We start from the raw sequence: 57,671 nt of genomic DNA, 5'->3' as shown, positions 1-57,671 counted from the left end.
CATATATCATATAGTCCTGCCGGGATATTGTTTAAGTGCTTCGGCAAGGCATTCCATAGCGTTTTTCAAATCGGCGTTGTTAAGTACATAAGCCATACGTACCTCATTTTTACCTGCCCCGGACGTACTATAAAAGCCTGTAGCAGGGGCCATCATAACGGTTTGGTTGTTATAACTAAAGCTTTCCAGCATCCATCTGCAAAATTCATCAGCATCATCAATAGGTAATTTGGCTACTACATAAAAAGCTCCGCCAGGGTTAGGGCAATATACCCCATCCATTGCGTTAAGCGCATTGACAAGGGTATCGCGGCGTTGAGTATATTCCTTGCTTACAGCGTCAAAGTATTCGTCAGGTGTATCTACTGCCGCCTCTCCTGCAATTTGTTCAACCATCCCCGGCGACAAGCGTGCCTGCGCGAATTTTAACCCGGCCGCGATAACCTCTCTATTTTTGGTAATCAGGCAACCCAGGCGTGCACCGCAAGCACTATAGCGTTTGCTTACAGTATCCATTACCACCACATTATCTTCCAGTCCGCTTAAATGCATAGGCGATATAAAGCTGCGGCCATCGTAACAAAATTCCCGGTAGGCTTCGTCGCTGAACAGGTACAGATCATATTTAAGGCAAAGTTCCTTCAGCGCTTCCAGTTCTTCGCGCGAATAAAGATACCCTGTAGGGTTATTAGGGTTGCAAATAATAATCGCTTTTGTTTTTGATGTGATCACCTTTTCAAACTCGCTGATAGGCGGCAAAGCAAACCCGTTATCAATGTAAGACAGTATCGGTTTAACCACTACATCGGTTTGATTGGCGAAGCCATTATAGTTAGCGTAAAAAGGTTCGGGGATAATCACTTCATCGCCCTCATCAAGGCAGGTCATCATCGCGATAGTTATCGCTTCAGACCCACCTGTAGTAACAATGATATTTTCAGGAGTAATACCGTAGCCTAACTTATTATAATATTCGGTAAGCTTTTTTCGGTAGCTCAGCGTTCCTTCAGACGGGGTGTAGGCCCAAACCTTAAAATCAATATTTTTAATGGCATTAAGCATGCCTTCGGGAGTTTCTATATCAGGCTGGCCAATATTAAGATGATACACTTTTTTACCATCCGTCTTGGCTTTATCAGCAAAAGGGGTTAACTTACGTATAGGTGAAGCAGGCATTTGCTGCCCTTTGTGCGAAATTTTTGGCATGCCGCAAAATTAGCAAAAGCTTTTAAATGTAAACCTTTTGTCAGTACATGTTTACATAACAAAAAAGGCACCGCGTGATGCGATGCCTTGGTATCTTAAGTTAAGTATCAGTATTATTTACTGCTTACTGCCGGCTTGGCAACTACTTCACCCACAATATTTAAATATTTGGTAGGTGTTTTTGCATTTGAAGTAACCACAATGGTTTTGTTAAATGCAGAAGCTACTGCAGCATTATAGGTAATTTTGATAGTACCCTTTGCACCTTTTAAAACCGGAGTTTTAGTATAGTCGGCAATAGTACAACCGCATGTAGGTTTAACCTCGGTCAAAATCAGTGGCTGTACGCCAACATTGGTAAATTCAAATACCGTGGTTACAGGTGTACCCTGAGGAATTTTGCCGAAATCGTGCTTTTCCTCATTGAATTTGAACTCTGGTTTTTGATCATCCTGGGCTGATGCATTGAAGGCAAAACCTAAAACCACCGCAAATAATAATATCAATTTTTTCATAATTATTCTTTTGAATCTTACAAAGATAAAAGGTTTAACATAATATAAAAACTTATGTAAAATCTAACTGTTTTACAATTACCAATTGCCGAAACAGAATAGAATTTCCTACTTTTACCAACTAAACAGAATAAAATATGCCTAAAACTGCAATATATACCTCTGCCATTTATAACAATGCCGAGCTCAGTTTTGACGATTTTAAACAAATCGTCATCAACGATTATCGCATTGGTTATGAGAGCAGACAAGCCAGTTTAATTGGCAGGCGCGAAGTGCTTACCGGCAAAGCCAAATTCGGTATTTTTGGCGATGGTAAGGAAGTTGCACAACTGGCCATGGCTAAGGTATTTATGAAAGGCGATTGGCGCGCAGGCTATTACCGCGACCAAACCTTTATGTTTGCCACCGGGATGAGCAACCTTAAAGAGTTTTTTGCTCAGCTATATGCACATCCTGATATTGAAAAAGATCCTGCATCGGGCGGGCGACAGATGAATTGCCATTATGCAACCCGGTTTGTTGATGCCAACGGCAACTGGACCAACCAGGCCGAAACAATGAACTGCGCTGCCGACATATCTACCACTGGCGGCCACATGCCAAGGCTTTTGGGCCTGGCTTACGCCTCTAAACTTTACAGGCAGAACAAAGAGCTTGAATACCTCAAACAATTTTCAATCAACGGGAATGAAGTTGCCTTTGGCACCATTGGCAACGGATCAACTTCAGAAGGCTTATTTTTTGAGACCTTTAATGCTGCTGGTGTATTACAGGTTCCTATGGCCATATCTATATGGGATGATGCCTACGCTATTTCGGTACCGGCAAGTTTACAAACTACAAAAGAGGATATTTCTGAAGTTTTGCGGGGCTTTCAGCGAGACGAAAATGGAAAGGGATATGAGATATTTAAGGTTCGCGGGTGGGACTATGTAGCGCTTTGCGAAACCTATGAGCGCGCTATAAAACTTTGCCGTGAAGAGCACGTACCTGTATTGATACATGTTATAGAAATGACGCAGCCTCAGGGCCACTCCACCTCTGGCTCTCATGAGCGTTATAAATCTAAAGACAGGCTGACCTGGGAAGAAGAGCATGATTGCCTTTTACAGATGCGTAAGTGGATGATCCAATCGGCTATAATTACCGATGAGGAAGCTGATGCGCTTGAAGCTGAGGCTAAAAAGCATGTACGCAACAGCCAGCGCGAGGCCTGGGCCGAACTTGAGAACGAAATTAAGGCAGAAATAGCTGAAGTGACCGGCCTGATAGAAGGTGTTGCCCAAATTTCTTCGAGCCGCGAAGAATTGCAGGCACTTATCTCCGGCCTGCAAACCTGCGTAGACCCGGGGCGAAGGGATACCAACGGTACCGCCCGCAAAGTGTTGCGCTTAACCGTTAACGAAACGTCTGAACCACGCAAGGCCTTAGTTAACTGGCTTAAAAACGAAACTGAGAGAAATAGCATACGTTATAATTCCAAACTATTCACCAATACGCCTAAGTCACCTTTATATGTGCCGGTAATTGCACCTGAGTATGCAGAAGATGCTAAAATGCTGGATGGCCGCGAAGTGCTTAATGCCTGCTTTGATGCCAATTTTGAGCGCGATAAAAGCATTGTTGCATTTGGTGAGGATGTTGGCGCCATAGGCGACGTTAACCAGGGCTTTGCCGGTTTACAAAGCAAATATGGCAATTTACGTATTACAGATACCGGTATACGCGAGGCTACTATTATAGGCCAGGGCATGGGGCTTGCTATGCGTGGCCTAAGGCCAATTGCAGAGATACAATACCTGGATTATTTGTTGTATGCGATCACCGTTCTTAGTGATGACCTGGCAAGTTTGAGCTACCGTACAAATGGCGGCCAACGTGCACCAGTTATTGTGCGCACACGCGGCCACCGGTTAGAGGGCATCTGGCATTCCGGTTCTCCCCTTGGTTATATATTAAATATTTTGCGTGGTATGCATATCTGCGTTCCGCGGGATATGACACAGGCTGCCGGTATGTACAACACTTTATTACGAGGCGACGAACCGGCTTTAGTGATTGAATGCCTTAACGGATACCGGTTAAAAGAAAAATTACCCGCTAACGTTGGGGAATTTACAGTACCGCTGGGTAAGGCCGAGGTAATAAAACAAGGAACAGACATTACTGTGGTTAGCTATGGATCCACTCTGCGTGTGGTAATGGAAGCCGCACATGAACTGGAAAATATGGGCATCAATATCGAAGTTGTAGACCCTCAAACCCTCTACCCTTTTGATACTGACAACATCTGTGGGCAATCGCTGCAAAAAACCAATAAGCTTTTAGTAGTTGATGAGGACTTACCAGGCGGTGGTTCGGCCTATATCTTGCAAAAGATAATTGAGGCGCAAAATGGATATTACTTGCTTGATGCGCAACCTAAAACTTTATCTGCGGCAGAACATCGCCCACCATACGGCTCAGACGGCGACTATTTCAGTAAACCATCTGTTGATGATGTAATAGAGGCCGTTTATAAGATCATGAATGAAGCCAACCCCGCAAATTATCCTGATTTATTTTAGATCAACTTAATAACAATACGTGCTTTATCTAATAGGTAAAGCAGGTATTGTTATCAATTTAATGCCGCAAGTCCGGTTTCAAAAAGTTATTTTTCTGAAGGTTTTTAAACTACAAATAATGCCTGAATCAACATTGAAATCTTCAGATAGTTAATATTCAAAGGCCGCGTATAAAAAGTGGTGGTTTCCAATTTCGCTTTTTAAATAAACAACTACTATGCAGGTTTAATTTTTTGGGCTTTGACAGGTATACTGTATTATTATATCAGTTACATGCCATTAGGTGTAATTAAATAATATTCACTTATAATCCCTCTTAATTTTCTAATTTCGCCCCTACTAAAAAAGAATAACCTTATGGATAATATATTTTCCACCATTGCAAACGTTGTTAAAACACGCCGTACTATAAAACCATCTACCATGAACGGCAACAAAATACCTAACGGGCATATAGCTTCAGTATTGGAACTTGCCGACTGGGCACCTAATCATGGTAATACGGAACCATGGCGATTTATTGTTTTTGAAGAACCATCTCAGTACTGTATACAACACGCCGAACTTTATAAAGCTGCTAATCCGGGCGATAGCTTCAACCCTACGGTATATAATAATCTGAGCAACCAGGCTAATAAAGCTTCTCACGTAGTAATTGCCTATCAAAAACGTGGCGATTTGCCTAAAATACCTGTTTTTGAAGAGGTTGTAGCTACCTCATGCGCTATTCAGAACCTTCTGTTAGGCGCAACAGCTTTAAACATCGGCGCCTTTTGGAGCACAGGTGGTATGGTATTGAAACCAGCATTTGCTGAGCATTTTGGTTTAGGTGCAGAAGACAGCGTACTGGGTGTTTTATTCTTGGGATATACGGATGAACAGCCCGAAGGTAAACGCAAAACTCCGCTTGAAGAAAAGATTATCTGGAACAAATAAACCGCACTTTCAGTTTTAACCTTTCAGCAATAAATTGTCATTAAAGTAGTAAATTAGACTTTGATGACAATTTATTTTCATTTTCAGCGTATATTTGTTGTACTCACAACAAGATAGGCAACCTAAGTCCTGTATAACCCTTTATTTAAACTAAACGATTAAACTGGATAAAGTATGAGAAGAAGTCACTTGAGGTGGATTGTAGGCATGTTAATGTTATTTTGTGTAATTATTATCAGTTGGAAACCTGCAAACACTGTAAAAACTAACATTTATAAAACAACTGCCAAAGCAGTTTTACCCCATTCATCAGGAACCAAAGAGGCTTTTGCCCAATATATTGCCAATATTTATAATACGGCAAATCTTGAGCAATCAGGCCTGGATTTATCAGTATTTCAAAAGGCGGTTACCGGTTATTTAAATCTTAAATTAAATAACAGGTTGCTTAGCAGCAATTATATTACTGTTGTAGATTTTACAAAATCCAGCCGTACCAAAAGGATGTGGGTTATTGATGTATTGAATAAGGCTCTGGTATTAAACACGTGGGTTGCCCATGGACAGGGTAGCGGCGGAGATATGGCTGATAAATTCTCGAACAATAATGAGTCGCATCAAAGCAGTTTAGGTTTCTATCTGACCGACGATGTTTATTTTGGTAAACATGGCCGTTCTTTACGCTTAAACGGGCTTGATGCCGGTGTAAATAGCGCCGCCCGTGCCAGGGGGATTGTGATACATGCTGCTGATTATGTATGTCAGAATACTATCAACCAGTTAGGGCGTTTGGGTAGAAGCTTTGGCTGCCCTGCAGTAACTCCAGAATTATCGGACAAGATCATAAATACGATAAAAGGCGGCTCTGTGTTATTTATAAACGGTAACGACAATAAATATAGCTCGAAACTGTTAGACGAAAGTGCCCCAGGTAACTTTATCGCCTCTACCGTTACAAGTACCGACTCTGTAGCGACAGAGAAATTATAACTCTATTAAAACTTTATACATTAAATGTCCGGCTTAACTTGCCGGGCATTTTTTTTTAATATTCTTATCTGAAGTGATCTATCGAAGCTTTTACAGTTGTTTCTGAACGGTTTCCATTTTCATCTGTGTGATATAATTTCCCATCTATTTCAGCCACTATCCTATCGTTATTCAGCGACTTAACTTTTACAATGCCAGTAGCATATTGAACTTCATCATTTTCATAAAAATAGCTATTCCAATAACCGGTTACATTGTTTTGCATTGCCCTAACACTTACGTTATCGCCAAAGTTGTACGTACCGGGGCCTTTGTAATCGCCAAGCTGTACATCTATAAAACCGTTTACAGAGGTACCATCAATATGCTCTAAGGCGATGTAAAGGTTATTACCGCTTTCGCCGAGCTCAAAAGTTGCAACACCGTCTGTTTGATCAAAATTACTGTATGAAAAAGTAACTTTATTATTATCCGGTTCGGGTAAACTACCTGTATTGTCTTTACTGCACGATGCCAGTGCTATGGTGCTAATGATTAGTAAAATAATTTTTTTCATTTTCTTAAGTGCTGGATTATGGCGCAAAAAAAGTTAGAAGGCTGCATGTAAGCAATGCACGTCGGCTCAATTGTATAAAATAGCTTTAAACTACAATGGTTAACCGATGAACTACAACATGCTGTAAAATTGACAGCTTATAGTCTATTCTGGCCGATTCATCTACGATATCGTACTCATTTAGCTTTTGGTAAGAATATTGTTATATGATTATGACACCATGGTAAACATGAGCTATTAAAGCGTATATTTGTGGCCGTTTAACTTTATACTGGCATATTCAGCAACAAATAATTGGGGTCGACCGGAATTGACAGGATGGAGATAAATAGGTAAGCATGCAGCGCGTTGGGTGAATTAGCGCTTAAATCTGAACGCTCAAACTTATAAATGGCGAAAATAACTACGCCTTAGCTGCCTAATTTAGAATTAGCATAGCTTTTGTCCCGTCGGTTTTCTGTTCTGTTGAACCGGCATATGGGGCATCGAAAAACGGAACTGGCCTGCTTTAGGTGCGATAAGCGGGCGAGATAAAGCACCTACGGAAACGGGTACAGGTAAGCGACTGACCTTCCCTTTCCCGACAATTAAACAGAAGCTAAGCATGTAGAAAGCTTATCTTATACCATGTTTGGACGAGGGTTCGAATCCCTCCGGCTCCACGAAGAGGGCGATTTTAATCTAAAATCGCCCTTTTTTACTTTCCTCAGTTTGATTTTTGGTCATTTTAAAAACAATTCAAATAAAAATGTTAAACAGTTGTTAAACATTTTCTCTTACTGCAATTAAAAGTTCAATTGTTTCATGCCAGGTCGTTTGTAAAAAATAGCCATTATTCAAAATCATTATAGGAGGTAATTACTATTTTATCAATGCTCCATATTCAATTGTTCCAGCTTACGCTTGGCAGTTTCGTTTTTAGGATTTTGAGAAAGGCTTTTTTATAGATTTCAAGCGCTTCATTCTTTTGATTAAGGCTGGCAGCAGGATCTTCAAGGTTACTTCCATGTTTGAGCATTGCTGTATAGACAGTGCCTTCACTTTCCTGCACCGCTTTCACGAACTGCTCATGGTTCAGGCCGAGGGGCAAGTTGATGTAATACCTGGCTGCTGTTTTGGGATCGCGTTTCTTGTCAGCCCTGGTGCTGACGGCATGCATGGTGTGTCCGCCCAAGTAGGCTATAATACTTAAGGCGTGTTACTTGTCAGATGCCTTTGCGCGATAGTCGCTACAGCACGATGCCCTTTAAATCCCCAGTATATCAAAATCAATAAATCCGGCATGCATGTAAAGCTGTACGATGTGGTCATCTTAATCGCGCTCAGTCAGAAAAGTTCCCGACCAGGCGATTTCGCTTTTTCATTTTCGGAAAGGATGTTGAAATCATCGACGGTCAGCACGCTTCAAAGATAAGTAAAGTGATGAAATCACTGGCAATAGCACTTTTTGATTTGAGAATTATGACTTGATATTTAATACCATTTGTTTCTCTGTAAAATAGCTGTTTTTCCACTTAATGGCGTTCACTTCAACCCCAAAGGTTTTAAAGCCGAACTTTTCATACAGACCCGTAGCGATCGCATTATCGGCAACAACAGTCAGGTTAATTTGCTCAATGTCGGGAATCAATCGTACACGCCTTAATAACTCTTCAATCAACAGATTGGCAATTCCTCGTTTCCGGAAGTTTCCATCTACATACATCCTGAACAAAATTCCTTTGTGCCTGAGTTTTTCTCTGTCCGAACCATCCCTGACGAAACTTACCACACCTACTATACGGTCATTAATAAATGCTCCTAATGTGAAGCTATCGGCGTAGCCTTTGCTTGGAAAAGGACTATGCAAATCATCATCCGGCGATATCCGAAAATTATTTTCATCAGCTATTAGTCCGGACCTAAAAAAGGCTTTGTATTCCTCGCCTCTGTCTGATTGTATTTCCTGTATATTGATTTTCTCCATTTTTGGTTGCACTTCCATTTACAACAAATATCAAATTATAAAATATTTGCCTTTTGTTTGTCCAAATATGCTAATATTTCAGCATGACCAGCCATTCCCCATCAGGCACCACCCTTAACACAAGGAGCAGTTATTTACAGTATATATTACTTTTGCATCTATGACATCTACACTGTTTACCTTCCTGCAGCAATACCGGCCCATCCCGGCAGCCGATGAAGCATTGATTGAAGCAGCTACCGAACATCGCTTTTATAAAAAGGGCGAAGTACTTTTCGAAGCCGGAAAAATTTGTCGTGAATTGTTCCTGGTGTGCAGCGGTATTTTGCGCATCATGATAATCAATGAAGCAGGAAATGAGGTCACTTACTTTTTTGTTCGCGAAGGCCGCCTTTGTTCTATCTTGAACAGTTTTAACAATGGCACAATTGCCAAAGAAAATATCTTAGCGGTTAACAATGTCGAAGTGATTGTATTAAAGCGCGCAAAACTTGATCAACTATTTGAAAAATTGCCTTACTTAAAAACCCTCATCAATCAAATCACTCAGCAGGCATTGCTGGATAAGATTGCAGTAAGAAATGAATATATGGGGCTGGATGCTGCATCCCGATATAAAACTTTCATGGCCCAACAGCCTGAAATTGCCAGGGAAGTTCCGTTGAGTGACATCGCTTCCTACCTGGAGATCACGCCTCAATCACTCAGTCGCATCAGAAAAAATATACGCTGAAGCATTTTTTACCATTTGTTAAGTGTTGCCGCCTTTTGCTTCCTGAATTTTGCTTCTCTAAAAGCAAATACACATGGAAAATTTAAAAGGAAAGAAAGTGGTCATTTTAGGCGGAAGCGCTGGCATAGGATTTTCAACGGCCAAAGCCGCTGCCGAGGATGGAGCTGAAGTTATTATTGTAGCCAGTAACCGCGACCGCTTGAAGAGCGCACTTAGCGAATTACCCGCCAGTGCGCGCAGCTTGACTGTCGATCTGGCCAACGAACAAGAGATAGCCGCTTTGTTTGCTGACATTGGCCAGTTTGATCACCTGGTGTTCACAGCCGGGGAAGCTTTACAATTGGGTAATATCGTCGATACTGATATTGATGGCGCCAAGCAATTCTTCACAGTGCGTTACTGGGGTGCTTTTTCAGCGGTGAAATATGCAGCAGGTCATATCAGGGCAGGTGGTTCTATCACAGTATCTGGCGGGTCCGCCGCCAGACGCCCCGGTGCAGGCTGGGCTTTGGGAGCAAGTATCTGCGCGGCAATGGAAGGCTTTACCCGCGCCATGGCGGTTGAGCTGGCACCAATCCGTGTAAATATCGTTGTGCCGGGATTGGTAAGGACTGGTTTGTGGTCTAACATGAGTACGGAAGAACAAAATGACCTGTTCAACCACTTTTCTGAAAAGTTACCGGTGAAGTTTGTTGCCGGGCCGGATGACATTGCGTCTACCTACCTGCACCTGATGAAGCAACGGTACTGTACCGGACAAACCGTCGTTGTTGATGGTGGGTATGTTTTGGTATAGCCATTCCTATGCTTCGGAGCTTTACTGCAAACCATGCACAATTAGAAAATGCCGCCTCATGCTGTAAGGGTGAGACGGCTTTGGCATAAGGTCACTATTTCGTTTCTTATAACCGTGTTCATCCCCATCCGAGAATTTTCATGTATTTATAACACCGCTATTGTTTTTCAGCATCCTGACCAGCAAGTTTTTTTCGCATCAATTCGTAAGAATCACGGATGTTAACAAATAAGCCCGGTCTGATATCTTCGGTGGAAGCGACGCGGATATGGTTCTCGTATTTATTACCCGATTTAAAGCTTTTGATTACCGGCTTTTCCGGATATGGAGCAGCTGAATAAAATTTAATATCCAGCCATTTTTTCATCGGACGTATGATCAGAAAACCCACTCTCCGTGTAAAAACGATGCAATTTGGCGTTACACCCACCAGCACTTTATCCCAATCTGCCACTTCCGCCAGTATCTTATCAAACGCTAAAACCAATTCCGGTGAACGGCCCTCAAATAAGCTGTCAAGGCTGACCCGCTGGCAATAATGGCGGTAATCCTTCCAGGGCAACTCCCGATCACACTTTGGGCACGTCCAACTCATTGTTTATAATATGTTTTTATCAAACAGCAAAAGAAAGCTCGTGTTTGAGCGTTGTAAAACCTCTTGGAATAAATTTTGTTAAATATTTACAAATCAAATCATCTACTTATGAGCACAAGAGGAAGTAAAGTGGAAAGAAATTCGGTATCGAATCAGCCACACGAGATTAAATATGAGGCGCATAAAGAAGGTACCAACCAGCAGGCGGTAAAAGACGCGAAAAAATCAGCGGGTAACCAACGCAGTGCCATCGAAAAAAAGATCAAATAGTTTAAAAGTTAAACAAGCGCGAAACCCCGTTTAGCGGGGCTTTCGTATCTAACATCAATCATCATGAGCAGCGCCTTTGTTAAAGAAAGCGAGAATGAGCAGTTAAAAGACGTCGCTCCTAATATGGCCTCCCTCCTATTGTTTCTAAAAAGGGAGAACGGCGGTTTGGTGCGGGAATTGCATACCCGGTTCAGTGAGAAACATCAGAAAGAAGTGCATGAAATGAGCGATGGCTTGGGCTATATGCTCAACGACCAAAACCAGTGGCAGGTGATCTTAGACTAAACGATGAAGATCGCCACTTACAATATCAACGGGATCAACGGCAGGTTGGACTATTTGCTGCGTTGGCTTAAGGAAGCCGATCCGGATATTGTTTTTTTACAGGAACTCAAAACGGAAAAACCATAAATTTCCTGAAGCCCAGCTCAAAGACCTTGCCAGTCATAAAGTGGGGCGGTCGTGGCATATTCGCGTAGATAGGCTATTTTGCCATCATGCAACTTTGCGATTGTTGCACCATCAAACGTGTTTTCTTTCCCTCGCCAACTGTAATGGAATGTCCAATCTGCGATCTGAACATCACCCATAGATCGTAGCTCATGGATTGTCCAATCAAGAACGCGGCCGTCCTCAGCCAGCCACGTTGATACCCATTGTGCGATAACATCATGCCCGCGGTAGACCGGCCCAAAGCTCTCGATAACAATGCAATCAGGTGTGAGAACTTCAAGAATTGCGGCAGCGTCGTGATTACGCCAGCCGGCTACATATTGCTCTAATGCTGTCATAGGTAGGTTATCTTACCTGACAAATTTACTGTAATTCTTTAATAGACCACCATGTACATCATTTACTTTATCATCAATACAAAAGGGTTGCTCTCTCGCTTGGGAGCAACCCTTTATAAATATGCGCGTTTACTACTTTTTTAGAAAGCAGAATCCGCGCCGGAGGCTTCTAAACACCTTTGACTGCAGTTATCTAATAACCGGGGTTCTGTGTTAGCTGATTATTGATCTGAATCTCCCTGAAAGGAATAGCATAAATCAACCGGTCCTGGGTAACATCAAATGTGCTTGGAAGTAGCCAGCCGTTCAAAGCTTTAAGCCGTTGTCCTTTCGCTTTAAGCACATCTATCGCCATGCCATTACGTATCAGATCGGTCCATCTGTGATTTTCAAAAGCAAGTTCGTGTCGCATCTCATTAGCAACATTTTCTTTTGTAGCAGTTGAGAGTGCCGCCAAACCTGCTCTTGCCCTTACCTGATTGAGGTATGGAAGCGCTTCGGCTGCTTTACCTTCTGCAACAAGACATTCCGCAAGCAGCAGTAACGCACCAGAATAACGATAAACAGGGAAGTTATCATCGGTGTTCCATTCCACCTGATATGGCGGGTGGAGATATTTTTTTACAAAATAGTAATAAGTTACGCCCGTGGCAGGTGTGTAACCCACCGGGCTTTTAACTGCTGTTGGCGTTAGGATCTCACTTGCAAGTGTACCTTCAACTACGCCTATGGATGCGGGTAAACGCTTGTCGCCACTTTCATAAGAGTCAACCATCTCTTGGGTAGGAACGTTCCATCCCCCACTTCGCAAACTCCCCCCACCGTTGCCAACATTGATACCGATGAGCATTTGCGCGCTGCTGGTTTTGGGTATAAAGCGCCAGGCAAAATCGCTTTGCTGCCCATCGTTACCCATTTTATACTGAACCTCAAAAATAGATTCCTGGCTATTTTTTTTGCTCGGATCAAACACACTTGCATAATCCGGCAATAGCGAGTAGTTCATTTTTGTAATATCAATAAGTGCTGCCTCTGCTTTTGGGTACTCACGGTTAGGCTCAGACATATAAGCATAGGCGAGCAGCATTTTAGCTGCGCCCTGCGTTGCGCGCCCGCTTTGCGGAAACGTTTTGGCTATAGGTAAATCGGGTATGGCAGCTGTCAGATCAGTGATGATTTGTTTGTATACCTGGTCGGCGCTGCTTCTCGGTAAAAAAGCGCCATCAACATCGGTTACCTGTTCAAGCTGCAGCGGCACACCGCCGTAATGAGTTACCAGGTCATAATAATAAAACGCACGTAAAAACAGGGCTTCACCGGAAATCTGTTCCTTTTCTTCCTGCGTTAAAGATGACTTCTGCAGTTGTGTCAGTATAGTATTAACCGCTGCGATACCCGAATAGGCGTTTCCGTAACGGTTTCCAGGAGAGTTAAGCTCCTGGCTGGTTGTGCTGTTATCGATAAATGTAGCGAATGCTTCTGTGCTGACACCTGTTCCACGGTCTGCAGAATAGAAAGTGAAAAAAGTATTGTCAGATCGCATCTCATCCATGTAGATGCCCATGGTTGCTACACCTCTAAGGTAAGTATACGCACCAGTAAGTGCCTGATTAAACTGAACCGCATCTTTATAAAAAGAGCCCGAGCTTAACTGCGTTTGCGGCACCAGATTAAGGGTATCCTTTTTGCAGGACGCCAATGCCAGAATCAAAAATGTAGTATATATCGTCTTTTTCATTATCTGATAAATTAATTTGTAATTAAAATCCGGCGTTAAAACCAACTGAAATCGTACGCGGCACCGGATAGCTCGTCCAGTCCCTGCCCTGGTTAAGACCGTTTAATCCGGCATAACCAGCTTCGGGGTTCATACCGGGATACTTGGTGAAAATAAAGGCATTCTGAGCACTGAGATAAGCGCGGAAACTCTTGAAGTATTTATTTGATTTGACAGGTAAGGTATAGCCGAACGTAATATTTTTTATGGCAAGGTACGTACCGCTGAAAACCTGCCTGCTCGTAAAATTTCTAAAGTCTGCAGTGGTTCCTGTACGTGTCCTTGGGTAAATGCCATCACCTGGATCTGCTTCTGAACGCCAGCGGCGTGATACGCCTTTTAAAACATTGAATACGCCATCAAGGTTTTCGGTGGATTGAATGGCGTCGTCTGCAATATCATTGCCTACAGTACCTGCAGCCGTTATACTCAGATCAAAATCTTTGTAGGTAAAGTTGTTTGTCAAACCGTAAATAAAGGTGGGGTTCGGGTTACCAATCCAGGTGCGGTCATAGCTGTCGATCTTGCCATCGGGGGTGCCGTTAGGGCCACTCACATCTTTAAAACGGGCAGTGCCCACCATTGAGGTAGCACCATGCGGCTGGCTGTCAAACTCTTGCTGGGTCATGTAAACGCCGGTGTTGATGTACCCATAAAACATACCGATAGGTTGGCCAACAGCGGTCCGGTTATCGTCCCAGTATTCGTTGTAACCGCCGATAGGTGCGTCGTTGGTGCCTAACTTTTTAACAATATTCCTGTCAAAAGATATATTAAAATTAGTATTCCATTTTAGCGTTCCGGTCAAATTGCTGGTTGAAACGGTGAACTCATGACCCCAGAAATCAAAACGGCCAATGTTAGAAGTTATGGAATTATACCCCGATTGTACCGGGATGTCTATAGCGTAAAGCAATCCGTCCGTCTTTTTCCAGTAATAATCATAGGTAAAAGACAGCCGGTTATTGAACATCGCCAAGTCTAAACCGAAGTCATAGCTGGTGCTGGTTTCCCAGGTAAGGTTATTGTTGCCTATGCCACTCAGCAGTTTACCCGGCGTAACCGCGTAACCAAACACGTAGTTGCTTGTATTTATTGAAGCCAGATAGTTATAATCACCAATGTTGTTATTTCCTACTTTACCATAACTTCCACGCAGTTTAAGAAAGTTGAGTGGCTTTACATCTTTTAAAAACTCTTCGTCCGATAATACCCAACCGGCAGAAACAGAAGGAAAATCACCATATTTATTATTGGTCCCAAAACGGGAAGACCCATCCCTGCTATAAGCAACTTCAAACAGGTACTTTTCATTATAATTATAATTCAAGCGTCCAACAAAACGCAATAATGACCACTCACTCGCACCTACGTTGCCTAACCTTGTGGTTGCTGCAGAAATCCAGGAGATATTGTCGTCCGGGAACTGACTGCCATTGATCACGCTATTTTCGGACGAGTATTTCTGAATTGTATACCCTGCGAGTGCTTCCAGATTATGATTTCCGAATGACTTTTTGTAGTTAACCGTATTTTCGTTAAGCCAGGATACAAAACTGCCGGTGGAGTAACTTCCGGTTGCAGGTCTTGGAGGAGCCGCACCAAGCCCTCCCTGGGCAGTAGAGGGCGTAAACTGACGGTTCTTAGTATTATCCGTATTAACGTTGATAGTAGATTTCAACTTCAGGCCGGGGAAAGGTGTTAATTCCACAAAGCCATTAGCCAATACCCGTGCGGCAGCTGTTTTATTTATTCTTTGGGTTACAACAAGGTAATAGTTGGGGTTAGGAAACATACCAGGTTGACTGAAGGAAATGGGGTAAGTACCGTCAGGATTTTTGTAATTCAACGTAGGATCCATCAAATACGCGTTTGCAATAATGTTACGGCCGTTATCAAGCCCCGGAACCACCTGGTTATTGCCATAAGAAAGTTCCACGTTTGCTCCAAGGCTAAATTTATCTGATGGTGTATAAATATTATTTGACCTGATAGTATACCGCTGATCGGATGAATTCAGGATCACACCTTCCTGTTTACTATAGCTGGCATTTACAACTGCTTTATAATCTTTGGTACCATTGGAAAAATTGATATTGTAGGACTGTGTAGGTGCATTGCGAAGCAATATCTTGAACCAGTCTGTCCCCTTTTGTCCTGCGTACTGCTCGGGATGTGCATAAACTTCTGGCACGCCGCCGGTATAACCTTCATATTTAGCAGCATCCTCAAAGTATTCTTTCTTGTATTGTGCAAATTCCTGTGCGTTCATCAGATCAGGGCGACCGCGGTCGGGCACGGATTGCACGCCATAGTAGCCACTGAAGGTTAGGCTCTTCTGGCCCACCTTTGCCTGCCTGGTTGTTACCAGGATGACGCCGTTAGCAGCCCTCGATCCGTAAAGCGCAGCTGCCGACGCGTCCTTCAGGACTGAAATATTTTCTATTTCGTCTGGGCTTAGCGTTTGCAGGCCGCTTTGCGAAGGGAAGCCATCTATAACAATCAGTGGATTATTGCCGGCATTGATTGATGCAGAACCACGAATACGAAAACTCATCTCTGCACCCGGAGTACCTGAGTTGTTGTTGATCTGAACACCCGCTAACCTGCCTTGCAGCCTTTGTCCGATGTTGGGCACTGGCATATCTTTTAGTTCAGAGGCTTTTACCTGGGCTATGGCCCCTGTCACTTCGCGCTTGCTTTGTGTTCCGTAACTTACAACAACCACCTCCTTAAGCCCTTGAGCCGACGATGCCAGGCGGATATTCAGTGAAGCATTATCTCCTACAATAATTGTAGCTGTGTTGTATCCGATGTAAGAAAAAACCAGCGTACTGCCTTTTGTAGCATTAATAGTAAACTTACCGTTTACGTCGGTTTGTGTACCTATGGTAGTGCCTTTAACGATTACAGAAACACCCGGGATGGTAGCAGAAGTGGTTGAGTCGCGCACTACGCCGCTGATAGGTGTTTGGGCATGACTAATGTTTGCGGAGAATGCGGTAATCAGCATCGTAAGAAGCAGTCCGCATTTCCAGTGTTTTAGTAGTAAAAAGTTTACTTTCATAAATTAAGGGATTAAATGGTTTAAAAAAGGCATAGTTATTCACTGTCAGTTAATGACTTGAAATTTTTAAGCGGTAAAAGCTGCCGTTAGTTACCTGCAGTGTTTAGCGCATTGCTGTTCAGCCGCTATCAGAACGGACCTGTGTGCCCGCACCACTGCCAATGTTTAAGACACCTCTGTGGCCGTTATATAGCACGCTTGAAATTCCTGTGATAGGTTTCATGTTGCAGTAAGTTTTATAATTCGCCCTTATGCTAAACAGAAGGCAAGATTTAATAATGGTTAAATCAAAGTTATCGAAGAGGGCTGTTCAGCGGAATGTCTGATTTGGACATTTATTTGCGCATTTTGACAAATCGATGTCAAATTATTTAACCTGATGGGCAGGTTAGTCAGCAGGTGGCGCTAATTATTTTTAGCAATAAATACCGAGCAGCAATATATTTGATTAGTTAATACTGAAACTATGCTACTGGTTCGCTGATTCCTGTTCAGCGTTTTTACGGTACAAAAGAGGTGAAATTCCTTTTTTTTTCTTGAATAACTTAGAAAAGTAAAAAACCGATTCAAAGCCGGTTTGATCAGCAATCTCTGAAATATTTAAAATTGTCGTCGTAAGCAAATATTGTGCACGCTCCAAACGCAAACTAAGATGATATTGATTTGGCGAAACTCCGGTAAGGTTTTTAAAAGCTTTCCTGAACATAGAATAGCTCATAGCTACCTCCTTTGCTACAGCTTCCATATCCATCGGTCCGTCCAGGTATTCCTGCATAATAAATTTTGCTTTCGTTATCAACCTGCCTACAGGGTCATCAGCAAGTTCATGATGCATAGCTGTATTATTAACCAGGCCCAGTATCTGCATAGTAATTCCTGCTATTTGCTGAGGGTAGCCAACCAAAGACGCCTGCGTACATTCGATAAGGGCCCTGAATAGAATAAGAACGTCTTTATTCAAGCCGAGATAGACAAACGGGGCATCAGCATTAAAAAAACCGCTTTGCATCAATTGCTGCGCATAAACACCATTAAAACCTACCCAATATTCTTCCCATCCAACATTAGGGTCTGGTTTATAGCGGTGCAAAACGCCGGGATATAAAAAAAAACAAGTACCTTCTATGAGTTCAGCAGGCGCGGTGAGTGCTGAGCCGTAAACACCTTTTCCCTTTGATATGAACACCACATAGTAATCATGCAAAATCCTCCCCCTGTTCCAGGTTAGGTGATGGCTACTGGGATGTTCCTGGTTGGGATAATTGTCGTGCGGATCAACTTTTGAGTATCCTACTGTGGTGACATACATCCCCCATCTTTCTTCTACTGAAGTTATGTTGAGATACTTAAAAAAGTTCTTTTTCAATGCCTTACTTTAAAATACTGATCTTATCAGAAACTACTAACCAATGGTTTATAACACATCCTCTAAATTAACGGTTATATACCATCCTTTTATTTCGTTTTGTATTTCATTTTTGTACTTTTTGACATTTAACTCGATTATTAATAGGAAGAAGCATTACAGTGACGCTGCAGTTTTTCGATCAAAGCAAAATATATAGAGTGATAATTACTTCATTGTAATGTTTGCTATTTATCAAAAGGGATAAAAGATAGTTGTTTTTTGAAAAAAGGGTCTATCATGTTATTGTTTAGGTTTGCTACGCTACTATAACATCCTAAACAAGATATATGAATACATCCATCAATCAGGCACAAATCGATTTCTATCAGGAAAATGGTTTTGTAGTTATCGAAGACTTTCTTGATCCCGAAGAACTTGACCAATGGCGTGACACCGTGATGAAGGCTATTGCTCAGCGTAAAGGACTAAAAATACCAGGAAAGGCAGGAAAGGTTGGCGAGGATGATGGAATAAATAACGACGCGGAATACTTCAGTAAAGTTTTTGATCAGATGATCAATCTGTGGCAAACGGACGATAGCGTAAAGGAGCTGATGTTTAACCCGGCAATCGGTCAAATGGCGGCCAGGTTAGCCGGTGTAGACGGAATCAGAATATGGCATGACCAGGCCCTATTCAAAAAACCATGGGCCAACCCTACCTCATGGCACCTGGATACTCCTTTCTGGTCATTCTCGGATCGGAAAGCATTATCTATCTGGATAGCGCTGGATGATGCTACATTGGAAAACGGATGTTTATTTTTTGTGCCGGGATCCCATAAACTCACTGGGTTTGAGAACCCGGGAATTGGAAAGAACATGGATTCGATTTTTGAATACTATCCTAATATGCGGCATATGCCCTCGGTAGCGGCAACCATGAAGGCGGGTAGCTGCTCATTTCATAACGGCCTCACTATTCATGGAGCGAATGCCAATATGACTTCAGGGTTCAGAAGGGCTATGACCTGTGCTTATATGCCTGATGGTAATACGTACAACGGCATTCAAAATATTTTGACAGATGAGCAAGTTCATGCATTGAACATAGGGGATTTACTTAATAACGAGCAACAAACGCCGCTTATCTATAGCCAAAGCAGCAGAGTTAGCAGATTTACTTAAGCTCTGCCCCCGGTTCAAAACAACTATCAGCAGCATCTTTCTCCGTTTTTAGTTGGTTAATAATAGCCGGTTGCGTTTCTTAACGCACCGGTTTATTTTTTAAATCAAAACATGGGTCTTCTTGAGATAATTCTTTTGCAACAGATGTGGAAATAAAAATTTTAAGCCCATTGTGGGGTCATGAACATATGCCCCTTTTTTTGTTTCTGGAAAAAATCAGACAGTATGCTTTTGATGGAATTGATACCTGGATTCCTGAAAACAAAAAAGATAAAGTACTGCTGTTTGATTACTTGCAACGGCATGAGATGCCCATAATTGCTCATCAGCATCAGGCTCATGGCGAAACCTTTGACGAGTTTAAATTATCATTCCTTAAAAGTTTAAAAGAATGTGCTGAGCCACAACCACTGCTAATCAACTCGCATACGGGCCGTGACTGGTTTACGCTCGACCAGCAAATACAACTAATTGACATTGCAACTAATTTTTCGGTCAAAACAGGTATACAGGTGGTTCACGAAACTCACCGCGGGCGAATCGGCTATTCGCCGCAGATGTCACAAATACTTTTCAACAAACGGAAAGATTACCATATCACCGCGGATTTTTCCCACTGGACATGTGTAACGGAAAGTATGCTGAATGATTTTGGACCTATAGTAGAAGAGGCTATTACCAGAACGCGGCATGTGCATGCACGAATAGGTTATGAAAACGGCCCACAGGTTCCAGACCCAAGGGCACCCGAATGGCAATATGCTTTTGAATCTTTCTTGGGATGGTGGGACCGCATTGTAGCTATAAATAAAGCAACCGGGCAACCCCTTTTGACATTTACAACCGAATTTGGCCCGCCACCGTACATGCCAATAATTCCATTTACTAAAACACAAACGGCCGACCAGTTCCAGGTCAATTGCTTTATGAAAGACTTCTTACGGAAACGTTATACTGACCCGATCTTTTGTGGCTGATGGCTTTCTGATTAAAGTAATATGACCTTTCTCATCACTTTCAATTGTACTGATTTGTTTATGATTGATTGACACCTTGTATGTTGTGTGCGGCCGTAATTGCATAATATGGCATGTAACCGGCCGCTTGTACCCATTTTGATAAATGATATTGAAAGTCTTTGTTTGATCGGTCCAGGTGTCAACAGTAGCTTGTAACTTTCCGGCGCCGCTTATCTGCATATCAGGCTGTTCATGGTTATCATTAAAATAACTAAGTACATTGCCGTTCACAGCAAAGCCGAAACGGGTTTTGGACCGCAATTCCACTCTTCCGTTTGATACAGCATATTCTTCTTTGTCAAGGCTGATTTCGAGTAACTGTTCATGATAACGATACTTTAGCCTGCTTCCCGTTAGTTCAGATGTCAAATGTGGATCAATCAACAATCGGTTATACAGCGGGTTCACTCCATACAAAGACTGGTACAAACCTACTATCGCTAGGCTGTTACCTGATAAGATGTCGTCCCCCTTGCCAGACTGATCCTTTCTGCTGTAACGCTGAAATGCCAACCCGTCTTTTCCATACTGGTTCAAAACATTTCTCACATACTTCAAGGCAATTTCAGGACGATATTTGGCATAAGCGGCGACACCGATTGATCCCCATGAAAGAAACAGATCTCCATTTTCGTAATTCGGGAAAGGCAACTGGTCCTTCCGAAGTTCGCCCGGCTCGTATGATGTCATAGTAAGCGGCCAGAAAAAAAGGTTCTCCTGCTGCATTTGGCGTTCAATAGCATCCAGGATTTGCCCTTTCCTATCCTGCTGATCGCAAATCCCATAAGCTATGGCCATAAAATTCACCGGTGTAACCATATTACGCCCATGTATGGCACCTTTGTTATCTCTCCAATGAACATAACATTTGTTCTGCTCGTCCCAAAACCCTCCCTGATCAGTTGGTTTGTTAAAACTTGATTTGAGCCGTATGGCTAAACCGGCATACGTTTTTGCTTTTACCTGGTCGCCAAGTATACTTTCAACAGCAGCCCATTTCTTTAATGCATAGTATAATTTGGCGTTAACAAAGGCATTTTCATATGATGCCCATACAATATCTATCCAATCACTGCTTTTACGTTCGTCCTGATTACCGTTCATCATTTCTACCAAGCCATTATGGTTCTCGTCTCGTCTGAGTATCCAATCCAGCACTTTTTCACAAGCCTGTTGCTGGCCACGTACCCATCTCCTATCCCCGGTCAGGTCAAAAAGATCGGCAACATTACTTACATAATCAGGGTTGGAATCCATTAGCGTTCCCCATTGCGCTTCGTAAAACCCATATTCATTATACTGCCCTGGTGCAGCATCTTCATTTGTATAAGCCCAACGCGAATAAACCCTGCCATCCTGTTTTATCGCATGATCACGATAAAAGTCCAGGCAGGCCTTGTATCCGTTAAGGTACCGGGGGTCGTTAATGCCTAAACCAAGTTGTGCGATGTACTGTTCGTGGAGGCAAATAGGGCCATAAGGAGTTGCCCAACTATTGCCGCCGTAATGCAGAGAGTCGATCACGCCGATACGTGCTATAGTGTTTAAAACTGCACCTACCTGAGCACCGTTTACTCCGGCTAATTTTCCGCGATCATCTCGCTGCGCGGTGTTTACATAAGCAAAAGTTATGGTAAGATTGGTTGCGCCTGTGGCAACAACAGGAGCCCAAACAGGCGCCTCGCCCCTTACAAACAGCCGCCTTTGGGTGCCCTTATCCATTAGCGGAACAATTTGCTGGCGGGATACAGCGATACTATAAGCCAACCGGTCTTCTTTAGTCCGTTTATAGGTCATCGCTACTTCATTACCTGGAGAACTGACGCTGATATTCAATCCGTTGGGATCGCCATTCCTCCAAAAGCTGGATGATTTAGAATGTACGCCATAGCTGGATGGCTTCTCATTAAAAAGATAAAACCAAGCCAGGCCGCCATATCCCTGAAAGGCACCATCCCATGTTTTAATACTTGTGAAATTGATAACCGGTGCAGCACTTATGTCGATAGAAGCCTGGTCAGAAAACTTCCGTGCGATTTTCCACTCCAAACTATTGCCTTTTTTTTGAAAGGTCCAGGTTTCTGAAACGGTCAGTTCCTTATCGCCGTAAATAATATTTTTGATTACAATATTGTTTTTTGTTTGATTACAAGAAGGCTTTTGAAGCAGATGCAGCGATGTGAATTTTTTACCCTCATGGCTAATAGCAGTATACATACCATCCGGTGCGTCAATTACTTTCCTTCCGTTAACATACATTGCCACAACACTTGCTTTATTGTTACAGTTGAGTACGATCTTAATCTTTCCATTGTCTATAACCTGAAAGTAATTGGTTCCGGCAATTGCCGGCACAGACAAGCATATCAGGCACAGATTCATTGAAAATAGCAAAATGAATTGGATGAGGATGGCTTTGGTTTTAATCATTTCATTAAATTAGATCAATTGGTATAATGCGGTTAAAACAATAATTGAGGCACTCATTAAATGTAGAACCAAATTTATGATAAAAGTATTTTCAGGTGGTTAAACTTTACCAACTTACTTTTAACCTTTTTGATATAAAGTTTGGTTAAATTACCATAAAAAACCTTTACAGCTATGTAAATCCTGTTGCCCGCACCAGTTAATGATTTATCAAAAAAGACAAACAAACAACCATCCAGGACAGTGGGCTATTGCTCTCGAATTCTAACTTTGGCTGCTTAAACCTGGTTTTCCAACCATTTATTGCTTTTATAAGATGAGATTTTTTCAGACGTTCAGGCTATCATGGCTGTACATAGCTTTATCAATTTTGCTCAACTCATATATCGAAGCTTCCGGCCAGATTATAAACTTTGACAAAACAGGGCGACAAATCAGCCGTATTACCCAGGCTGGAGAAGCTATAGATGCGCATGACGGTGAAATAGCCCATTTTGATGGAGCATATTACTTATATGGAACAAGTTACGATTGCGGTTTTGAATGGGGTAACCAAGGAGCACCGTTCTGTGGCTTCAAAGTGTATTCATCCGAGGATCTTGTTACATGGACCGACCGGGGTTTCCTTTTTGATGCGCAGACGGCACTTTGGCAAGACCGGTGCGACGGTAAAACTTATGGATGTTTTCGCCCGCACGTTGTATTCAACAAACAAAACAACAATTACGTTCTGTGGATCAACGTTTATGACAATATAATTGGCTATCGAGTATTTACAAGTAAATCGCCGGTTGGTCCGTTTACTGAGGTGGCCGAGCCGAACCTCGCTGTAAATAATGATAAACCTGCCAAAGGACTTAATAATGGCGACCACGATTTATTTATTGATGACGATGGCCAGGGTTATATTGCCTATACCGACTGGCGCACAAAAGGTACAATTGTTATTGAACGATTAAGCACCGATTATTTAACAGGTACAGGAGAGTGCGTAAAAATGGTAACGCCAGGCTCTACCGAGGCCCCGGGTTTGTTTAAAAGAAAGGGGCGTTATTATTTAACCTATTCAGACCCGAATTGCGGCTATTGCTCCGGGACTGGTACTTCCTACCGCACTGCACCCACCCCTTTAGGCCCGTGGAGTGAAGGAATTTCTATCAGTGACAACTCTTGTGGCGGTCAACCATCATTTGTCTCTACTATAAAAATCAATGCAGATGAGGTTTTTTTGTATGGTAGTGACTTGTGGAATAATGCGGCAAAAAATGAAGCACTTGCAAATTACTATTGGGCACCTTTAATGTTCAATCCGGATGGGAGCATCAAACCGCTGCAGTGTGCAGAAGTATACCAGAAAACCCGGGTATTGAACCACCCTACTCCAGGATTGAAACCAGATTTGGCTGAAAACACCCCCTTTATTTCTAAACGAAAGGTTGACAAAGATGCACAAATTGCACAAACGTTTATACCTGATCGCAATGGCACGCTTAAAGAACTCATGTTGACTGTTTTTCAGAATAACCGCCCCGACAAACCCCTGGAAATAATTATATATAAATTAAACAACGGCAATATACATTCATCCACTCCATTGTTCATGAAATCGGTCTCACCGTCAAACATTGGATGGTCACCCAAAAAATTAATTATTAATCCTTTAATAAAAGTTGAAAAGAGAAACCAGTATGCTATTGTACTTAAAACCGCTTCTGCAACAGGGTATTACGGCTTTTTAGCCAGTTCAGCTAAAAATAGTGCGTTTGAGGGAGCTATGAAAGGTAACAACAGAGGCCAGGGTTTCATTGAACCAACCGATGAAGTTTTGTATTTAAGAACGACAATAAAGAAATAATTACTTAATATGCTTTATGCATTATTTTGGGCTAATAGTATATCTTAATAAAAACAAGGGAAAGCAGGAACCCTAAAATTGTATTACTCATAATGTTTGTATATGATCAATTACTACAAATATTTGCCAATAAGTGATGAAGATACGCGATGGGGACTGTCTGTGGTTAATGTCGGGTGTACACGCGTAAAAGCGGATAGCGCCTACCCTGTTTCTGATCATCCCGGCCACCATAAATTTAACTGGAAAAAAGGAAGGGTATTAAATGAGTACCAAATAATTTACATTACAGCAGGTAAAGGAATTTTTGAATCTGACAGCACAGGTGTTGTAGATGTTCGGGCCGGGACTATCATCCTGCTGTTTCCAAACGAGCGGCATCGGTATAAACCGAGCACTGCTACCGGCTGGGACGAGTACTGGATAGGATTAAAAGGTGAAATTATAGACAGGCTGATTTCACATGGTTTTTTCAAAAGGGAATCTCCCTGTTTGTTTATTGGATATAACGAAAGGGCCTTCGATCTTTTTAATTACATTATTGAGCAAACTAAAACTGAAAACCCCGGTTACCAGCCCGACATTTCAGGTGCTGCGCTTTCACTTTTAGGCAGCTGCCATGCAATTATAAGGCAAGGTGCCATAGCTGTGGATATTAAAAACCCCATCATTCATAAGGCTCTTTTACTTTTTAGATCCAATATAAATGAAGATTTTTCGCCTGAAATAGCTGCTGATCAATTACAGGTTGGTTATTCGTGGTTTCGTAAAGCATTTAAGGCACATACAGGCCTTTCGCCGGGGCAATATTTCCTACAATTAAAGATTGAGCGTGCAAAAAGTCTTTTAGGTGATCCGTCTTTGTCGACCAAATGGATTGCAAATGATTTACGGTTTGAGTCCTATTTCTACTTCTGCCGGCTCTTTAAAAACAGAACCGGTATCACACCATTAGAATATCGTAAACAGTTAAACAAATCGGCTGCTTTTGAAAGCGACCGCAATGATTAATATTCTCCAAAGTTTTACTACATACATCAACAATTCAAATTAAATCAAAAACGATAAATCAATTGTCAAATAGCTCACAATTGAACAAGAAAACCAACCTATTTTGGCAGGTTTAGATAGTCATTTCATTACCAGATGAATTTTAAAATCTGAAATCCTTTTTAAAAAAATTTTATACATACTGATTGTAATTATAACAGGATAGTTTATATGGAAAAAAAATATTTAGATAAGCCGGCACTTAAGGTGGGGTTGTTTGGGATTGGCTTAAATACCTATTGGCAACAGTTTCCGGGTTTGAAAGATCGTTTATCGGGTTACCTTGAAACGGCATTCGCACATCTGGGTAAATTTGGAGCAGAAATAATTAACGCAGGCCTTATCGATGATGCCCATAAAGCCTTTCAGGCCGGGATTGACTTTAGAAGTGCAAACGTCGACCTCGTTTTCTTGTACGCAACCACTTATGCATTATCGTCTACAGTTTTACCCGTTGTCAGAAAAATTAAAGTGCCGGTTATTATATTAAACCTTAGTCCGGAGGCTGCTATTGATTATAACACTTTCAACCAGCTTCAGGATCGCGCAAGCATGACCGCGGAATGGCTGGCTTATTGTGGCAGTTGCCCTGTACCCGAAGTTGCAAGCGTGCTAAAAAGTGCGGGTATTCCGTTTCATCAAATTACCGGAACATTAAATGATATACAAGTGTGGCAGAAAGCGGGAGAATGGATTGAAGCCGCAAATGTTGCTCATGTCATGTCAACAAATGTTATGGGGCTTATGGGTAATTACTATTCCGGAATGTTGGATATATACTCAAATTTGCGTCTTCAGTGTACAACATTTGGTGGCCATATAGAAATTATAGAAGTTGATGAACTAACAGGTATAAGAGAAAATGTGACCAGGGAGGAAACAGTTAGTAAAATGACCGAATTTGAAAGAGTATTTCAAATTGAGCCAGATTGCGTTTCAACTGAATTGACACGAGCTGCAGTTACTGCTGTGGCGTTAGACAAGTTGATTGAGAAATACCAGTTAGGTTCATTAGCTTATTACCAAAAAGGCGTAGGCGTAAAAGCTAATGAGGATACCATGAGTTCTGTTATACTTGGGAATTCCATGCTCACTGCCAGGGGGGTTCCAGTTGCAGGAGAATACGAGGTAAAAAACGTGCAGGCGATGAAAATTATGGATATTTTTGGTGCAGGTGGCTCATTTACTGAATATTATGCAATGGATTTTAACGATAACGTTGTATTGATGGGTCATGATGGCCCTTGTCACCCCAGCATAGCCGAAGGTAAGGTAAAGGTTAAACCCTTACAGTTGTATCATGGAAAAGTTGGTCAGGGCCTTTCAGTAGAAATGTCGGTGGCTCACGGAAAGGTAACGTTGCTATCTGTCGTTGAAACAGCTGAAGGAAAACTGATATTTTTAGTAGCTGAAGCTGAAAGCGTGCCCGGTCCAATTCTTGAAATAGGTAATACAAATAGCCGCTACCGTTTTCCTATTGGTGCAGTAGAGTTTGTTGAAAAATGGAATGAACAAGGCCCGGCGCACCATTGCGCAGTAGGAAAAGGCCATATAGCCTCAAAAATCATGAAATTGGGAGATTTACTTGGTATTAAAACACTGGTGATCTGTTAAAATACACTTCACATTTTATGATAACTGCGTCCTCTTTTAATTTATGGCAAGCGCAATGAAATCAACAAATTACAACAACAAATCCATCCAGCTTATATCTAAACCGGGGTACGTAAAGTGCTTGGTGCCAGCATCCGCCAGATAGTAACCGAACTTTCAAAAGACTTCCTAAAACTGGTGATAATAGCCGCAATAATAGCCTTACCTGTGGCATGGTAAGCCATGAATCAATGGCTGCTTGATTTTGCTTTCAGAATCAGCGTGCAATGGTGGGTGCTGCTGATGGCAGGCATAGTTGCTATCATGATAGCCTTTGCAACTATTAGCTATCAATCTGTAAGAGCAGCTTTGGCAAATCCAGTCAAGTTTGCGAAGCGAATAAAAACAAACAACAGGATTGATTAGAAGTGTTGTTCAATTCCCTTTACCTATGAATAGGTATATGGACCTAAAAACAGGGAGGCCGCTCTTAGTCAGAGCGGCCTCTATTGCATTGCTGGTATAGATATAGATTACATCTTAAAGGTTGATATCATAGCTAAATTTGGTATGATTACCATAAACACGATATTGTTCCAACGGTCTTGGCCCGCAGCCGTTAGACCCCACGCCTAAAGTTTTATGACTGATAGTCAATACGGTACATTTACTTTCCGGCAGATCAATCTTGTATGCCACAGGCGCCATTTCTTCATCAGTGTACGGAAGTGCAGAAACTTGCATTAAAGCCGTATCTGCGGTGATATTGATCTTCATACCGGCATTTCCGCGTAAATTTGCCCATCTAACATCTTCGTGGTTACCACATTCCATTGGTTTCTCGTAAGGCGTAAGTTGCTGGCTGACGGTACTAACATAATGGCCGATATCAGCGCCGCTTTTACGGTCGCCATAGTTTTCCATCGGGCCCCTTCCATAGTAATCAAACTTGTCCAGTTGTTTGTTCAAAAGCATGCGGACACCCATCCTTGCAAGCGCGATTGAGGAATCGCTGGTACTTACCTCATTGATTACATGGATCTGGCCGGAGCTGTTTACTATATAAATCGCTTTATGATCTACTTTGAAGTTTTGACGTCCGGTAGCAGATAGATTTGCAACAATCCGGACCCCATCATTGCCCTGGCTATAAGTAGCCGAGTTAACCTTCCATTTAAGCTCTGTAATCCCTTTTCTTTCCCAGTTCTGGTAAGCCCACATATCATCTATCTGGTGTGGGGCACGCCATAAGTGTAAGCGCGGCCCGCCATTTTCCGTTAACAGGTTTTGGCCATTCTCCTCAAGTTTCACAAAGGTGCCTTGCGATTTATCAAATACAACGGTAAATGCATTTCCGCGTATAGTGATCAACCGGCCGTCGTCTGAGGTTTTTAATATCCCCTTTGCAGATTTTACTTTAACGGCCATTCTTGCATTCGGAATGACTATCTGTTGTTCTGCAACTTCAAAACCTGCAGGAGCCCAGCTTTGTGCCGTCTTAAGATGAAAAGAGAGCCTGATAAAATATTCCTTACCCGGCTTAGTTTTAAACTTAAACGGAATGTGCAAAGTTTTCTCGGCCCCTGCTGTCAAATCGCCGGGGTTAAATATCCCGGTTGCTACCTGGTCACCATTTTCTATAATTGACCATTTGCCTGCAAAATCGCTAAGGTTTGTAAACTGATAGCGGTTCTTGATTCTAAAGTCACCTTTAAGCACATCAGCGGGGCCAATTGTCACCCACTGATAGGCGTGCTTTAATTCAGGATAATGCGGTTTTACAGAACGGTCGGAGAAAACGACACCTTTATGAATAAAGTAATGATCATTAGGATACTCGCCAAAGCCGCCCCCATATGCAGTAATGTGATGCTTTGGATCACGATCGTTATAAATACCCTGGTCCTGCCATTCCCAGATAGCTCCACCCATTAAAGACGGGTACTTGTCAAAAAGATCATTATAAAGGTCGACAGAGCCCATCGAATTGAACATTGCATGCGCGTATTCGCACAGGTAAAAAGGTTTGGTAAGTTTATCGTCTTTAGCATTCTTTTCTACATCTCCCAGTTGGGTGTACATCTCACTATCAATATCAGCCGGGTTTTGGGCTCCTATACCAAACCCCTGGTAATGAGTGGGCCGGGATGAATCGATCGATTTAATTACTTCGAGGATAGCCCTGAAGTTTGAACCGCCGGAACCACATTCATTTCCAAGCGACCAAATAACAACCGAAGGATGGTTTTTAAAATTCTCCACATTTGCACGGTTCCGATCAATAAGCGCTGCTTTGATCCTCGGTTCTTCATTGAATTCATCCCATGCGCCGTGACTCTCCACATTGGCTTCAGCTACCAAATATATTCCGTACTCATCACAAAGCTCATACCAGCGCGGGTCATCTGAATAGTGACAGGTACGCACATGATTGCAATTGGCTTGTTTGATAAGGATAATATCCCTGATCATTTGCTCTTCCGTAATTGCATGCCCGTCATCCGGCCAGTTCTCGTGCCTGTTAACACCTTTTAACTTCACCGGGACACCATTTACCATAAAAATACGTCCTTTGATCTCAACCTGCCTAAAGCCAGTCTTGGCAGAAATGCGCTCAACATCGCTACTGCCGCTCTTAAGTGTTAGTACAGTAGTATATAATTTAGGGGTTTCGGCGGTCCATTTCTGAGGATCGTTAACCGGTATATCAGCACCGATCACAATTTCTTCCCCGGGCTTTATTGAAGGAACATCCTTTACGGCACTGATGCCCTTAACCGGGTTGTTACCGTCATAAAGATCAATTGTTAGCTTGCGGGCAGCTGTAGGTTTAACGCCATAGTTCCTGATCTTAGCGCTTACATGCAGCGTGGCGTTGCGAAATTGATCATCAAAAGTAGTTTTTATGAAATAATCACGAATGTGTTCCTCCGGCGCGCTCCATAACGTGACATTCCTGAAAATTCCGCTTAACCGGAACATATCCTGATCTTCAAGATAGCTGCCTGTTGTAAACCGGTAAACTTCAACCGCAACCATGTTGTTCCCCGGCTTAACAAATTTTGTGATGTCAAACTCAGCCGCGTTCCTGCTATTAACGCTATATCCTACTTTCTTGCCGTTAACCCACAGGAAAAATCCAGCGTCGACACCATCAAAGGTCAAGAAAACATGACGCCCGTCCCAGTCAGCAGGGATTTCAAAATTCCTGCGGTAACTTCCTACAGGGTTCCTCTCCTGGTAGGCAGTAAAATTCACCGGCGGCGTACTCATTACTTTTGGAAAGTCTTTTTGAAAAATGTAATTGTAGTTGCTGTAATAAGGTGTGCCGTAACCTTCAATCTGCCAGCATGAAGGCACCTTGATGTCCTTCCAACCCGATACGTCATAACTGGTTTTGTAAAAATCAACAGGGCGCTTCTGAGGCCAGTCCACCCAATTAAACTTCCATAATCCGTTAAGGCTGCGTGCATAGGATGAGGCGGACCTTTTTGCGGCTAAGGCTTCTTGTAGCGTAGCATACGGCATAAGCGTAGCATGATCCGGTTCTTTATTGATGCCAATGCATTCGGGGTCTTCAATCTCTTTTGGCACTGATGCGGTGTCAGATACTGAAAACAAATGATTGACACCTGCAGATTGGCCCTGAACGCTGTAACCGGTTGCCAGGTATGCAAGGCATATCATTACACATTTAAAAATTTTGTCACGTAGAATATTGCTCATAAATAGCGTAAGTTGAATAAAGTAATCCTGTTCTGGCTGCAAAGAAGCAATAATTTTTCAATTGGCAAATTGACACATTGTACATTATTATATCCTAAATGTACTTAAACAAACAGATGCGATTATAATTTTCTTCCCAGCCGGAACTTATCCGCCACGCGGTCACCAACTTTTTTTCCTTGTATTAACCCTTCTTCAATAGCATCCATGAAATGTATGCCACCGTAAAATCGAGACAATGCGGCTTCCCTTGCGGCCTGATCAAAAGAATTAAACCTGCGCGGCGGTATCCCATAACTGGATTCTACACTATCGGTAAAGCCATAATGATCTCCGAAAAACCGGGAAAGAATATTAGCCGACACTGCCGAAATAACCGAATGTCCGCTAACATACTCCGGAAATGGGGGTGTCTGCAGAAAAGGCTTCCAGGACCGGTCCAGATAATCTCTAATTGCCGTTTCGGGACGGATGCGGTTAGTTTTATACTTACTGTCCCAGCAACTGATGAACCCATCGGTCAGTGCGACCGATAGGATTGTATGAATTTGCAAAGCCTTAACAAAACCTGTTTTTTGCTGAAGACAAGCTATGGAACATATCCCCATCCAATGCGCACCGGGGCTGATCTTTTTTAAGCCTACAAGCATATGCCCGGCTGCTTTCACGGCAAAGGGATTACAATCCCAGAAATTTGCTGCGTCTATTTCTTCCCGGGAGAGATCATCAGCGCCCTTTTTTTGGCTTTCCAACATCTGTTTGTAAAACGAAGATGTTTTATTTAATGAAAACGGCACCGGATTACCAGTAAAGAACTGACTGGCAGAATCGAGAGTGAACGGCCGGACTGTATAAAAATAAGGTTCAACCGGTGCCATGTACGATGGAGGTGTGGGGTTCCACATACCCGGTTTTAAACCTGGAGTATATCTTTGGTAATTACTTATTTTTACATACCCGTCATGCTTGGCGTAGTTTAATACAGCTTTACTGACCAGGTTGGCATAAGCCATTGAACCACTTATTACAGCATCCGAAAAACCAACGGACCGACATGAATCTACGAACCGGTCTTCATCCTTTTTTAATATATAGCCCGAGGGCTGCAGAGCTTCCGCGGTCCTGTAAATAGCAAGCGTAGCGCTAAGGTAAACATCGTAAGTCTGTATTCCCCCAGGCTTTGCAATAACAGGAAATTCGTTTAACACGCCTTTCATTGATGCTAAGCCCTTTTTCTGAACAACTACCTCATAACCGGCAAGGCAGGCATAAGCGTAAAACCTGGCGGCAAGCGGTGGGTTTGTTACATCATGAACCATAACGGCGGTCATTTGGTTGATTACCCTCGTAACCGAACGTTCACTAAGCTTTATGTTAATACCACGCTTAACGCATGCGTTTGATATAAGAAGCAGCATAGCCGCTATGATGATACAGCGTCTTTTCATCGCACACTCTGTTTATAAGCCACCACTCCCTTTCCGTTTACTCCGAACAACATATCCTTACCAATCATGACTGCGCTACGTATGTCGCCGGTAATATTCAACCCCGATCTGGTTTGATCGACGTAGCTAACGTTCCCGGATCTATCGCACTGCAACAGCACGCCATAGCTGGCGTCATACCGCCCAAAATGAATCCGCTCTTTTGTGATATTGCCGCCCAGAATGATGTTAGAAAATCCACCCTTAACGCCAACATCAGTGATGGTATAAACGGGCGAAAATTGTGCCTGCGGCGGCAATACCGCTTTCTTTAAACGGCCTGTCTTGTCGCCGAAAAATAAACTTGTCTCCAGACAATTAGCTACCAGGTGCCCTGATGAGCGGATCTCTGCCGGCGTAAAAATATCGTTTATGGTAGCATCGGCGTAACTTTTATAATCCGGAAACCGCGCCCTCATTTTACTGATCTGATCAAGCAACTCGTCCCTGGTAACACATGGGTAACTTTTGTGCTGAATGTAAAAACAAAGGATAGGGTCTACCGACCCATTGCCATCATAATCCCGGTAATACATTTCTGCAGGTTCCTTGTCTGAAGCTTTGCATTGGGAGTTTGTCCCGAGATTGCCAACAAAAAAATCCGTATAACCATCATTATTAAAGTCACCCACATTAAGCACATTCCACCACCCGCTGTATTTTTTGTCGAAATACCGCATCGTATTATCTACCAGTTTTGTTCCTGTGTTAATCAGTATTGTAATTGGCATCCAGTCGCCAACGATCACCAGGTCGGGCCGGCCATCATGATTGATGTCGGCAAAAGCAGCGTCGGTAACCATACCTATCCGGCTTAATCCCTCGGCATATTTTTGGGTGAGGTCAATAAAATGGCCCCTCCCATCATTGATGAGCAAAAAGCTTTGCGGAGTTTCCGGATACCTTCCTGGTATAATCCTTCCTCCTACAAAAATATCAGGGTGGCCGTCACCATTAATATCGGCTACCTTCACACACCCTTTACTTCCCGGCAAACGCGGCAGAGCGCCTGCTGCCAGCCTGAAACGGCCATTACCAGTGTTTAAGTACAATCGGTCCTGTAACCGAGGGTCGTCTGAAGCAAGATCGCCATAACCACCTGCGGCAACATACAGGTCCTTTTTACCATCCCCGTTTGCATCAAAAAATATGGCGGAAGCATCTGTGCTGCCTGAAGCAGGGCCGAACGCAGGCTGTACCTGCAATTCGAACCGCTGATTTGTTTTCTGGATGTAAACAGCGCCAAGCACACCCTGATCCGCCCCCACATAAATGTCTTCAAGCCCATCGCCGTTGACGTCTCCTTTAGCCATACAGGGGCCGGAAAATGATAATGGGTTAACCAGCAATGGCTGCCTTTTATAATCATTTACAGGCGCACCTGTGTAATGGATCTTGATTGGAGACTCCTTTTCTCTGAAGATTGCCTTGGGTGATGTTGTAGGGCGAATAATGCCGACCGCTTTTGATTCATCAAGCACCACCCGGCAATCGGCCTGCAGGTTCTTTAGTATTTGTGTTTTTCCGCGCTGCCATATGATCCTTAGCGAATCAACCACAGTTTGCCGGCCTAACCCGAAATGCAAAACCGGCGAAACGCTGGACTGATAACCCCGTGCAGGCATCTGTTCCAGATACTGCCTGTTGTTTCCGCAATACAGTATAACCTTGGCACCAATTCCCTGTGTATTTTTATCGCCCCCTTTTAAAACACAGTTGAGGTAATGGTTTTTGCTGACACTCGCAGAGCAGTTCCTGTAAATGAATGCAGGTTTATTGATATTATTCACAATGATATCCAACGTCCCGTCATTGTCAAGGTCTGCGTAAGCGGCACCATTGCTGTTTGATGGTTCAGAGGTTAGCCAACGTTCACTCATATTGCTGAACCCTCTTCCCTGCTCATTTTTAAAAAAATAATTTTTGACGTTTGACTGCGGCATTTGGCTTACCAGTTTAAGCAGATCTTCCTTGATTACCTTTCTGTTGAGCAACTGATCACCGGCAAATTTCAGAAAGTCCATATTTGTATAATCTCTGGTATAGCCGTTTGAAACGAAGATATCCTTCCAGCCGTCGTTATCATAATCCGCAATCAGCGGTGCCCAACTCCAGTCGGTATTTGAAATGCTCATTTGCTGGCCGGCTTCACTAAAGGTAGCGTTACCGTTGTTCAACTGCAGCATATTGCGCATGTATTGGTAATGAAAGCCCGACCGAAGGTTCAAATCAAATGCTTCATAGTTATCGGCGCCGAATAAAAGTTTTTGACGCTGGTTATCTTCCGGAAGCATATCAAGTGTATAAATATCCGGCTTCAGGTCATTGTTGATATCTGCCACATCGTTACCCATAGAATAAAAAGATGTGTGACCGATCTGTTGCCGTAACTGATCGCTGAATTTGCCGTTACCTTCATTAATGTATAATCTGTCAGGAACGTTATAATCGTTAGATACGTAAATATCGGGCAAGCCATCGCCGTTGATATCCGATATCCCGGCCGCAAGACCATAGGATAATGTCGTATTCAGGATACCCGAACTAAGTGTAACATCAGTGAAGCGGCCATTACGATTATTCAAAAGCCGTAAGCCCGACTGATCGTCATGTTGTGCTATCAGCGCGGAAACGGTCGAAACATCAGCGATATTCAACCGCTCAATATTATGGTTTACCAACAGCAGATCTAAATCACCATCAAGATCATAGTCAAAAAAGTAACCCTGGGTAGCGTACGATGCGAAGTCAAGACCGTATTCGGTAGCGCTTTCTTTGAACCGCGGGATCCCGGTCGCATCATTGCCCTGATTGATCCAAAGTTGCAGGATTCTTTTGCCAGGTCTGAGGTGCCCCGAATAACATAAAAAAATATCCAGCCGGCCGTCACCGTTGATGTCTACCAAAGTCACGCCTGTTTTCCAGGGACCGGAACGACCGCCCATCCCTGCTTTTTCTGTAACATCGGTAAAATGCATTTGCCCTTTGTTGATGTACAGTTTATTATCGATCATATTGCCCGAAAAGTAAATATCTTCAAGCCCGTCGCCATTTAGGTCACCCGCCGCAACACCTCCCCCATTGTAAAAATACTGGTAAAGCAATACGTTGGTATTAAGCCCTTCGGTTAATGTGTTCGAAAAATCAATCCCTGTTTTTGATGACGGCAGAAGCTCAAATAAACCACCCCCACTTTTCGCACCGGCAGGTGCGTTACTGCAACCAAACCATTGGTATATATTTGAGGCAAGTATAAATATTAAGATAAAACGTCTGTATTTCGGGTTCATATTACAGCAATGTGGTGCAGTTTTATATTAAAAAAGCACGATCCCGCCAATCGCGGGACCGTGCAACCAATCAACCATTCCGGATCTTAATACCCGGGATTTTGCTTAAGCTTACTGTTTTGCTCAACCACCGCTTGCGGTATCGGAAGCCAGTTCATGTGCTCAGAAAAAGAATTTTTAAAGATCTGTACCGGTGTATAGATCAACTTCTTGGTACTGCCATCAATCGTGATCCTCATACCATATTCAGGAGCATTCAATACCGCCGGGCCTTTAGTAGTAATATCCCAACGCCGTATATCGTACCAACGTTTATCTTCAAAGGCCAGTTCAACGCGGCGTTCGCGGCGAATTATCGTTCGCATATCAGCCTGCGACAGGCCTTGTGTAACCGGTGGCAGGGAAACGCGCGCCCTTACCTGATTTACTGCATCATATACCGATTGGTCTGGCCCGGCTGCTTCGTTTTGTGCTTCTGCATAACTCAGCAACACTTCAGCATACCTAAAAATTATGTAGTTGGATGTGCCCGGCGATATGCCCAAACTGGTCTGTCCGTTGATCGACTCATCAAGCGTTTTTTTACCGTTATATCCCGTATTAGAAATATCACTTGATGAACCAAGATCTATCTGGTTGTTTCCGCCGGTCCTGGATTGCCAGATGTCACCCTGCCAGGTAGAACCGTCGTATACAATGGATTCATAGAATCGCTTTTCGCGGTTGGCATAAGGGTTCTGAGGGTCATATCCTGATGCCGGATCTGTGATCGGCCTGCCATTATCCATTTCGTAATCATCCACCAGGTTTTGTGTAGGGGCCAGATTTCCCCAGGCCTGCTGCCCGCCGTTAACGATCACCGGCCCGAGTATCCCTTCTTTCTTGTGCCCTTTGTTTGGTGCCGCATAACCGCGCGCAAATATCGTCTCGCTGTTCCAGTTGTTTGCCGCTAAGAACTGTCCGTTATATTCAGCAAAAAGTGAATATTGTTTGGAGTTGATCACTTGCAGATTAGTAGCTGCAGCTTTAGCCCATTTGGCGGCATCATTAGACGGATTAGATAACGGGCTTGCTGCAAACAGTTCAACCCACCCTTTCAGCGTCAAGGCGGCCCCTTTTGTTGCCCTGCCAGATTGCGAAGCCTTTTCGGGCAGAACGGCGGCAGCTGCGTCGCAGTCGGCTTCAATAAACGCCAGCGTTTCATCAGCTGTGCTGCGCTCTACAAAAATATCTGAGCCATCGCTGTTATTTAACGGGGTTTTAATTATCGGCAGCCCGCCGTAGTTAGTGTATAAGATGGAATAGAAAAACGCACGCAAAAAAGTAACCTCTGCCACACGTTGTTTATACCATTCATCAGAAAAGTTTGCTTTGTTCTTTTCGGCTTGCTGAAGGAACAGGTTACATTTCCGGATGTGCTGAAATTGTGTAGCCCAGTCAAAAGAGCCAGCAGGCCCTCCGGGTACATTAGTTGGGTTGATGCCGTTGGCCCTGACGGTTGTCTGCCCGGTCATCCAGGCTGCACCAACAAAATCATTATCAGTATACTGATCTGAGTTCTGCGTTTCATTGTTAATATCCGGCAACTGGTTGTAAACATCATTCACAAACAGGTCGGCATTTGATTCAGAACTGAAAGTGGAAGCATCTGTCAGCGAACCTTTAGGAGGTACGTTCAGAAAATCGTCTTTTTTACAAGCTGAAATGCTCACAATAAGCAACAACGTGACGAAAAGAGAGGAATGAATTAAATATTTCTTTTTCATGTTTTGTTCAGTTTAAAAAGTGGCGTTAACACCAAAGGAAAACACTCGTTGTTGAAAATAATTCTGGTTATTACCTACTTGTTCCGGATCAAAAGTTTCTTTGATATGCGGTGTCCAGGTAAACACATTTTGCCCTGCCGCGTATACCCGCAGCGACCTTACGGTGCGCCCTAAGAGCTTATTAGAGAATGTGTAGCCAACCTCAAAACTTCTAAGCCTTAAATAGCTTGTGTTACGCATCCACCAGCTTGATTGCTGCGTGTTATTTGATGTGGGCGTTCCGGTAAGCCTTGGATATAATGCGTTGGTGTTGGTTGGTGTCCAGTGATCATCGTATACCAGCGTTGTGGCAGAACCGGATGACTGGAAAGGCCATACAAAATAATTGTTAAAATAAGTGCTGCTGAGACCAGACCCCTGAAATAACAGATCTACATCAAAGTTTTTGTAGGTAACCCGTGGTTCCAACCCGTAGATGATACCCGGTGTGCCCGGATGCCCGATATCTGTGATATCGTTTGCATCGATCCTGCCATCATTATTCAGGTCGGCGTATTGGATATCGCCCGGACGCACGGTACCAAAGCTGGGTATGGCGATGCCCGATTTTAATACAGGTGAAGCGGCATCTGGATCAACAAAATCTTCTGGCGTAAAATATCCTGTAGCCTTAAGTCCGAACTGCTCGCCCAGTGGCCTGCCTGTCTGCCGTCTGTTTACGTTATTAAATGTTGCGCTGTTTTCATAGATCTGAAGAAGCTTGTTTTTCGCATAAGTAAACGTGCCTTTAACATCAAGCCGCAGATCATTACTAAATTGTTTAAAAGTTGTCAGTGTAAGGTCTATACCTTTATTCTGCATCACACCGCCATTCACCAGGCCAACACCGATGCCATACTCCGCAGGAAGCGCATTGCCAATGCCAACCAGCATATTAGAACGCTTTTCATAAAAATAATCCGCCTCGATACCTAACGCACCCTTCCATAAAGTGGCTTCAAAACCCACATCAGTCTTATTCGACTTTTCCCAGGTAATGTCCGGATTTCCCTGTAGCGCCTCATAAATACCCTGCGTTGCTGAGCCAGCGATTACTGCCGAGTTGCCATAGGCGTTATATGGGCTCAGGTATTGGTATGTTTGGATGGCCCCACCAACGCTTGGATAAGCGCCAGACTGTCCCCACGAGGCACGCAGTTTAAGGTTATCAATCCAGTTGATCCCTTTCATAAACTTTTCTTCAGAAATCCTCCAGCCTGCTGAAAACGCCGGGAAAAACCCGAAACGGTGGCCCGGGCCAAAAAGATAACTGCCGTCATAACGGCCAGCAGCCTCAAACAAATAACGATTATCGTAAGCGTAGCCCAGGCGGTACACATACCCAATTTGCTTCTGCCCGTTTGAAAAGCCCCCGTTCGTTGCATCAGAGGGTGCAGGGCCGCCATAATTCAGCTCATCAATATCAAGGTTGTAATTAATGCGTTGTGCATTAAAGTTTTGGTAATTGATATTCCGGTACTCTACAACAGCCAAACCTGTAACTGCGTTTTTGCCGAAATTATGAGCATAGTTCAGCTGGCCCTGATACGTAAGGCTTATGTTCTGAGAAAAGCTTTCGTAAAAAGAGGCTTTGGAATTACCCTGTATATTAGGCGTATAAGTATAAGGAGTTGTTGAAGTATTTACATTATAAAACGGAATTGGCGTGCTGTATTTACGGGTGAAAGTAGTGGCATTACCAAATAAGGGATCAGGACCGTTATCATAACTTACCACGCCTTTTATACTTAAACCATCTAACGGCAGCTTCTGCTCAATAAAAAGCTGGCTGTATAAAACCGTGTTGTGGTTTGTCTGGTAACCGCTATGGTAAATTTCCCCAATAAGCGATTGGCCAATATAACCCGTCCATAAACCGTTGCTGTAATATATCGGGGTTGTAGGCGCCTGGCGCATCGCCTGGTCTATGATAGAACCTGCACCAAAAGCCGGAAAGTGCTGGTCTTCAACAGAACTGTTTACAGAAATACCTACATTGGTTGTGGATGTAGCCTTGGCTGTGACGCTCAATGCGCCGTTATACTTATTAAGGTATGTAGGGTCCCACATACCTGCCTGGTGGGTATAGGCAAGTGAAGCAAAGTATTTAACGTCATCAGTGCCACCTGACAATGTCAGATTATGCGTTGTGATCGGTCGGTTTCTTTTGATGATATCATGTAAAGGGTGACCGTCTGGATGGCCGTCCGGGTCAGAATGATCCTGGTACAGTTGCAGATCCTCTGGTGTTGCAAACGGCTGATAGGTACTACCCTGATCGTGTGCATCATTTGCATTTGCTTCATTACGCATAAGAGCGTACTGATAGGAATTAACAAATTCGGGCACCTTGGTCGGGTTCTGAATTCCCCAGTAACCATTATAGGTAAGCGTTGCTTTCCCTTGTTTTCCTTGCTTGGTTGTGATCAGTATTACGCCATTTGCCCCGGCCACACCATAAGGAGCTACCGCTGCAGCATCTTTAAGGATAGAGATTGTGGCGATCGAATTTGGATCAATGCGGCTAAAATCACGCGGAACCCCGTCTACAATAGTAAGAGGAGCACTGCGGCCAATAGACCCGGTTCCCCTGATCTGAATATTTGAACCATCAAACCCTGGTTCACCGCCGCTTTGGGTAACAATCAGGCCTGAAGCGCGCCCAACAAGACTATTAGTGACATTTACAACTGGTTTCTGTGTGATCTCCTGAGTGTTTATTGTTGAAACAGAGGCAGTGGTCGATGTCTTTTTCTGCGTTCCATACCCAACAACAATCACCTCATTCAGGTTTTTAGATACCGAAGGCTGAAGCCTGACGTCTATATAATCTTTGTCCTTCACAGCAATCTCAGCCATGTCATATCCCAAATAGGAAAATTGAAGAATGTCTGTTGCTTCGGCATTGATAGTAAAATTACCGTTGGCATCTGTAACAGTACCTGCGTTGGTACCTTTTATCTTTACGGTAACACCCGGCAGCGTTTGCCCACTCGCGGCATCCTTTACATTGCCGCGGATAGCGGTAGCTGTTTTACTCGGTAATACCACCGGTGGAGCGATGGAAGTAAAATCAGTAACAAGCTTTGCCTGAGCAATACCAGAGAACATAATCAATGGCATTGCTGTAAGGCAAAGTCTTCGTTTGTTTAGGTAGCAATAATTTTTAAGTAAAGTCTTTTTCATAATTGGAGTTTAGTAGTAGGAGATTAGTTGATTTTCATAAGTGCGCCTGTTCTTTTTTTCTTCATGATTTTAAAGAGTGTATAATTAGGTTCATTTGATCCATTGTTTTAATGCTTAAAGCCATGCAAATCATTTATAAAGGCTTAAATTCATGTACATGATCTGACCTTTACTGACCTGCAATTCAACAAACACCGTTTTAGATTTATGACAACTATTGATAGGTGGCCTTTACAGCCGTATTGGTCAGTACAAATAAGCCGCTATGTGGCATTATAGAGGTTGTCTGGATATTCTTTTTTTTTTACGCAACGTTCTTTTTACGCCGCGCCAATTCTGTTAAAGGCAAAAAGCGGTCATAAGATTTTTAGCAGGGAAATTGACGGGATCCACTGCTGCTGATAGCGAAGGCAGATGATTTGCCAAGTGCAATTGATATCAATAGCAATAGATCTGTACGTACATTTTTTTTCACACTGTGTGCTTTTTTTACAGATGTATATGCATAATTACAGGACGTTATGTCAAATTTGAATTTGCCTGACGAACAACAATATTGCGATATGCGCGAAAGACCGAAACATGATTTATAAAAACCGAAAAGCACCTTTGAGCTTTGGTTGCCTTTGCCTGATCTGCCTGATGGCGATCACCGGACGGACAGCCCACGCCCAAACAGATAATTATCCTTACAAGATCAAATCACTGACGGTAGATGAAGGGCTGTCGCACACGGATGCGAATGATATAGCACAGGATCAAAAGGGCTTTGTTTGGATAGCCACCTATTTTGGGCTTGACAGATTTGATGGGAATGTCATCAGACGGTTTTACAATGAAAATGAGCCGCAGAAAAACGCGTACAAAAATCGGGTTTTATGTATTTACCCAGACCAGGCCGGAGACATTTGGCTGGGTACAGAGGGTGGCCTGCAGCGCTTTGAAGTAAAAACTGAGCGTTACGTTGATTACACCTGTAAAGACCATCCCCTAAATAATCTTTTAAAACTTTATAAGCGGTCTGATAACAGGATCTTTGCGCTGGGTGGAGATCAGCTTTTAATATTCGACATTAAAGATGGAGTGCTTACTGAGCGTAACAATATCCTGCCTGAAAATTTAGCTGTATTTGATTTTATTGCAGATGCCGACCGCCTGTTACTGGCCACCAGCAAGGGTTTACTGGCACTGGATAAGGAGGGCACCCTTACTCCTTTGACTATATCCGGATCGGATGCAAACTCCTACAACCACATATCACGGGGAAATGACGGAAAGATATTGTTATCCTCAAAAAACGAGCTTTATGTTGTTCGTCCATTGTATACAAAGAGAATGAAACCCGAAAGATTTGAGGTAGAATCTCATTTCATATCTTCTGTTAAAACGAATTTCGCCAGCATGGTTTGCGATTCGAATGACTCCTTCTGGATAATTGATGGTGACCAACTGCTACACCTGGATAGTCATCTGCAGCTTAAACAAGTACTAAGTAATAAAAGCCCCAATCAGGCCCTCAATTCCAATTCACTTACCAAAATATTTGTTGACAGATCCGGCTGCCTGTGGATATGTATGTTTGGTGGAGGCGTTAACTACTTTGACCTTAATGAAAAGCCCTTCTACACATTGAGAAATATCCCGGGGGAACAAAATTCATTATCCGGAAGTTATGTACGCTGTGTACTGGCTGACGGTGATGATCTTTGGATTGGCACCACTGAAAGCGGACTGAATCATTATGACAGGAGGTCGCATAAATTCACTTTTTACAATACTTTTAATTCAAAAATCAGATTAAAAAGCGATGCTATCACATCGCTGACGAAAGATTTGAATGGCGCATTGTGGATTGGCAGTAACAAAGGCCTGGAAATTTTTGACCACAAGCTCCAGCGCATTATAAAGCCGGCAGGTTATGACGAATTCCCAAAGTACGCGATTGAGGTTTTAACAAGGGATTGCTTTGGTAATATATGGTTCGGTAATCACACGGACCGGTTCGGCGTCATCCATAAAGCCTTGAGCGGAACTTATCAGGTAAAATATTATGGCGAAGGCTTTTTTATCCTTGCAGACCCCATTAAACCTCAATTAATGGTTTCCAGCACACACGGGTTAAAAAAGCTTATTATAGATAAAGAGGGGAACATCTTGTCAGGTATTACCTACCGGGCATCTGATAACCCAAATAGTCTTAGTTCTGATTATACATACCCGATAGCTAAGCAAACCGACAGTGTTTACTGGATAGGTACAATTGGTGGTGGACTTAATAAGCTTACCCTGAAAGCGGACAACCGATACGTAATAAACAGGTTTGGTGATAAGTATGGTATTTTTAAGGACGTAGAAACACTGGAAATTGATGCCAAAGGTAATATATGGATGGGCGGCAACGGGCTCGAACGCTTTGACCCGACCACCAAAAAATTGATAAGGTATGACAAAAATGATGGTTTGCAGGGGAATAGTTTTAAAGTTGGTGCATCATTTAATGCTCCAGACGGGTGCCTTTATTTTGGGGGAATAAACGGCCTTAATTATTTTTATCCGGATCAGATCAGGGAAAACGCTGTTCCGGCAACGCCAAGGATCACTGATATTCTGATCAACAATCAACATCCGGCTATAGCGCCCGGAAAAACGACTGACAATAGCCTGCTACAATCTGTTACTTATAGCAGCACTCTTGACATAAACTACCGGCAGAACAATTTTGTTATTTATTTCTCGGCGATGCACTTTGCTAATCCTTTAAAGTGCAAATATCGCTACAAAATGTCTGGCTTTGACAAGGAATGGCGTTATACCGACGGAAGAAGCCCCAATGCAGCATATAACAATATCGACTACAAAGAATATACGTTTCTGGTGCAGGCTTCTAATGATGATGGCGTCTGGAGCAAGGACATAGCAGAACTACGTGTTATTGTAAACCCTCCCTGGTGGAAATCTGTTGCGGCTAAGGTGTTTTACTTATTAGTTGTTTGTACAGGGCTGACAGGTATTTACCTTTATCAAGCCAGATGGCATACCTTAAAAAGGGACATCGAGATTGGTAAGATCAACGAGAAGAAACGGGAAGAGATACATCTGCAACGTGAAGAACTGCATCAGCAGCAATTGGTTTTCTTTACAAACATTTCGCATGAGTTCCGCACGCCGCTCACGCTCATCATCGGCCCGCTGGAGCACCTCATATATGAGAACAAGGATGTACACCTGAACAGTACTTATCAACTCATCCTTCGCAACGCCAGGCGGCTGATGAACCTGATTGCAGAGCTTATGAATTATAAAAAAGTGGCTGACAGCATTATAAAATTGCAGGTAAGGCAGATGAATATAAGTCACTTTTGCAGCGGGTTATATGCGGACTTTGAAAATATTGCGCTGCACAAAGAAATCAGGTACAAATTCATTAACAATATTGACGAGAATAAAGAGCAACTGACCGGATGGTTTGATGTGCAGATACTTGAGAAGATACTGTTTAATTTGCTCAGTAACGCTTTTAAATATACCGAGAAATACGGAGAAGTTACCCTCGAACTGTTTCTTGATTTTGAAAGTTTCCATCCCTCCTTTCCCAACGAGTATAAATTGCTGAACCCTAAAAGGGCCGATAAATTTATTTATTTGAGGATCGCTGACTCTGGAATTGGCATTTCGCCGGAGTCTATCGTCAACATTTTTGATCGCTATTATCGCATCAGCAGCAGCCATATTGGTTCGGGCGTCGGCCTGGCTTTGGTTAAAAGCCTTACCCAGTTACACAAAGGAGATATTTATGTATACAGTGAACGGATGTCTGGAACGGAGATCATAGTAGGAATACCGTGGGGTGAGATTAATTATGAAGATGCTGAGAAGCTGACTTTTGGAGCCGAGGTAAAAAGCCAATTGGAGGCGGTTGATAATTCCTTACTCACTACTGCTGAAGCAGGCCCTGATAAGGAGCCGGTTAAAGCATCGCCTGATAAGCGCATACTTATTGTAGAGGACAATTATGAATTGCGTCGCTTTTTAAAACAGGTATTTTACAAAGACTATGAGATTTACGAAGCTGAAGACGGCGAAGAAGGTTTGGACATTGCTGTTAAAAAGATTCCTGATCTGATTATTAGTGATGTGATGATGCCCAAAATGAATGGAATTGAGCTTTGCAGGATATTAAAAGACAAGTTTGAGACAAGGCATATTCCGTTCGTCATACTTACCGCTAAAAACTCCATTGATGCTCAAATTGAAGGGATGCAATTAGGCGCAGATTATTATTTCGCAAAACCGTTAAGTATCGACCTTCTGCTCTTGACAGTGAAAAATATTTTTTCTCAGAATGAGATAATTAAGCAGCGTTTTTTGAAAGATTATTACTCAAACGCTGCCGAGCTTGTTCAGGCTGAAGCGGATAAAGAGTTTGTGGATAAACTTATCAGTGTTATTATGACAAACATACAAGACCCTGAGATGGACGTTGAATTCCTTTGCCAGCACCTTTATGTCAGCCGGACCAAACTTTACCAAAAAATTAAAAGTATATCCGGACAATCAGTGAGTGAATTCATAAGGACGATACGCCTTAAAACATCAATAGAAATCATGACCCATGAAAATGTGACCATGAATGAGGTGGCCGATCGGATCGGAATGCAAAGCAGTTCCAATTTTTCAAGAACGTTTAAAAAGGAATACGGTAAATCGCCATTACAATTTATGCAATCCCTTAAAAATCCTTAGGTCGGCATCTCTTAAAACTGAGGATTACGGTTAGTTACTGATGGTTACCATGCAGTCATACAGACAATATTTGTAAAGTCGCCTAAAATCTTCCAAGTACCGTTACTGTAGCAACAATGCCACTCATAACCGAGTGGCATTGTTGTTATCATATAGCCCATTCAGTTGGAGATTTACCAAACTTTTTCTTGAAAGAACTGGAAAAATGCGAGAGGCTTTCAAAGCCCAGATCAAGATATATCGCCGATGGCTTTTTGTGTTTTTCCAGTAAATGACGCGCTTCTGCCAATCGCTTTTCCTGCAACCAGTGCCTCGGGGCCATACCAAAGATCTTTTGAAAATCGCGCTTAAACGCGGCAAGGCTTCTGCCGGTTAGTTGTGCAAATTTTTCAACCGGTACATTAAAATGGAAATTGTACTGCATAAATTTTTCCAGATCGATTTTGTGCGGTTCCGAAAAATCGAACAAAAATGTACAAAGCTGCGGCATAGCATGCAGCAATAATTTTACGCCTTCTTTTACCTTAAGGATCCCCATTTCAGTAGTGATCGACTCTGCCGGATTTTGAATATACGGTATCACCGATTGAAAATATCCGTGCAAAAAAGGATTGGCCGGAATTAAAACATTACGTGGACCAACATATTTTTGCTTCACTTCTATCTGCTCTTCTAAGGCTATGTTCCTAAGCAGGTCATTGTCCAGGCAGATTACTATGGTTTGATAATCTTCGCCTTGCAGCGGAGTTTTGGTTAATTGAGCCAATTGGTTTTTGCCGATCAGAAGCATCTCTCCCTTATGCATAGTAACCTTTTGGTTAGCCGACTCAAAATCAAACCGTCCTGATACCTGCAGCACCAGCGTATTATGCTCCAGGAAGCATATCTTGTCTTTGCGCTGACTTGACAGATAGGAGTAGAATATTACTCCGGGCAGTATTTCCGTAGGATTGATCACCAAACGTAAAGATAAGTATTACCGCTGTAAATAAGTACTGCCTAAAATAGCACCTGCCGCAAATGTCGTGTTCAGTGTATTCAACTCATCGGCAGTAAACTCAATTTGCATTGCCGCAATATTTTCAGGCAGGCGCGAGCGTCGGCTCATGCTTACCAGCGGCATTATGTGCTCACCTTGTGCATTTACCCAGGCTATGGCGGCCTGCGTTGGCGTAACACCTTTATCTGCAGCAACCTGTTTTAAAACCTCAACCTTCTCCAGGTTCCTGACCAGGTTTTCACCCTGAAAACGTGAGAAATGATTATGGTAACTACCGGCTGGCAGCGGTGCTTTCATGTCGCCGGTTAATAAACCCTCGGCGGTGTTTGCAAATGCTACCACGGTTATGCCCAACTCTTTGGCAGCAGGCAGCAGGTCGGCTTCTATTTGCCTGTCTGCCAATGAATAACCTATCTCTAAAGCACTTACCGGATGAATGCTGTTTGCCTGACGCAGCTGATCGGCAGTGATCTCCGAAACACCCAGTTGGCGCACCTTCCCTTCTTTAATCAGGTCGGCTACTGTACCAATAATATCCTCAACCGGTACGCTGCCATCCATACGGCAAGGCTGGTACAAGTCAATATAGTCAGTACCTAAACGGGTTAGCGAGTAGTTGATGAAATTTTTGATAGCCATAGGGCGCAGATCCAGGCCCAGCCATTGGCCGTTGTAAAATATCGCACCAAACTTTACGCTGATAATAACATCATTACGGCGCCCTTTAACCGCCTTCCCTACGAGCATTTCGTTATGGCCGGCACCATAAAAGTCGCCCGTATTTAAGAAGTTGATACCGCTGTCTAATGCTTGCTGTATGGTTGCTATGCTTTCATTTTCATCAGGTATACTGCTACCCCAAACTGAGGACATACGCATACAGCCTAAACCCAGTTTAGAAACCAGCGGTCCATTTTTACCCAAAGGGATCTTTTTTAACGTTGACATGTTTATAGATTTATGTTTAACGATACAAAGATGAAGGTTTCTGTTTAGGTTAGCTTTTCCTTACGGCTCAAATTAATTGTCTCAACAGCTCAAAACAGATTCAATTTACACTATTTAGTTAAACCCGGATAATGAGTCTCAATCAATTTGCGTGCCTTTTCAGAAAGTGAATCAATGGGAACAGGTCGGTCTTGTAAACGTGTTTGTTTCTGGTTGATATCGCCCATTAAACTCCACTTACGGGTCATTGCTACCGGTTCATGTGCTTTAAGCGTGTAGTTAGTAAAATCTATAACTTTTGCAGCACCATCTGTTTCTAAATTGCTGAGCAACCCTAAACGGAAATGCTTGTTCATAAACCAACGGATCTCTTTGTTTGCATCAGAACCGCCAATGCCCGACCCTCTTTCTACAAAACGATAGTTGAAGCTATTACTTTTAAAGTGTTTGCGCCATGTAAGCCCAAACTCGCCCTGGGTTATTAACCTGGTATCGGGCCAACGTTGTTTGATAGCTGAAAGCCAGTCTTTTAAATATGCAAAATCGTACGGTAAGGAAAGTTCCCAGCAGTTAGTTACCCAGCCAAAACCATTAAGTTCAAAACCTTTATCAAAGTTTATAGCTGTTGTGTGCATCATCTCTTTTAAGCCAACGTCATGGCCGTATTTGCCCAGGGTTTCTATTGGGCCAACCCCCATGCGGCTATTGAACCCTTCGGCAAAACCCGCTCTCCTCCCCGCCAGGTAATCTACCGACCAGCCATCGAGGTTTACACAGTCAATAAAGTCCGCTTTGCCTTGCGCAGGTTTGCAGAAGTGCTCTTTTGATGGATAAAAAGGATAAGAAACTGCACCATCCCCGTCCTGGTTATCAATGCTGAACTGGCTCCAGATATTTCCCTGGCATACGTGAATACCTTCCTTTTCGGCAAGGTACTGCTGGTTTTTAGCCGATAGAAAACCCGCCACAATACTCTTGGGCCGGTAACCGTTGCCCACCATTTTAGTGATGATTTTTAATGCATCATGTATGTCTTTATCAACTTGTTCTGTTGGATTGTATGCATTTGCGAAATAGGCCCCCGGAATAAAAGTGATCTCATCCCCATATTTTTTGTGGTAACCAACTACCAGTTTCCTTATTTCACGGTAATTGGCACTGGTATCCTGCAGTGCGAGCCAACTGAATGCCCAGGTCATTTTTCCACCGGGAAACCCTTCGGCCACTGCCTTTCTCATTGCAACAAGCCTTGCTGGTGTGTGTAGTGCGCGTTCATCTTCACCAACATTACGGTCGCGCGATACCTCTATCTGGTTAACGCGAATAACCGCGTTAAAAGTAAGGAACCTTTTTCCCATCAGTGCGGTTGAGCTGTTTGCTGTCTTAGCTTGTCCGTAAACGATGGAGCCGAATGTTAAACAAATCAGGGTGAACCTTATGGTTAGTTTTATATTCATGTCGTATTTAAGATCAATTCAGGAAAACTTTATTAGTGTACTGTTAATAGTTTAGGTGTTGCGATGATTGAATGACGGCCTGGTTGACCTCCCTGACGCGTTTGGTCTCCATTTTTTCAACCTTGCGGTCGTAGGTTAATACGCCGTTTACCTCGTGTTCTACATCGGTGGTTTGAGTATAAATAGCCACGCTAAGCCCTTTGTATTTCATGAGCTGTTCAACACGGTCTAACAGAAAAACGTATCTGTCTGTCAATGAGGATGAGGTGGGTTCATAATCGTAAGCGTTATTTTCAACCGGCCACATGTGGTTTCTTACAAAAAGGCCCACTCCACCAAATTCGCCTAAAGATGCGGCCCGCTTACCGTCGGGCACAGATGCACCGTATGGGCCAACATAAATATGTGTGTCTACATAGTCACCATTCCCGGGGTCACCGTAAGCTTTTTGATAATCGGGATTATTATTAAAGCCAGAGTTACCATTCACCAACCGTGATGGATCGTATTGCTTCAGCCAGGCGGTAATACTCTTCACATCAAAGGCTCCCCAATTCTCGTTAAACGGAACCCATGTAATGATGGATGGTGAGTTATAATGATCATCAATTATTGCCTTTAGCTCTTTACGGAATACCCGTCGATTAACAAGGGTATCCTCATTTTGATACCAAATAGCCGGCATATCCTGCCAAACCAATAAACCCATTTTATCCGCCCAATAATAAAAACGCTGCGGCTCGGTCTTCATGTGTTTGCGGATGAGGTTATAACCCGCGTTTTTAGTATACTCGATATCAAACTTCAAAGCTTCTTCGGTTGGGGCTGTGAGTACGCCATCCGGCCAATAACCCTGGTCAAGCAGGCCTAACTGCATCATAAACCTGCCATTAATAAATGGGCGAACAACGCCATTCAGCTTAGCCAGCTTAATATCCCGCATCCCGAAGTAGCTGGTCACTTCATCGGCAACGGTGCCATTACTATTATTAAGGGTAATTTTCAGGTCGTATAAAAAAGGATTTTCCGGCGACCAGAGTTCCGGCTTTTCTATAGGTAAATAAAAATAAGTACCCGCGGCAGCTTTAGCCTGAGATATTTGCTTTGTACCGCTTAACGCTGTGGCGGTTATGCAGCCCTTTGTGCTGCTGTTTACCAATACTTTTAAACGCTTACCATCTACATCAGGCAGCAACTTAATGTTTGTAATATGCGTGGCTGAAACAGGCTCCAGCCAAACTGTTTGCCAGATGCCCGAGCTGAAGGTATAATCGCCACGCGGACCGTTTTTGCCAGATGGGGCCCTGCCATCATTTGGATCATAAGCTGCAACTATTAAAGTGTTTTTGCCCTTTACCAGGTAAGGCGTAATATTAATACTGAAAGCATCATACCCGCCAGAGTGGCTTCCGGCTTTTTTACCATTTATAAATACAGTAGCATCATGGTCAACTGCGCCAAAATTTAACAACACATCCTTGCCTCTCCATGCTGCCGGCACTTCAAACGTTCTGCGGTACCATAGGTTGATCTCCTGTTTTTTCTGCACACCAGATAGGAATGACTCGGGGCAATAAGGCACCAGTATTTTTTGGCCTCCATCCTCAAACGAGGCTGCAGTTTGTGGGTTTAAAGCCTTAGGTACAGATTTACCACCTTTATAATCCCATCTGCCATTTAAACAAAGCCATTCGGTACGTTGCATTTGTGGTCGGGGGTATTCATTAAGCGGCACTTCGGCCTTTTGGGCTTGCTCGGTCCAGCGGGTTGGCAATTTAGCGTCCTGGGCGAAGCCATGAACACATAATAAAAGATTTAGAACTAAGAAACAGGTGCCTTTAGAGGCGATATTATTCAGGATATTCATTTTTTCAAAATCAAAAGGTTAATAAGAGTTTACCGGCAATAATACCTTTATTCGATCTTTTTATTAACTCTTGAATACTTTTATTTGAATGTTTTAGAAACATGAACCAGCTTAAAATTTAAGCTCTTAGCTCAGGGCAGTATTTATAAATCAGTGCCTGTTCAGAATCTGTCAGTTCTTTCAGTAATACCGGTTTATCCTGCGGTCTCAGCCCCTTTTGATTGATCCGGTTGATCAGGCTCCAATCTTTAACGGGCCTATCCGGCCTTGCACCCGTTGGTTCGTGCACAGTCAGATCATATCGGGTAAAATCAATTACCATTTCTGGTGTCCGGTGATGCCAATCGCGCAGCAGGGCCAGCCTGAATGCCTTGTTCATGAACCAGTGTATCTCCAGGTTATTATAGGAATCACCCAGGCCGCAGCCACGCTCTACAAACCGGTAATTGTAATCATCATTGTTTTTATAATGTTTACGCCATATATTCCCAAATTCTCCAAAACTCACCCATTTGGTGTCGGGCCAGCGCTTTAGTGTATCCGTCACCCATTTCTTCATGGCACTGCAAATAAAATCCATTCCGAACTCGTACACCATTTGTGCCTCCCATATATTAGGCACCCATCCAAAGCCATTCAACTCCAAGCCTTTGTCAAAATGTATCGATTGCGTATGCATCACTTCCATGTGCCCCAATTCCAACCCCCAGCCCTTGTAAGTCTCTATCGGCCCTACACCTCTCCGGCTGTTATAACCAGTAATTTCATGGCCGGTTTGCCCGCTTTGCCGTGCGCATATAAAATCCATCGACCATCCATCCAGGTTCACACAGTCTATCAGGTCATTTTTATTTTGCCCGGGCTTGCAAAAATGTTCGGTAGACGGGTAGTACGGATACGATGGCGACCCATCTGCTCCACCTCCGTCAATATTGTGCTGGCTCCATATTACTGCCTGGGCTACATGTATATCTTCCTTCTCAGCCAAATACTTTAATGACTCTGCTGGTAAAAAACCACCGATGACAGATTGTGGCTTATAACCCTTTCCAACAAAGTCCGCAATGATCTGCAACGCTTCAGACAGCTCTTTATTGATACGTGCAGGCGGCAGGTACATTGCCGGGAAATAACCTGGAAATACTGTTACCTCATCACCGTATTTAGCCTGGCAGTGGGCCGCGTACGCTCTGATCTGTTTGTAATTTTCGCGCTTATCTTCCAATGCATTCAATGTAAAGCCCCAGGTTAACCTGCCATCAGGATTATTGGCGCCGAACGCCTCCCTAAGATTCCTGACACCTTCCAGCGTATGCCATTTTTCCTCATCCCGCGGGTGTAGTTTCACATCTCTGGATACTTCCCAGGGGGTAGTCCGGATCATGATACAAAGGGTGACAAACCGCCCCCCCATAAGCTGGGTTGGTGCAAGCATACGCATCGGTGTGGCGTCAAGCACCTGAGCACCTGCTAATAGCCCTGCGCCCGTTAAACAGGTATTTTTTACAAAAGATCGTCTATTCATCTTTTTTATTTAGGTGTGCTATAGTACTGCTTTGTGTTTATAACAGGCTGCCAGATAACTATTACCTTGCAGCCTGTTAAGTAAAATTTAAAAAAAATATCAAGTAATCACAGATTTACCATCCCGGGTTTTGTTTAAGCTTATCCGGATTTAGCGATATCTGTTTGGTTGGTATTGGCAGCAGGTAATTTTTGTTTACATCAAAAGCCCGTTGCGAACCTGGTTGCAATACCTTAAAGCCATTTTCAAGTTGTGCTGCGGGCGTATTATAAAAATAACTGTTATAGTTTGCACCATCCAGCGTAACCACTTTTTTTGACCACTCAGAACCGGTTACTTTTACGCTCAATACAGACTTTGGCAACACTGTTTCGGCAGTTTTCCACCTGCGCAGGTCATCCCAACGGAAACCCTCAAAGGCCAATTCCACTGTTCGTTCGCGTCGAATTTCGTTCCGCATGTCAAGGCCATTGGCACTGACCAGTGCATTGGTGAGGTGGGGCATATGAACCCGATCCCGCAGTAAATTGATAGACATGTCAAGGTCTGCATCGGATATTGATCCATTACGTTCATAAGTTGCCTCGGCATAAATTGCCAAAACCTCTCCATAGCGGATGACGTTCCAATCGAATGCGCCGCCGCCATCTCCGGGCGTAGCCATTTGAGATATAAACTTGTACAGCATATAGCCAGAATTAACGTTACGATTATTATCAACCCCCGGCCACTGCGGGCGATACTTATCGTATTGCGGGCGGATAATTTTGATAGCAGGTAATATCAGCGACTGTGTCATACGCGGATCACGGTTCCTGAATTCGGTGCGTGCGGAATCATACCCTCTGAACAACGGAGATTTATCAACAGGTAAACCATCTTTGCAGAGGTACATGTCTGCAGCGGCTTTAGTTGGATTTAGATTACCCCAGGAAACGCCGTAAGCCCAGCCGTTTACGTTGATATTTGTGCGGTATTTTTTTGACACTATGGTCTCTGGGTTATCCATGCTGTAATTGTCGATAAACATCAAACGGTAGCTCGAATCGCTTCTCATCGTGTTTAATGAGAAGGCTCCGCTATTGATCACATTTTTTGATTCTGTAATCGCCTGATCCAGCAAATCGTTTGCATCACCGGTAACATGAAATTTCCTCCAGGTACCCTCAAACAAACACACCCTGGCTTTGAAAGCTTGAGCAGCTTCCTTACTGATCCGTCCTTTTTCTGCACTGGCTTTCACCGGCAGGTTTGCTATGGCGGTGTTAAGATCAGCTATGATAAAGTTAACCACTTCTTCGCGTGTGGCACGGGCGCTAAATACCAAGGGGTCATTGGGTTGCAGCACCTTATCGATAATAGGCACTCCCCCGTATAGGTCTAAAAGGCGGAAATAACTGTATGCACGAAAAAAATAGCCTTCACCCAAAAACGGTTTAATATCGTTTTTTATAGCCGATGCCGTACCCTGTTCTATCAGTTTATTTGCATTACGGATAGCTGCATAACTGTTGTCCCAGTTATCATCCTGTTCCGGGGCCACATACTTACCGGAGCTTATAGTATTTACCTCTGCTCCAAACGCGATATCTGAATTGTTATCGTTCATGTAAGCGCCGCTGTAATGCGGGTCATCCAGCGAATAATCGTAAAACCAGTTCGCTGCCAAACGGTAATCATTAGCAGTTTGCCAGTAAGCGAAATCAGAGATGTCTGATTGCGGTTTAAGGTCCAGGAATTTTTTACAAGCCGAAACTGTAAGGACCAGTATAATTATGCTTGAAATTTTAAGTATTTTCATCGCTAATGGAATTAAAATTTAACATTTAGGCCTACAGAGATAGTCCTGTACATTGGGTAGTTGTTTTCATAGAAATCTGTATTACCCGCATCATCAGATATAGTTGGCACGCGGGTTTCTTCAGGATCATACATGCCATTCCAGGTGCCCTTAGCAAATTCAAATAAATCCTGCCCGCTAACGTATAGCCTGATGCTACGCACTTTAAGATGCGCAACTTTAAGGTTGTTAAAGGTATACCCAACGGTGATGTTCTTCATCCTCAGGTATCGGGTATTTTCCAGCCACAATGAAGAAAACTGGTAGTTGTTATTTTTAACGGTTTCGTTGTTAGATAAGCGGGGATACTGGGCCGATGCATTTTCTGGAGTAAAGGTTCTGCCATAGAAATAGTCCAGCGGCTGGAACCAGAAATGCGCTAAGGGCACACCAAAGTTGCCGTTACCTCTCCATACATACTTGTTACCCGTTCCCTGCATAATAAAGCTCATGTCGAAGCCTTTATAGGCAAACCCACCGGTTAAGCTATAGGTTAGTTTCGGGATCTGGGAACCTAAGTACACCGCGTCGCCGCTAAGACCTTTTGATTTATCGCCGTAAACAGTGATCTGCCCGTCACCATCAATATCCTCATACATTACATCACCAATGCCTAAACCGCCATATCCGTTAGGCTGTGCAGAAGGCACTATGCCCTTCCCGGCGTATTTAGCAGCATAAGCATCAAGTTCTGCCTGATTCCTGATAACGGTACCCTTGAACCCGAAATAAGAGTTGAGCGGGTAACCCTGCCTGGCCTGCGTAAGGCCAAGGTTATAGTTATCATTACCTTTCAGATCAGAAACGACATTTGTGTTGTAGTTTAAGATTGCCCCTATGTTATATCTGAAATCGCCGATCTTATCGTTCCACTGGCCATTGAATTCCCATCCTTTTCCTTTAAGCGTTCCGGCATTTGATGAAGGTGCAGCAGCGCCCAATGTTGTTGGATAGGTAACACTTACCAACATATTGTTGTTGGTCTTTCTGTACAGATCAAACGATAAGGACAATTTAGATGCAAAAAGGGCTACGTCTAAGCCAATATTTTTCGTCTCTATGGTTTCCCATGTACGCAAAGGCGATGAAAGGCCTTTAAGCGCAGCCAGCCTTGCGGCCGATGCTCCGTCAATTGGGTACTGGCCGAAGACGTTGATCAACTGTACATAATCAAATAGCCCTAACTGGGAAATATCCTGATTACCGGTTTTGCCCCATGATGCGCGAACCTTGAAAAGGTTGACCTGATCATTAGTAAAGAGTTGTTTAAAAAATGATTCTTCCGAGATCTTCCATGCGGCAGAAATACTCGGATAGATTGCGCTCCAGCGTTTGTCTGGCGAGAATTTTGAACTGCCGTCTTTACGCAGCGTGCCTTCTAAATAGTACCTCCCTGCAAAAGAATAGCCTACACGGCCAAAGTAGGATTGCAAAGCCCATGGATCGCGGTTCCAATCCCTGGCATCTCCGGCCCGCAGGTTTCTGTTATCAGACAAAGGCAGCGTAAAAATTTCATTACTGAAAAAATCCTGTCCCTGGATATATCTTGAATCCTGCGTAAATTTTTCCTGCGAAGCGCCAACCATAGCCTTCAACTCATGCAAACCAAATGCTTTTGAATAGTTAACATAGGTGCTGTAGTTTTTATAAACAGTACTTGAGTTTCTGAATGTGGCCCTGTTAGGGTTATTACGTATCAGTAAATTCGGTGTATTGTCCCAGTTATATTCAGTGTTAGTCTGGTAGTTGGCGTCATTGTCCATGCGCTCAAGGTTAATGCCTACCTGGCCTGTCCATACCAGGTTCTTTATCGGCTCAAAATCCAGCTTAACGTTATTGCTCCAACGGTTGTTCGTCAAAGTTTCATTACCGCCTTTAATCAGTTCCTGCACCGGGTTTTCATAACCCTGGTAACCGTAATAATTTCCTGCCGGATTTTTTTCTGGCAAATAAGAGAACATTTTTAAACCATTGCTTATCGCATCATGTAACTGTGAAGGCATACGTGTGTTCAGGTAGTCGTACGCAGTGGTCAGTTCCAGCTTCAGATTGTTGGTAATGTTACTTTGGAGCGCGATACGAAGATTATCACGTACAGATTTATTTATCCCCTCAGAAATATTGCCATTGTCGCGCATATCGCCAAAAGATATCAGGTAGGACGAATTTTCTCCGCCTCCAGACACGCTGATATTATGCGTTGGGCGGTACGCAGTTTTAAACAGCCTGCCGTACCAGTCATGGTTTTGATAAAACATTGGGAAGGATTCAACGCTTCGGTTTTCACCAGGCCCGACACCCGGGTCATTGGCCGCAATTTTCATCAGCGTCGAGTCTGAAAAAGTTTGTTTTTCGCCATCGTTTTTATTCGCTTCATTAAACATCCGGACAAAATGGTCTGTAGTAGCCGCCTTTTTTCTTAAACCAACTTTCTTTACCGCCAAATTAAACCCATAGCTTACGGTTGGTGCGCCAGACCGTTTACCCCTTTTGGTGGTAACTAATATTACACCGTCTGCAGCACGTGCGCCGTATATCGCAGCTGTTGCGTCTTTCAGTACAGTAACGTCCTGGATGTCCTCCGGATTGATAAGGTTGAGGTCGCTCGGTATGCCATCAATCAATACAAGTGGGACATTGCCATTAATAGAAGATGATCCGCGTATGGCAAGTGCAAATCCCTGCTGCCCGGGCTGACCGCCCGAACGGGAAACACTAACACCCGGAATCATGCCTTGTAAAGCATCCAAGGTTCCGGTAACCGGCCGGTTTTGAAGTTTATCGCCGTTAACACGTGCTACTGCGCCAGTTAAGTCGGCTTCTTTTCTACGCGTACCATATCCAATTACAACCACCTCGTTAAGGCTGCTGGCTACCGGGTTAAGGGTAATGTTAATATTGGTTTGGTTATTTACAACAACTTCCTGGTTTTGGTAACCTAAAAAAGAAAATACCAAAGTTCCGTACGCATCCGGTAATTTAATACTGTACTCGCCTTTTACGTTGGTTGAAACAGCGGTTCCGCTTTCTTTGTGCTTAACAGTAACGCCCGGCATTGGCTCATGCTTTTCATCGGTTACTACACCCCGTATTTCAACAGCATTTGATTTAGCGGATAAAAGCCCATTTTGTAAAGCTGTTGTTTTGTTGGAAACAACGATGGTCTTGTTATCAATTTTATAACCCAGGGGCTGTGATCTGAATAGTTCATCAAGCACTTCAAGCAGGCCGGCATCAGATACGTTTAATGTAACAGGCTTGCTTATATCTACCTGATCGTCTGTTATAACAAAATTATAGCCGCTTTGCTTTCTCACATCCCTCAGCACACTGATCAGCTTTTTATTTGTTTGATTAATGGTTATCCTCTGTGCTAATGAGTTGGCGCTCACCTGCACGAAAGAGACAATCATGATAATGATTGTAAGTCTCATAATCAGCCATAGTTTAGGTAATAGCCTTCCGGCTATACCGGTTTGAATGGTATAAATTCTATACATTTGTTTTGTTTGGTGATGCAACATGCCCTTACTTTCCAGGCGAAGGC

38 protein-coding genes and 1 other RNA gene are annotated in these 57,671 nt (G+C 43.2%); 16 read left to right on the top strand and 23 right to left on the bottom strand.

What is annotated here, in order from left to right:
- Nucleotides 1–6 precede the first annotated feature (6 nt).
- Both ACFQZX_RS05845 and ACFQZX_RS05840 read right to left on the bottom strand, forming a co-directional pair.
- Complete coding sequence (locus ACFQZX_RS05845; RefSeq protein WP_377112477.1) at nucleotides 7–1,206, bottom strand: pyridoxal phosphate-dependent aminotransferase; 1,200 nt, start codon at nucleotides 1,204–1,206, stop codon at nucleotides 7–9.
- 113 nt (nucleotides 1,207–1,319) lie between these two features.
- The gene (locus ACFQZX_RS05840) at nucleotides 1,320–1,721 is read right to left on the bottom strand and encodes a DUF1573 domain-containing protein (protein ID WP_377112475.1); all 402 of its coding nucleotides are present in this window, start codon (nucleotides 1,719–1,721) and stop codon (nucleotides 1,320–1,322) included.
- A gap of 137 nt (nucleotides 1,722–1,858) precedes the next feature.
- Here ACFQZX_RS05840 and ACFQZX_RS05835 point away from each other — a divergent pair, with 137 nt between their 5' ends.
- The 3 genes from ACFQZX_RS05835 (at nucleotide 1,859) to ACFQZX_RS05825 (ending at nucleotide 6,217) form a co-directional block, all read left to right on the top strand.
- Nucleotides 1,859–4,291 carry an alpha-ketoacid dehydrogenase subunit alpha/beta gene (locus tag ACFQZX_RS05835; RefSeq protein ID WP_377112473.1) on the top strand — a complete coding sequence of 811 codons (2,433 nt, stop codon included), beginning with the start codon at nucleotides 1,859–1,861 and terminating at the stop codon, nucleotides 4,289–4,291.
- Between the two features lie 357 nt (nucleotides 4,292–4,648).
- Nucleotides 4,649–5,227, top strand: coding sequence for a nitroreductase family protein (locus ACFQZX_RS05830; protein ID WP_377112471.1), 579 nt, complete (start codon nucleotides 4,649–4,651; stop codon nucleotides 5,225–5,227).
- A gap of 174 nt (nucleotides 5,228–5,401) precedes the next feature.
- Nucleotides 5,402–6,217 (top strand): murein L,D-transpeptidase catalytic domain family protein, encoded by an 816-nt coding sequence (locus tag ACFQZX_RS05825; RefSeq protein ID WP_377112468.1) that lies wholly within the window; start codon nucleotides 5,402–5,404, stop codon nucleotides 6,215–6,217.
- A 64-nt stretch (nucleotides 6,218–6,281) separates the two neighbouring features.
- Here the strand turns inward: ACFQZX_RS05825 and ACFQZX_RS05820 are convergent, their stop codons facing one another.
- The gene (locus tag ACFQZX_RS05820; protein ID WP_377112466.1) at nucleotides 6,282–6,773 is read right to left on the bottom strand and encodes a hypothetical protein; all 492 of its coding nucleotides are present in this window, start codon (nucleotides 6,771–6,773) and stop codon (nucleotides 6,282–6,284) included.
- Nucleotides 6,774–7,069: 296 nt separating this feature from the next.
- Here ACFQZX_RS05820 and ssrA point away from each other — a divergent pair.
- Nucleotides 7,070–7,438: a transfer-messenger RNA gene (ssrA, locus tag ACFQZX_RS05815) on the top strand.
- A 218-nt stretch (nucleotides 7,439–7,656) separates the two neighbouring features.
- On the opposite strand, the gene ACFQZX_RS05810 is transcribed toward ssrA, so the two are convergent.
- Nucleotides 7,657–7,947: a hypothetical protein gene (locus tag ACFQZX_RS05810; RefSeq protein WP_377112464.1), complete on the bottom strand. Its 291-nt coding sequence runs from the start codon at nucleotides 7,945–7,947 to the stop codon at nucleotides 7,657–7,659.
- Between the two features lie 285 nt (nucleotides 7,948–8,232).
- The gene (locus ACFQZX_RS05805; RefSeq protein WP_377112462.1) at nucleotides 8,233–8,757 is read right to left on the bottom strand and encodes a GNAT family N-acetyltransferase; all 525 of its coding nucleotides are present in this window, start codon (nucleotides 8,755–8,757) and stop codon (nucleotides 8,233–8,235) included.
- Between the two features lie 142 nt (nucleotides 8,758–8,899).
- Between ACFQZX_RS05805 and ACFQZX_RS05800 the strand changes: the two genes are divergently transcribed.
- Both ACFQZX_RS05800 and ACFQZX_RS05795 read left to right on the top strand, forming a co-directional pair.
- Complete coding sequence (locus ACFQZX_RS05800; RefSeq protein WP_377112460.1) at nucleotides 8,900–9,472, top strand: Crp/Fnr family transcriptional regulator; 573 nt, start codon at nucleotides 8,900–8,902, stop codon at nucleotides 9,470–9,472.
- A 73-nt stretch (nucleotides 9,473–9,545) separates the two neighbouring features.
- Entirely contained in the window at nucleotides 9,546–10,268 is a 723-nt protein-coding gene (locus tag ACFQZX_RS05795; protein WP_377112457.1) for an SDR family oxidoreductase, read from the top strand.
- A gap of 157 nt (nucleotides 10,269–10,425) precedes the next feature.
- On the opposite strand, the gene ACFQZX_RS05790 is transcribed toward ACFQZX_RS05795, so the two are convergent.
- Complete coding sequence (locus tag ACFQZX_RS05790) at nucleotides 10,426–10,863, bottom strand: DUF5655 domain-containing protein (protein WP_377112455.1); 438 nt, start codon at nucleotides 10,861–10,863, stop codon at nucleotides 10,426–10,428.
- Between the two features lie 108 nt (nucleotides 10,864–10,971).
- On the opposite strand from ACFQZX_RS05790, the gene ACFQZX_RS05785 reads away from it, so the two are divergent.
- From ACFQZX_RS05785 to ACFQZX_RS05775, 3 genes are all read left to right on the top strand, one after another.
- The gene (locus tag ACFQZX_RS05785) at nucleotides 10,972–11,133 is read left to right on the top strand and encodes a DUF3606 domain-containing protein (RefSeq protein ID WP_377112452.1); all 162 of its coding nucleotides are present in this window, start codon (nucleotides 10,972–10,974) and stop codon (nucleotides 11,131–11,133) included.
- Nucleotides 11,134–11,196: 63 nt separating this feature from the next.
- Nucleotides 11,197–11,418, top strand: a complete 222-nt coding sequence (locus tag ACFQZX_RS05780) for a hypothetical protein (protein WP_377112449.1) — start codon at nucleotides 11,197–11,199, stop codon at nucleotides 11,416–11,418.
- Between the two features lie 3 nt (nucleotides 11,419–11,421).
- Entirely contained in the window at nucleotides 11,422–11,544 is a 123-nt protein-coding gene (locus tag ACFQZX_RS05775; RefSeq protein ID WP_377112446.1) for an endonuclease/exonuclease/phosphatase family protein, read from the top strand.
- 17 nt (nucleotides 11,545–11,561) lie between these two features.
- On the opposite strand, the gene ACFQZX_RS05770 is transcribed toward ACFQZX_RS05775, so the two are convergent.
- The 4 genes from ACFQZX_RS05770 to ACFQZX_RS05755 form a co-directional block, all read right to left on the bottom strand.
- Complete coding sequence (locus ACFQZX_RS05770) at nucleotides 11,562–11,924, bottom strand: nuclear transport factor 2 family protein (protein WP_377112444.1); 363 nt, start codon at nucleotides 11,922–11,924, stop codon at nucleotides 11,562–11,564.
- A 193-nt stretch (nucleotides 11,925–12,117) separates the two neighbouring features.
- Nucleotides 12,118–13,662, bottom strand: a complete 1,545-nt coding sequence (locus ACFQZX_RS05765) for a RagB/SusD family nutrient uptake outer membrane protein (RefSeq protein ID WP_377112441.1) — start codon at nucleotides 13,660–13,662, stop codon at nucleotides 12,118–12,120.
- A gap of 22 nt (nucleotides 13,663–13,684) precedes the next feature.
- Nucleotides 13,685–16,768: a SusC/RagA family TonB-linked outer membrane protein gene (locus tag ACFQZX_RS05760; RefSeq protein WP_377112438.1), complete on the bottom strand. Its 3,084-nt coding sequence runs from the start codon at nucleotides 16,766–16,768 to the stop codon at nucleotides 13,685–13,687.
- 469 nt (nucleotides 16,769–17,237) lie between these two features.
- The gene (locus ACFQZX_RS05755; protein ID WP_377112435.1) at nucleotides 17,238–18,134 is read right to left on the bottom strand and encodes a helix-turn-helix domain-containing protein; all 897 of its coding nucleotides are present in this window, start codon (nucleotides 18,132–18,134) and stop codon (nucleotides 17,238–17,240) included.
- A gap of 329 nt (nucleotides 18,135–18,463) precedes the next feature.
- Here ACFQZX_RS05755 and ACFQZX_RS05750 point away from each other — a divergent pair, with 329 nt between their 5' ends.
- Together ACFQZX_RS05750 and ACFQZX_RS05745 are read left to right on the top strand one after the other, a co-directional pair.
- Nucleotides 18,464–19,303 carry a phytanoyl-CoA dioxygenase family protein gene (locus ACFQZX_RS05750; protein WP_377112433.1) on the top strand — a complete coding sequence of 280 codons (840 nt, stop codon included), beginning with the start codon at nucleotides 18,464–18,466 and terminating at the stop codon, nucleotides 19,301–19,303.
- Between the two features lie 200 nt (nucleotides 19,304–19,503).
- Nucleotides 19,504–20,280, top strand: a complete 777-nt coding sequence (locus ACFQZX_RS05745) for a hypothetical protein (RefSeq protein WP_377112430.1) — start codon at nucleotides 19,504–19,506, stop codon at nucleotides 20,278–20,280.
- Here the strand turns inward: ACFQZX_RS05745 and ACFQZX_RS05740 are convergent.
- Nucleotides 20,242–22,752, bottom strand: a complete 2,511-nt coding sequence (locus ACFQZX_RS05740) for an alpha-L-rhamnosidase-related protein (RefSeq protein WP_377112428.1) — start codon at nucleotides 22,750–22,752, stop codon at nucleotides 20,242–20,244. The genes ACFQZX_RS05745 and ACFQZX_RS05740 overlap by 39 nt on opposite strands.
- 316 nt (nucleotides 22,753–23,068) lie before the next feature.
- Between ACFQZX_RS05740 and ACFQZX_RS05735 the strand changes: the two genes are divergently transcribed.
- From ACFQZX_RS05735 to ACFQZX_RS05720, 4 genes are all read left to right on the top strand, one after another.
- A complete protein-coding gene (locus ACFQZX_RS05735) occupies nucleotides 23,069–24,607 on the top strand; it encodes a family 43 glycosylhydrolase (RefSeq protein WP_377112425.1) in 1,539 nt (512 codons plus the stop codon).
- 102 nt (nucleotides 24,608–24,709) lie between these two features.
- Nucleotides 24,710–25,618 carry an AraC family transcriptional regulator gene (locus ACFQZX_RS05730; RefSeq protein ID WP_377112423.1) on the top strand — a complete coding sequence of 303 codons (909 nt, stop codon included), beginning with the start codon at nucleotides 24,710–24,712 and terminating at the stop codon, nucleotides 25,616–25,618.
- 210 nt (nucleotides 25,619–25,828) lie between these two features.
- Entirely contained in the window at nucleotides 25,829–27,271 is a 1,443-nt protein-coding gene (locus ACFQZX_RS05725) for an arabinose isomerase (protein ID WP_377112421.1), read from the top strand.
- 222 nt (nucleotides 27,272–27,493) lie between these two features.
- Nucleotides 27,494–27,676, top strand: coding sequence for a hypothetical protein (locus ACFQZX_RS05720; protein WP_377112419.1), 183 nt, complete (start codon nucleotides 27,494–27,496; stop codon nucleotides 27,674–27,676).
- A 114-nt stretch (nucleotides 27,677–27,790) separates the two neighbouring features.
- Here ACFQZX_RS05720 and ACFQZX_RS05715 read toward each other — a convergent pair whose 3' ends face one another.
- The 5 genes from ACFQZX_RS05715 to ACFQZX_RS05695 all read right to left on the bottom strand — a co-directional run bounded on the left by ACFQZX_RS05715 (nucleotide 27,791) and on the right by ACFQZX_RS05695 (nucleotide 40,744).
- Nucleotides 27,791–30,976, bottom strand: coding sequence for a glycoside hydrolase family 2 TIM barrel-domain containing protein (locus tag ACFQZX_RS05715; protein WP_377112417.1), 3,186 nt, complete (start codon nucleotides 30,974–30,976; stop codon nucleotides 27,791–27,793).
- 122 nt (nucleotides 30,977–31,098) lie between these two features.
- The gene (locus ACFQZX_RS05710; RefSeq protein WP_377112415.1) at nucleotides 31,099–32,424 is read right to left on the bottom strand and encodes a vanadium-dependent haloperoxidase; all 1,326 of its coding nucleotides are present in this window, start codon (nucleotides 32,422–32,424) and stop codon (nucleotides 31,099–31,101) included.
- Nucleotides 32,421–35,753, bottom strand: coding sequence for a VCBS repeat-containing protein (locus ACFQZX_RS05705; protein WP_377112413.1), 3,333 nt, complete (start codon nucleotides 35,751–35,753; stop codon nucleotides 32,421–32,423). The genes ACFQZX_RS05710 and ACFQZX_RS05705 overlap by 4 nt, the downstream gene beginning before the upstream one ends.
- An 86-nt stretch (nucleotides 35,754–35,839) precedes the next feature.
- Nucleotides 35,840–37,519 carry a RagB/SusD family nutrient uptake outer membrane protein gene (locus tag ACFQZX_RS05700; RefSeq protein WP_377112410.1) on the bottom strand — a complete coding sequence of 560 codons (1,680 nt, stop codon included), beginning with the start codon at nucleotides 37,517–37,519 and terminating at the stop codon, nucleotides 35,840–35,842.
- Nucleotides 37,520–37,531: 12 nt separating this feature from the next.
- Entirely contained in the window at nucleotides 37,532–40,744 is a 3,213-nt protein-coding gene (locus ACFQZX_RS05695; protein WP_377112408.1) for a SusC/RagA family TonB-linked outer membrane protein, read from the bottom strand.
- A gap of 642 nt (nucleotides 40,745–41,386) precedes the next feature.
- Here ACFQZX_RS05695 and ACFQZX_RS05690 point away from each other — a divergent pair.
- The gene (locus ACFQZX_RS05690) at nucleotides 41,387–45,487 is read left to right on the top strand and encodes a hybrid sensor histidine kinase/response regulator transcription factor (protein WP_377112405.1); all 4,101 of its coding nucleotides are present in this window, start codon (nucleotides 41,387–41,389) and stop codon (nucleotides 45,485–45,487) included.
- 148 nt (nucleotides 45,488–45,635) lie between these two features.
- Here ACFQZX_RS05690 and ACFQZX_RS05685 read toward each other — a convergent pair whose 3' ends face one another.
- The 7 genes from ACFQZX_RS05685 to ACFQZX_RS05655 form a co-directional block, all read right to left on the bottom strand.
- Complete coding sequence (locus ACFQZX_RS05685) at nucleotides 45,636–46,445, bottom strand: helix-turn-helix domain-containing protein (protein WP_377112403.1); 810 nt, start codon at nucleotides 46,443–46,445, stop codon at nucleotides 45,636–45,638.
- 18 nt (nucleotides 46,446–46,463) lie between these two features.
- A complete protein-coding gene (locus ACFQZX_RS05680; protein ID WP_377112400.1) occupies nucleotides 46,464–47,435 on the bottom strand; it encodes an aldo/keto reductase in 972 nt (323 codons plus the stop codon).
- A 110-nt stretch (nucleotides 47,436–47,545) separates the two neighbouring features.
- Nucleotides 47,546–48,793, bottom strand: a complete 1,248-nt coding sequence (locus ACFQZX_RS05675) for a DUF3863 domain-containing protein (RefSeq protein WP_377112397.1) — start codon at nucleotides 48,791–48,793, stop codon at nucleotides 47,546–47,548.
- 142 nt (nucleotides 48,794–48,935) lie between these two features.
- Nucleotides 48,936–50,759: a glycoside hydrolase family 2 protein gene (locus tag ACFQZX_RS05670; protein ID WP_377112394.1), complete on the bottom strand. Its 1,824-nt coding sequence runs from the start codon at nucleotides 50,757–50,759 to the stop codon at nucleotides 48,936–48,938.
- 118 nt (nucleotides 50,760–50,877) lie between these two features.
- On the bottom strand, nucleotides 50,878–52,284 hold the full coding sequence (locus tag ACFQZX_RS05665) for a DUF3863 domain-containing protein (protein WP_377112391.1): 1,407 nt from the start codon (nucleotides 52,282–52,284) through the stop codon (nucleotides 50,878–50,880).
- Nucleotides 52,285–52,399: 115 nt separating this feature from the next.
- A complete protein-coding gene (locus tag ACFQZX_RS05660) occupies nucleotides 52,400–54,085 on the bottom strand; it encodes a RagB/SusD family nutrient uptake outer membrane protein (protein ID WP_377112388.1) in 1,686 nt (561 codons plus the stop codon).
- 11 nt (nucleotides 54,086–54,096) lie between these two features.
- Nucleotides 54,097–57,558, bottom strand: a complete 3,462-nt coding sequence (locus ACFQZX_RS05655; RefSeq protein ID WP_377112385.1) for a TonB-dependent receptor — start codon at nucleotides 57,556–57,558, stop codon at nucleotides 54,097–54,099.
- Nucleotides 57,559–57,671 lie beyond the last annotated feature (113 nt).

Origin of the sequence: Mucilaginibacter litoreus, assembly GCF_042676805.1 — a bacterium.
Lineage (GTDB): Bacteria > Bacteroidota > Bacteroidia > Sphingobacteriales > Sphingobacteriaceae > Mucilaginibacter > Mucilaginibacter litoreus.
The sequence above is the reverse complement of the archived record's forward strand: the minus strand, read 5'-3'. Positions and strand labels throughout refer to the sequence as shown.

What these genes read in the sequence shown, in the direction of transcription:
- ACFQZX_RS05845 (WP_377112477.1), bottom strand. Translation starts at nt 1,206, where the DNA reads ATGCCAAAAATTTCGCACAAAGGGCAGCAAATGCCTGCTTCACCTATA.
- ACFQZX_RS05840 (WP_377112475.1), bottom strand. Translation starts at nt 1,721, where the DNA reads ATGAAAAAATTGATATTATTATTTGCGGTGGTTTTAGGTTTTGCCTTC.
- ACFQZX_RS05835 (WP_377112473.1), top strand. Translation starts at nt 1,859, where the DNA reads ATGCCTAAAACTGCAATATATACCTCTGCCATTTATAACAATGCCGAG.
- ACFQZX_RS05830 (WP_377112471.1), top strand. Translation starts at nt 4,649, where the DNA reads ATGGATAATATATTTTCCACCATTGCAAACGTTGTTAAAACACGCCGT.
- ACFQZX_RS05825 (WP_377112468.1), top strand. Translation starts at nt 5,402, where the DNA reads ATGAGAAGAAGTCACTTGAGGTGGATTGTAGGCATGTTAATGTTATTT.
- ACFQZX_RS05820 (WP_377112466.1), bottom strand. Translation starts at nt 6,773, where the DNA reads ATGAAAAAAATTATTTTACTAATCATTAGCACCATAGCACTGGCATCG.
- ACFQZX_RS05805 (WP_377112462.1), bottom strand. Translation starts at nt 8,757, where the DNA reads ATGGAAGTGCAACCAAAAATGGAGAAAATCAATATACAGGAAATACAA.
- ACFQZX_RS05800 (WP_377112460.1), top strand. Translation starts at nt 8,900, where the DNA reads ATGACATCTACACTGTTTACCTTCCTGCAGCAATACCGGCCCATCCCG.
- ACFQZX_RS05795 (WP_377112457.1), top strand. Translation starts at nt 9,546, where the DNA reads ATGGAAAATTTAAAAGGAAAGAAAGTGGTCATTTTAGGCGGAAGCGCT.
- ACFQZX_RS05790 (WP_377112455.1), bottom strand. Translation starts at nt 10,863, where the DNA reads ATGAGTTGGACGTGCCCAAAGTGTGATCGGGAGTTGCCCTGGAAGGAT.
- ACFQZX_RS05785 (WP_377112452.1), top strand. Translation starts at nt 10,972, where the DNA reads ATGAGCACAAGAGGAAGTAAAGTGGAAAGAAATTCGGTATCGAATCAG.
- ACFQZX_RS05780 (WP_377112449.1), top strand. Translation starts at nt 11,197, where the DNA reads ATGAGCAGCGCCTTTGTTAAAGAAAGCGAGAATGAGCAGTTAAAAGAC.
- ACFQZX_RS05775 (WP_377112446.1), top strand. Translation starts at nt 11,422, where the DNA reads ATGAAGATCGCCACTTACAATATCAACGGGATCAACGGCAGGTTGGAC.
- ACFQZX_RS05770 (WP_377112444.1), bottom strand. Translation starts at nt 11,924, where the DNA reads ATGACAGCATTAGAGCAATATGTAGCCGGCTGGCGTAATCACGACGCT.
- ACFQZX_RS05765 (WP_377112441.1), bottom strand. Translation starts at nt 13,662, where the DNA reads ATGAAAAAGACGATATATACTACATTTTTGATTCTGGCATTGGCGTCC.
- ACFQZX_RS05760 (WP_377112438.1), bottom strand. Translation starts at nt 16,768, where the DNA reads ATGAAAGTAAACTTTTTACTACTAAAACACTGGAAATGCGGACTGCTT.
- ACFQZX_RS05750 (WP_377112433.1), top strand. Translation starts at nt 18,464, where the DNA reads ATGAATACATCCATCAATCAGGCACAAATCGATTTCTATCAGGAAAAT.
- ACFQZX_RS05740 (WP_377112428.1), bottom strand. Translation starts at nt 22,752, where the DNA reads ATGATTAAAACCAAAGCCATCCTCATCCAATTCATTTTGCTATTTTCA.
- ACFQZX_RS05735 (WP_377112425.1), top strand. Translation starts at nt 23,069, where the DNA reads ATGAGATTTTTTCAGACGTTCAGGCTATCATGGCTGTACATAGCTTTA.
- ACFQZX_RS05730 (WP_377112423.1), top strand. Translation starts at nt 24,710, where the DNA reads ATGATCAATTACTACAAATATTTGCCAATAAGTGATGAAGATACGCGA.
- ACFQZX_RS05725 (WP_377112421.1), top strand. Translation starts at nt 25,829, where the DNA reads ATGGAAAAAAAATATTTAGATAAGCCGGCACTTAAGGTGGGGTTGTTT.
- ACFQZX_RS05720 (WP_377112419.1), top strand. Translation starts at nt 27,494, where the DNA reads ATGAATCAATGGCTGCTTGATTTTGCTTTCAGAATCAGCGTGCAATGG.
- ACFQZX_RS05715 (WP_377112417.1), bottom strand. Translation starts at nt 30,976, where the DNA reads ATGAGCAATATTCTACGTGACAAAATTTTTAAATGTGTAATGATATGC.
- ACFQZX_RS05710 (WP_377112415.1), bottom strand. Translation starts at nt 32,424, where the DNA reads ATGAAAAGACGCTGTATCATCATAGCGGCTATGCTGCTTCTTATATCA.
- ACFQZX_RS05705 (WP_377112413.1), bottom strand. Translation starts at nt 35,753, where the DNA reads ATGAACCCGAAATACAGACGTTTTATCTTAATATTTATACTTGCCTCA.
- ACFQZX_RS05700 (WP_377112410.1), bottom strand. Translation starts at nt 37,519, where the DNA reads ATGAAAAAGAAATATTTAATTCATTCCTCTCTTTTCGTCACGTTGTTG.
- ACFQZX_RS05695 (WP_377112408.1), bottom strand. Translation starts at nt 40,744, where the DNA reads ATGAAAAAGACTTTACTTAAAAATTATTGCTACCTAAACAAACGAAGA.
- ACFQZX_RS05690 (WP_377112405.1), top strand. Translation starts at nt 41,387, where the DNA reads ATGGCGATCACCGGACGGACAGCCCACGCCCAAACAGATAATTATCCT.
- ACFQZX_RS05680 (WP_377112400.1), bottom strand. Translation starts at nt 47,435, where the DNA reads ATGTCAACGTTAAAAAAGATCCCTTTGGGTAAAAATGGACCGCTGGTT.
- ACFQZX_RS05675 (WP_377112397.1), bottom strand. Translation starts at nt 48,793, where the DNA reads ATGGGAAAAAGGTTCCTTACTTTTAACGCGGTTATTCGCGTTAACCAG.
- ACFQZX_RS05670 (WP_377112394.1), bottom strand. Translation starts at nt 50,759, where the DNA reads ATGAATATCCTGAATAATATCGCCTCTAAAGGCACCTGTTTCTTAGTT.
- ACFQZX_RS05665 (WP_377112391.1), bottom strand. Translation starts at nt 52,284, where the DNA reads ATGAATAGACGATCTTTTGTAAAAAATACCTGTTTAACGGGCGCAGGG.
- ACFQZX_RS05660 (WP_377112388.1), bottom strand. Translation starts at nt 54,085, where the DNA reads ATGAAAATACTTAAAATTTCAAGCATAATTATACTGGTCCTTACAGTT.
- ACFQZX_RS05655 (WP_377112385.1), bottom strand. Translation starts at nt 57,558, where the DNA reads ATGAGACTTACAATCATTATCATGATTGTCTCTTTCGTGCAGGTGAGC.